General features: G+C 46.4%; 49 protein-coding genes (1 of these 49 running past the window's edge). 42 read left to right on the top strand and 7 right to left on the bottom strand.

Annotation, left to right across the window (positions count from 1 at the left end; all coding sequences use genetic code 11):
* From AB4Z30_RS17415 to AB4Z30_RS17395, 5 genes are all read left to right on the top strand, one after another.
* Nucleotides 1-1,866, top strand: partial view of a GGDEF domain-containing protein gene (locus tag AB4Z30_RS17415; RefSeq protein WP_441928587.1) — the 3' portion only. It extends 111 nt beyond the left edge of the window; only the last 1,866 of its 1,977 coding nucleotides appear in the window; the start codon falls outside the window, past its left edge; the stop codon is at nucleotides 1,864-1,866.
* A gap of 181 nt (nucleotides 1,867-2,047) precedes the next feature.
* Complete coding sequence (locus tag AB4Z30_RS17410) at nucleotides 2,048-2,905, top strand: hypothetical protein (protein WP_441928585.1); 858 nt, start codon at nucleotides 2,048-2,050, stop codon at nucleotides 2,903-2,905.
* Between the two features lie 110 nt (nucleotides 2,906-3,015).
* Nucleotides 3,016-4,131 carry an aminopeptidase gene (locus AB4Z30_RS17405; protein ID WP_441928583.1) on the top strand — a complete coding sequence of 372 codons (1,116 nt, stop codon included), beginning with the start codon at nucleotides 3,016-3,018 and terminating at the stop codon, nucleotides 4,129-4,131.
* Nucleotides 4,132-4,227: 96 nt separating this feature from the next.
* Nucleotides 4,228-4,473, top strand: coding sequence for an HPr family phosphocarrier protein (locus AB4Z30_RS17400; protein WP_090923662.1), 246 nt, complete (start codon nucleotides 4,228-4,230; stop codon nucleotides 4,471-4,473).
* Nucleotides 4,474-4,694: 221 nt separating this feature from the next.
* Nucleotides 4,695-4,988: a YlaN family protein gene (locus AB4Z30_RS17395; RefSeq protein ID WP_111271074.1), complete on the top strand. Its 294-nt coding sequence runs from the start codon at nucleotides 4,695-4,697 to the stop codon at nucleotides 4,986-4,988.
* Nucleotides 4,989-5,163: 175 nt separating this feature from the next.
* On the opposite strand, the gene cax is transcribed toward AB4Z30_RS17395, so the two are convergent.
* Entirely contained in the window at nucleotides 5,164-6,234 is a 1,071-nt protein-coding gene (gene cax / locus AB4Z30_RS17390) for a calcium/proton exchanger (protein WP_441928580.1), read from the bottom strand.
* Nucleotides 6,235-6,418: 184 nt separating this feature from the next.
* Here cax and AB4Z30_RS17385 point away from each other — a divergent pair, with 184 nt between their 5' ends.
* Nucleotides 6,419-6,781 carry an Asp23/Gls24 family envelope stress response protein gene (locus AB4Z30_RS17385; RefSeq protein WP_434750339.1) on the top strand — a complete coding sequence of 121 codons (363 nt, stop codon included), beginning with the start codon at nucleotides 6,419-6,421 and terminating at the stop codon, nucleotides 6,779-6,781.
* A gap of 102 nt (nucleotides 6,782-6,883) precedes the next feature.
* Here AB4Z30_RS17385 and ftsW read toward each other — a convergent pair whose 3' ends face one another.
* Together ftsW and AB4Z30_RS17375 are read right to left on the bottom strand one after the other, a co-directional pair.
* Complete coding sequence (ftsW, locus tag AB4Z30_RS17380; RefSeq protein ID WP_441928578.1) at nucleotides 6,884-8,170, bottom strand: putative lipid II flippase FtsW; 1,287 nt, start codon at nucleotides 8,168-8,170, stop codon at nucleotides 6,884-6,886.
* Between the two features lie 12 nt (nucleotides 8,171-8,182).
* Nucleotides 8,183-8,530 (bottom strand): YugN family protein, encoded by a 348-nt coding sequence (locus tag AB4Z30_RS17375; RefSeq protein ID WP_090923657.1) that lies wholly within the window; start codon nucleotides 8,528-8,530, stop codon nucleotides 8,183-8,185.
* Nucleotides 8,531-8,740: 210 nt separating this feature from the next.
* Here AB4Z30_RS17375 and AB4Z30_RS17370 point away from each other — a divergent pair, with 210 nt between their 5' ends.
* The 8 genes from AB4Z30_RS17370 (at nucleotide 8,741) to AB4Z30_RS17335 (ending at nucleotide 17,140) form a co-directional block, all read left to right on the top strand.
* Complete coding sequence (locus AB4Z30_RS17370; protein ID WP_441928575.1) at nucleotides 8,741-9,913, top strand: M20 family metallopeptidase; 1,173 nt, start codon at nucleotides 8,741-8,743, stop codon at nucleotides 9,911-9,913.
* Nucleotides 9,914-10,059: 146 nt separating this feature from the next.
* Nucleotides 10,060-11,793 (top strand): DNA repair helicase XPB, encoded by a 1,734-nt coding sequence (locus AB4Z30_RS17365; protein WP_441928573.1) that lies wholly within the window; start codon nucleotides 10,060-10,062, stop codon nucleotides 11,791-11,793.
* 33 nt (nucleotides 11,794-11,826) lie between these two features.
* Nucleotides 11,827-13,635, top strand: a complete 1,809-nt coding sequence (locus AB4Z30_RS17360; protein ID WP_441928571.1) for a helicase-associated domain-containing protein — start codon at nucleotides 11,827-11,829, stop codon at nucleotides 13,633-13,635.
* A 96-nt stretch (nucleotides 13,636-13,731) separates the two neighbouring features.
* A complete protein-coding gene (locus AB4Z30_RS17355; RefSeq protein WP_441928569.1) occupies nucleotides 13,732-14,169 on the top strand; it encodes a YlbF family regulator in 438 nt (145 codons plus the stop codon).
* Between the two features lie 93 nt (nucleotides 14,170-14,262).
* Nucleotides 14,263-14,526 (top strand): YlbG family protein, encoded by a 264-nt coding sequence (locus AB4Z30_RS17350; protein ID WP_026080981.1) that lies wholly within the window; start codon nucleotides 14,263-14,265, stop codon nucleotides 14,524-14,526.
* Nucleotides 14,527-14,690: 164 nt separating this feature from the next.
* Nucleotides 14,691-15,128: a hypothetical protein gene (locus tag AB4Z30_RS17345; protein ID WP_090923653.1), complete on the top strand. Its 438-nt coding sequence runs from the start codon at nucleotides 14,691-14,693 to the stop codon at nucleotides 15,126-15,128.
* 141 nt (nucleotides 15,129-15,269) lie between these two features.
* Nucleotides 15,270-16,181 (top strand): selenium metabolism-associated LysR family transcriptional regulator, encoded by a 912-nt coding sequence (locus tag AB4Z30_RS17340; protein ID WP_441928567.1) that lies wholly within the window; start codon nucleotides 15,270-15,272, stop codon nucleotides 16,179-16,181.
* Nucleotides 16,182-16,276: 95 nt separating this feature from the next.
* A complete protein-coding gene (locus AB4Z30_RS17335) occupies nucleotides 16,277-17,140 on the top strand; it encodes a PHP domain-containing protein (RefSeq protein WP_441928565.1) in 864 nt (287 codons plus the stop codon).
* Nucleotides 17,141-17,357: 217 nt separating this feature from the next.
* Here AB4Z30_RS17335 and AB4Z30_RS17330 read toward each other — a convergent pair whose 3' ends face one another.
* Nucleotides 17,358-19,157, bottom strand: coding sequence for an Rqc2 family fibronectin-binding protein (locus tag AB4Z30_RS17330; protein ID WP_441928563.1), 1,800 nt, complete (start codon nucleotides 19,155-19,157; stop codon nucleotides 17,358-17,360).
* Between the two features lie 434 nt (nucleotides 19,158-19,591).
* Here AB4Z30_RS17330 and AB4Z30_RS17325 point away from each other — a divergent pair, with 434 nt between their 5' ends.
* The 19 genes from AB4Z30_RS17325 to spoVM all read left to right on the top strand — a co-directional run bounded on the left by AB4Z30_RS17325 (nucleotide 19,592) and on the right by spoVM (nucleotide 41,301).
* Nucleotides 19,592-22,450 carry a calcium-translocating P-type ATPase, SERCA-type gene (locus tag AB4Z30_RS17325; protein WP_441928561.1) on the top strand — a complete coding sequence of 953 codons (2,859 nt, stop codon included), beginning with the start codon at nucleotides 19,592-19,594 and terminating at the stop codon, nucleotides 22,448-22,450.
* Nucleotides 22,451-22,627: 177 nt separating this feature from the next.
* Nucleotides 22,628-23,461 carry a diaminopimelate epimerase gene (dapF, locus tag AB4Z30_RS17320; RefSeq protein ID WP_221789055.1) on the top strand — a complete coding sequence of 278 codons (834 nt, stop codon included), beginning with the start codon at nucleotides 22,628-22,630 and terminating at the stop codon, nucleotides 23,459-23,461.
* A gap of 233 nt (nucleotides 23,462-23,694) precedes the next feature.
* Complete coding sequence (locus tag AB4Z30_RS17315; RefSeq protein WP_441928558.1) at nucleotides 23,695-25,584, top strand: bifunctional homocysteine S-methyltransferase/methylenetetrahydrofolate reductase; 1,890 nt, start codon at nucleotides 23,695-23,697, stop codon at nucleotides 25,582-25,584.
* A gap of 19 nt (nucleotides 25,585-25,603) precedes the next feature.
* Entirely contained in the window at nucleotides 25,604-26,503 is a 900-nt protein-coding gene (locus AB4Z30_RS17310; protein ID WP_441928556.1) for a YicC/YloC family endoribonuclease, read from the top strand.
* A gap of 51 nt (nucleotides 26,504-26,554) precedes the next feature.
* A complete protein-coding gene (gene remA / locus AB4Z30_RS17305; protein ID WP_006209218.1) occupies nucleotides 26,555-26,815 on the top strand; it encodes an extracellular matrix/biofilm regulator RemA in 261 nt (86 codons plus the stop codon).
* Between the two features lie 13 nt (nucleotides 26,816-26,828).
* A complete protein-coding gene (gene gmk / locus AB4Z30_RS17300) occupies nucleotides 26,829-27,401 on the top strand; it encodes a guanylate kinase (RefSeq protein WP_441928552.1) in 573 nt (190 codons plus the stop codon).
* Between the two features lie 163 nt (nucleotides 27,402-27,564).
* The gene (rpoZ, locus tag AB4Z30_RS17295) at nucleotides 27,565-27,777 is read left to right on the top strand and encodes a DNA-directed RNA polymerase subunit omega (protein ID WP_434750353.1); all 213 of its coding nucleotides are present in this window, start codon (nucleotides 27,565-27,567) and stop codon (nucleotides 27,775-27,777) included.
* Nucleotides 27,778-27,932: 155 nt separating this feature from the next.
* Nucleotides 27,933-29,198 (top strand): bifunctional phosphopantothenoylcysteine decarboxylase/phosphopantothenate--cysteine ligase CoaBC, encoded by a 1,266-nt coding sequence (coaBC, locus tag AB4Z30_RS17290; RefSeq protein ID WP_441928549.1) that lies wholly within the window; start codon nucleotides 27,933-27,935, stop codon nucleotides 29,196-29,198.
* Between the two features lie 3 nt (nucleotides 29,199-29,201).
* Nucleotides 29,202-31,751, top strand: coding sequence for a primosomal protein N' (gene priA / locus AB4Z30_RS17285; protein WP_441928547.1), 2,550 nt, complete (start codon nucleotides 29,202-29,204; stop codon nucleotides 31,749-31,751).
* A 125-nt stretch (nucleotides 31,752-31,876) separates the two neighbouring features.
* A complete protein-coding gene (gene def, locus AB4Z30_RS17280) occupies nucleotides 31,877-32,365 on the top strand; it encodes a peptide deformylase (RefSeq protein WP_441928838.1) in 489 nt (162 codons plus the stop codon).
* A gap of 12 nt (nucleotides 32,366-32,377) precedes the next feature.
* Nucleotides 32,378-33,337 carry a methionyl-tRNA formyltransferase gene (fmt, locus tag AB4Z30_RS17275; RefSeq protein WP_441928545.1) on the top strand — a complete coding sequence of 320 codons (960 nt, stop codon included), beginning with the start codon at nucleotides 32,378-32,380 and terminating at the stop codon, nucleotides 33,335-33,337.
* A 176-nt stretch (nucleotides 33,338-33,513) separates the two neighbouring features.
* Nucleotides 33,514-34,875, top strand: a complete 1,362-nt coding sequence (gene rsmB, locus AB4Z30_RS17270; RefSeq protein ID WP_441928836.1) for a 16S rRNA (cytosine(967)-C(5))-methyltransferase RsmB — start codon at nucleotides 33,514-33,516, stop codon at nucleotides 34,873-34,875.
* A gap of 255 nt (nucleotides 34,876-35,130) precedes the next feature.
* A complete protein-coding gene (gene rlmN / locus AB4Z30_RS17265) occupies nucleotides 35,131-36,171 on the top strand; it encodes a 23S rRNA (adenine(2503)-C(2))-methyltransferase RlmN (protein ID WP_441928543.1) in 1,041 nt (346 codons plus the stop codon).
* A 7-nt stretch (nucleotides 36,172-36,178) separates the two neighbouring features.
* A complete protein-coding gene (locus tag AB4Z30_RS17260) occupies nucleotides 36,179-36,955 on the top strand; it encodes a Stp1/IreP family PP2C-type Ser/Thr phosphatase (protein WP_441928541.1) in 777 nt (258 codons plus the stop codon).
* The gene (gene pknB / locus AB4Z30_RS17255) at nucleotides 36,952-39,159 is read left to right on the top strand and encodes a Stk1 family PASTA domain-containing Ser/Thr kinase (RefSeq protein ID WP_441928539.1); all 2,208 of its coding nucleotides are present in this window, start codon (nucleotides 36,952-36,954) and stop codon (nucleotides 39,157-39,159) included. Before AB4Z30_RS17260 ends, pknB begins: the two co-directional genes overlap by 4 nt.
* A 60-nt stretch (nucleotides 39,160-39,219) precedes the next feature.
* Nucleotides 39,220-40,137: a ribosome small subunit-dependent GTPase A gene (gene rsgA, locus AB4Z30_RS17250; protein ID WP_441928537.1), complete on the top strand. Its 918-nt coding sequence runs from the start codon at nucleotides 39,220-39,222 to the stop codon at nucleotides 40,135-40,137.
* Between the two features lie 2 nt (nucleotides 40,138-40,139).
* Nucleotides 40,140-40,799 carry a ribulose-phosphate 3-epimerase gene (gene rpe, locus AB4Z30_RS17245; RefSeq protein WP_441928535.1) on the top strand — a complete coding sequence of 220 codons (660 nt, stop codon included), beginning with the start codon at nucleotides 40,140-40,142 and terminating at the stop codon, nucleotides 40,797-40,799.
* A 3-nt stretch (nucleotides 40,800-40,802) separates the two neighbouring features.
* Entirely contained in the window at nucleotides 40,803-41,054 is a 252-nt protein-coding gene (locus tag AB4Z30_RS17240) for a hypothetical protein (RefSeq protein ID WP_441928533.1), read from the top strand.
* 166 nt (nucleotides 41,055-41,220) lie between these two features.
* Entirely contained in the window at nucleotides 41,221-41,301 is an 81-nt protein-coding gene (gene spoVM / locus AB4Z30_RS17235) for a stage V sporulation protein SpoVM (protein WP_019424875.1), read from the top strand.
* 203 nt (nucleotides 41,302-41,504) lie between these two features.
* Here spoVM and rpmB read toward each other — a convergent pair whose 3' ends face one another.
* A complete protein-coding gene (rpmB, locus tag AB4Z30_RS17230; protein WP_024631107.1) occupies nucleotides 41,505-41,693 on the bottom strand; it encodes a 50S ribosomal protein L28 in 189 nt (62 codons plus the stop codon).
* 456 nt (nucleotides 41,694-42,149) lie between these two features.
* On the opposite strand from rpmB, the gene AB4Z30_RS17225 reads away from it, so the two are divergent.
* The 5 genes from AB4Z30_RS17225 (at nucleotide 42,150) to AB4Z30_RS17205 (ending at nucleotide 47,687) form a co-directional block, all read left to right on the top strand.
* A complete protein-coding gene (locus tag AB4Z30_RS17225) occupies nucleotides 42,150-42,332 on the top strand; it encodes a hypothetical protein (protein ID WP_434750363.1) in 183 nt (60 codons plus the stop codon).
* Nucleotides 42,329-44,128: a DAK2 domain-containing protein gene (locus AB4Z30_RS17220; RefSeq protein ID WP_441928530.1), complete on the top strand. Its 1,800-nt coding sequence runs from the start codon at nucleotides 42,329-42,331 to the stop codon at nucleotides 44,126-44,128. Before AB4Z30_RS17225 ends, AB4Z30_RS17220 begins: the two co-directional genes overlap by 4 nt.
* Nucleotides 44,129-44,227: 99 nt before the next feature.
* Entirely contained in the window at nucleotides 44,228-45,091 is an 864-nt protein-coding gene (locus AB4Z30_RS17215; protein ID WP_441928528.1) for a DegV family protein, read from the top strand.
* Nucleotides 45,092-45,101: 10 nt separating this feature from the next.
* Nucleotides 45,102-47,147, top strand: a complete 2,046-nt coding sequence (gene recG, locus AB4Z30_RS17210; RefSeq protein ID WP_441928526.1) for an ATP-dependent DNA helicase RecG — start codon at nucleotides 45,102-45,104, stop codon at nucleotides 47,145-47,147.
* 252 nt (nucleotides 47,148-47,399) lie between these two features.
* A complete protein-coding gene (locus tag AB4Z30_RS17205; protein WP_441928524.1) occupies nucleotides 47,400-47,687 on the top strand; it encodes a stage VI sporulation protein F in 288 nt (95 codons plus the stop codon).
* Nucleotides 47,688-48,395: 708 nt separating this feature from the next.
* Here AB4Z30_RS17205 and AB4Z30_RS17200 read toward each other — a convergent pair.
* Nucleotides 48,396-49,976, bottom strand: coding sequence for a response regulator transcription factor (locus AB4Z30_RS17200; protein WP_441928522.1), 1,581 nt, complete (start codon nucleotides 49,974-49,976; stop codon nucleotides 48,396-48,398).
* Between the two features lie 17 nt (nucleotides 49,977-49,993).
* Nucleotides 49,994-51,790: a sensor histidine kinase gene (locus AB4Z30_RS17195; RefSeq protein WP_441928520.1), complete on the bottom strand. Its 1,797-nt coding sequence runs from the start codon at nucleotides 51,788-51,790 to the stop codon at nucleotides 49,994-49,996.
* Between the two features lie 129 nt (nucleotides 51,791-51,919).
* Here AB4Z30_RS17195 and AB4Z30_RS17190 point away from each other — a divergent pair, with 129 nt between their 5' ends.
* The 4 genes from AB4Z30_RS17190 (at nucleotide 51,920) to AB4Z30_RS17175 (ending at nucleotide 56,650) form a co-directional block, all read left to right on the top strand.
* Nucleotides 51,920-53,248: an ABC transporter substrate-binding protein gene (locus AB4Z30_RS17190; protein WP_441928517.1), complete on the top strand. Its 1,329-nt coding sequence runs from the start codon at nucleotides 51,920-51,922 to the stop codon at nucleotides 53,246-53,248.
* Nucleotides 53,249-53,330: 82 nt separating this feature from the next.
* Complete coding sequence (locus AB4Z30_RS17185; protein WP_441928515.1) at nucleotides 53,331-54,209, top strand: carbohydrate ABC transporter permease; 879 nt, start codon at nucleotides 53,331-53,333, stop codon at nucleotides 54,207-54,209.
* A complete protein-coding gene (locus tag AB4Z30_RS17180; RefSeq protein WP_441928513.1) occupies nucleotides 54,206-55,042 on the top strand; it encodes a carbohydrate ABC transporter permease in 837 nt (278 codons plus the stop codon). The genes AB4Z30_RS17185 and AB4Z30_RS17180 overlap by 4 nt, the downstream gene beginning before the upstream one ends.
* Nucleotides 55,043-55,057: 15 nt before the next feature.
* Nucleotides 55,058-56,650 carry an alpha-L-rhamnosidase-related protein gene (locus AB4Z30_RS17175; RefSeq protein WP_441928511.1) on the top strand — a complete coding sequence of 531 codons (1,593 nt, stop codon included), beginning with the start codon at nucleotides 55,058-55,060 and terminating at the stop codon, nucleotides 56,648-56,650.
* Nucleotides 56,651-57,671 lie beyond the last annotated feature (1,021 nt).

Genomic DNA, 57,671 nt, shown 5'->3' with positions numbered 1-57,671 from the left:
AAAATGGATATCACACCTTTTGACTTTTCATATTTAAGTAATTTATTAGGACAAGCTTTCCATGATTGGACAAACCAGAAAGATTCTGTGCCGGACAGACCCATTGCTGAATACAGTGTATGGAATACAGAAGGTGAGTGCATGGGAAAGAACTCTAACCATGATACGGATTCCGATATCAATGTACGTTCACTGGTTTTGGAGTGTGCTGAAAAGGGACAGACTTTGTCAAAAAGAGGAATCAGTAAGCATGGAGAGTATTTGTTGATTGCCGAGCCTCTATTTTCAAGAATCAATAAAGATATATTTGCTGTGTTCATTGCTCTAGTCTTTGAATCTCACCGATCCAAAACGTCAGAAGCTGTGGTTCGATCTGAGGCCTTGCATTACCGTACCTGCTTTTACCGAAGATTTGAATACATATTTATGACGGACTTGCTGCATGCACACGAACATACCGCCCGGGAGGAACACCGAAGATCCATTCTTTTTCAGATCGTACAGCGAATGCATGACAAGATGGATGTTGGGGCGATTTTGGATGAGGTATTTGTCAGTATGGATTATCTGTATCCTTCCACACACATTATGCTCTATATGTCTCAGGATCAGAGAAACTTTAATCCTCGTATTAAGCCACTCCTTATTCAGGAACGCGGAGAAGATATCTGTGTTCGCTCATTTATGGAAGGTAGGTTGATTGTCTCCCGGTCTGATGAGTTGGACAAGCSAATCATTGAAGTTGGTTTGCCACTCAAAGGCAAGCAGGGGATATATGGTGTTTTTCATATCGAAATGAATGAGGAATTGATGGAAGATTCCGATTTGCAACTGATTGCGATGATGGCAGACACAGCAGGGACAGCTTTTGAAAATGCAAAACTACATGAACAATCCCATATGTTGATTCAGGAACTTCGTGTAATCAATGATTTGACACAACGCCTTAATAAAAGCCTGCAATTGATGGAGATTTATCAATTTTCCGAGCAGGAGCTTAAAAACATATTTCAAGCCGACTTTTGCTGCATTTTGCAATTAAATGACAGCACAAACAGGTTTGAGGTGATGGCTACCAATGTAAAAGATATACGACATCGAACGTATCCGGTGGATTCCGGGATTGCGGGTTATATGTATCAGACAGAAGAGCCGTTAATTATATCTGACTATACGCAATTTGATAAGGTAACTTCCAGCTTCATGGAACTGACGGGCGCAATGTCTTTGATCGCAGCCCCGATCAGAGTAGACGGACAGGTGAAGAGCGCTATTTTGTTATCCCATGTGCGGGAGCATTTCTTCTCTTACGAGAATTATAGACTGTTGCAAATGTTATCGATTCACCTCGGGCTTGCTCTGACCAATGCAACTCTGCATGCCGAAGTGCGCCGAATGGCCAATCTCGATATGTTGACTGGACTTTATGTAAGGCATTACTTGGATAATATTATTCATGAACGTCAGGCCCATGATTACTGCGGTTCACTGGTTGTCGTCGATATCGATCAGTTTAAACAGGTGAATGATACTTTCGGTCACCAGACAGGGGATCAGGTATTGAAACAAGTAAGTGATATTGTCACAAGTTCAGTTCGAGCCGAGGATATCTGCGCAAGATGGGGCGGTGAAGAACTGGCGATCTACATGCCCCAGATTGGAATTCACCAAGCTCTTGTCTATGCGGAACGGATCCGGACCCGAGTTGAGGCGGAGACCCGGCCGTCTGTAACGGTGTCGAGTGGTATCGCTGAATGGAATTGGATGGATGAGAAGGTAAGTGTGGAGTCTCTGTTTTATCGTGCAGATATGGCCCTGTACTGTGCAAAGAACGGCGGCCGGAATCGAATCGTCATAGAGGATTAGGAAGGTACACGTTAAGAGAGAAACATTCCGGTTGCGGATTCGTTTCTCTCTTTTTGTTTTTTTGGAGGATCTGATATACGAAATAAAAGTCCAGGCTATTCGTCAGGTCCATAAAGAATGAAGTATAAGCGCATAGTGTGTGGGCAATCTATGGAGAAAATGACTGAAAGGTGGAATGGATATGCTGAACCGTCGGTCTACGTTTACTTTTTCGCTAATTTTGTGCCTCGCGCTAACCATTGTTTCAGGATGCGGAATGCTCCAGCATGATCGAACGCCGGAAGAAATATTTTCACTTGCATTATCCGGGATCGCCGGGAAAGAGACCTTAACATTCGAGGGCCAGGCCGGATTAAGACGAGAGAACAGTGGCATGTTTGAAAACCAATTTAAATTTGAAGGCAAGCTGGAAGATCATGACAGGCTGACATTGCAAACCCGCTTGCCAGGTGCAGTGACTGCGGCGGGTTCAGGAATAAGTCTGAATGCGGTAAAAAATAATGGTCAACCGAGCGGCTTCAGTGCCTCATTTGAACGAAATAAAGGTCAGTGGACTGCTTTGACGGCAGAGCATGAGCCTTTGCGAGGGGCGTTGTCCCGTTTCAATCCTATTGCCCAATTAGAGAAGATCGATGGTATGAAAAAAACGATTCAATCCGAATATGGATCGGGACGTCAGACACAAATACTGCGGATTGAGCTTGCGCCAGAGGAAGCAAAATCTTGGGCGGCAACTCAACTGACGGATGAAATGGATTCCATTCGTGAGGAATATATGCATAAGGCTAAACAAGTCAAAGGCGCAGACAAGAAGGAACTGGAGCAGAATTTGCAAAAGGTGTGGCAACAGGGGAAGGATACGATGCAACAGTTAATCGAAAAGGCTGAGGTACACACAGTTTACCATCTGACTGTCGATCGTAAAACCAGCTTGCCGATGCGACTTTCCTCTGAAAGTCAGGTGAAGTACAGGGATAATAGCAACCGGAGTAATGTGGAGGCTTTGGTGACCGATGTAAATTTTAAATCATTTCAATAAACAAAACCTGTGACTGCCTGCTGACGAGATTCTTGGTGCGTGCTACAATAGTAACGTAATTTACCGTTGTTCAATTCATTGAATGGCAGATGACAGGAGGATTTATCAAAATGAAGGACCCAAGAATTCAGAAACTTGCAGCGAACCTCGTAGGTTATTCTGTCGATGTTCAGCCTGGAGAAAATGTATTGGTTGAGATGATTGGATCAGAGCGTGATCTGATCAATGCCATTATTGAAGAAGTGGGCAAAAAAGGCGGTAACGTTTTTGTGCAGTTAACGGATCGAACCGTTCAGCGTGCGATGCTGCGTGATGCTACGGAAGAGATGATGAGAACGTGGGCAGAGATTGATCTGAACCGTATGAAACAAATGGATTGTTATATCGGCATTCGTGCGGGGGAGAACGTGAATGATCTGTCCGATGTGCCGGAGGAAAAAATGAAGCTCTACAATTCTCTGTATTCCCATCCGGTACATAGCGAACAACGTGTTAAACATACGAAGTGGGTGGTGCTTCGTTACCCTAACGCAAGCATGGCACAACTTGCGAACACCAGTACGGAAGCATTTGAAGACTTCTATTTTGACGTATGTAACCTGGATTATGCGAAAATGGACAAAGCGCAAGACTCACTCGCGAGTCTCATGCAACGTACGGATAAAGTACGGATTACAGGACCAGATACAGAACTGAGCTTCTCCATCAAAGATATCGGTGCAGAGAAGTGTTCCGGGCAGAAAAACATTCCGGATGGCGAAGTTTACAGCGCACCAGTACGCAACTCCGTTAACGGCACGATAAGTTATAACACACCGACGTTGTATAATGGAATTACGTTTGAGAATATCAAATTCACATTCAAAGACGGTAAAATCGTGGAAGCATCCAGCAATGATACGAAACGATTGAATGAAATTTTGGACTCAGATGAAGGCGCACGTCATATCGGTGAGTTCGCGATTGGTTTCAATCCGCACATTCTTCACCCGATGAAAGATATTTTGTTTGATGAAAAAATTGCGGGCAGCCTGCACTTTACGCCGGGTCAGGCATATGAAGTAACAGATAACGGGAACCGTTCATCCATTCACTGGGATCTCGTATTGATTCAACGTCCAGACTATGGTGGTGGCGAGATTTATTTCGATGATGTGCTGATTCGTAAAGATGGCATCTTTGTCATTCCTGAGCTGGAATGTTTGAATCCGGACCAGTTGAAATAGGAACTGTATTTTGCAGTTGCTAGGAAAGCGGATTCACGGTATCATGTAGTGGTAATTAATAGATGATACCAAAAGTAAAAAGACGGAGGGATTCCTATGTCGAGTAATAACGCGGCTGTAGTGGAAATTGCTCAAACAGCAGGCAAGTTTACTTCTTCAATCGTGCTTCATTCAGAGAACAAGTATATCGACGTAAAAAGTATTCTGGGTTTGTTTACAACGTTGATTAGCACGCACAGCTATGAACTGCATGTTCATGGGCCGGATGCAGATGAAGCGAAGGCAGCTATGTCAGAAGTATTTGCAAAGCATGGCCTGAATGTAAACATTGCATCTGAATAACGACTTTTAAGAAACACCTCTGCCTTTTGGCAGGGGTGTTTTTAATCATAGCAGGACATACCGTCATTCCGATGTTCCTGAAAAAGAAAGAAAAGGCTATAATGCGGCTCACAACTCATGGGGTTATTTTGGTCAGGTTCTTGTATTAGCTCTTCATTTCGTCTAATATTAGAGGTAGAACGTCTTTACGCGATTTTTGGGACATAGGGGGGAAATGATGCATGACTTCATCTGATCTGCAGGACCAGCTGAACCTGAAAGCAATCAGTCTTCTTCAAGAAGATGCAGATAAAATACAGAAGCTTATTGAAGTACAGATGGAGAATCTGGCTACTCGCTACTGCCCTCTCTATGAGGAAGTATTGGATACACAGATGTATGGATTCTCCAAGGAAGTTGATTTTGCTGTTCGTGCAGGACTCCTTCCAGAAGGTACAGGTAAGCAGATGGTTAGCGCGCTTGAGCGGAATTTGGCGATTTTATATGAAGCCTTGAACAAAAAGAATGAGCAATAGCCTGCAATCGCGCGGGTCAGAATAGAAGGCATGCAAATTCATTGCATGCTTTTTTTGTATTCAAAGACGTATTGTCTGATATTGCAGTAGTAGTAAAAAATAGCCGGGGGAAAGGAACTCCCTCGACTGTCTTTGATTCATGTAATACAGGTATGACTGCAAAGCAATTGTTCCGTTATACCAAGAAGAACGAAACGCCTAGAATGACATACACAACAAGCAGCAGCAGACCTTCATACCAGTTGGTGGAGCCGTCTTGTGTGATCGATTTGGCGATAAAAACAGACACACCGATAGCTACCAACTCAATGGTGGTAAACACGATATCCATCGTACGGCCAGTGAAGTAACTGACAAAGATCAGTACCGGGGCTACAAACAGCGCAATCTGCAAACTGCTGCCAACGGCAATTTCCACAGCAGCTCCGATCTTGTTTTTCATTGCAAGCATGATGGCTGCGCTGTGTTCGGCTGCGTTTCCGATGATAGCGACCAGGAACGCACCAACAAACAGCTCGCTCAGTCCGAACTCAGAAGTAAATACTTCAAGTGTGCCGACCAACCATTCACTGACAAAAGCAACCATGACTGTGGCGATTACGAGATAGAGAATCGACTTTTTCTTCGACCATGCCGGAGCATGCTCATGAGGAAGTTCCTCGTCCTGATCATCCGTTACGTCCGCTAAATAGCTCTTATGTGTAACCATAGAGAAGATTAGCCAGGCGATATAAGCTAGGATCAGCAATCCGGCAACAATCAAGCTGAGTGTATTGGTATCTCGTTGCGTAATGGAGTGGGTGTTCAGAAATACGGCCGGGACAAATAAGGCAATGATGGCTACGATCATCAGGGAGCCGTTCAGCCCCGCAAGCGAAACGTTGTAATTCTGGATTTTAAACTTTAATCCTCCGGCAAAGATGCTGAGCCCCAGTACAAGCAGCAGATTACCGATAATAGATCCGGTCAGGCTAGCTTTAACCATATCAAACAAGCCCTCTTTCACGAGGAAGATTGCAATGATTAATTCGGCTGCGTTACCGAAGGTGGCATTCAGGAATCCTCCCAGTCGTTGTCCGGCATAGTGGGCTACATTTTCAGTTGCTTTACCTAAAAATCCGGCCACAAAAATAACCGAAATGGCAGATATCACGAACTGTAGAATCGAATCCCATTTCAAGAAGTGGGCGATGGCACTAAGTGCAAAAAATGCAATCAGCAAAAAAGATGAAATCCGGTTTCTCACAAAAATACACCTCGGTTATTCACTTATTTTGTTTTGAAATTTACGTTATGTACCTATGCGATTAATTTCATATTTCAATATAACCAAATGGTGGCAGGTTGTAAACGCATCTTTTACAGTTAAATTTGCTTTTTAGGGTGGAAAGGATTTAAAATACGAGTAACGAAGTGGAGGAGGATGTGGCATGGCAGAACAACTTCAAATGGAGAGCGGAAACATCCGGATTGCCGATGACGTGGTTGCGAAAATTGCCGGAATGGCTGCAATGGAAACACCTGGAATCGCTGCAATGTCTGGAGGTTTGTCAGAGGGCTGGGCGAAACGTCTCAGTGGTAAAAACGTGCAGAAGGGCGTAGGCGTGGAGGTCGGCCAGCTGGAAGCAGCCATTGATCTGCGCATCATCGTCCTGTACGAAACCCCGATTCATGAAGTTTCCCGTATGCTTCAGCAGAATGTAAGAGAAGCGGTAGAGACGATGACCGGATTGCGTGTGGTTGAAGTCAATGTGAAGGTCGAAGGTGTATCTTTCAGAGGCGACGATCTTTAAACTTCACGATGGGAAGATGAACATATCTTCTTGTTCCTTATCCTTACACGAAGAAACCAAAAAAAGACTTTGCATCTGTTTGATGCAAAGTCTTTTTTTTAATTAGCGAACCCGGCGAATGGAATCGCGGGAACGAAGCGCAGGAGATGTACGCGTCTGCACCGTCACCGATTTGGTTTTCTCTTCCTTGATGGCTTCCATGTTGTTGGTGCGTGAAATGCTCAGCACAATGCCCATGGCAACCATCATAACAAAGAGTGAAGTTCCCCCATAACTGATAAACGGGAGTGTAACACCCGTTACCGGTATCGTTTGAGTGACCCCTCCAATATTAATGAAGGCCTGAATTGCGATCAATCCCATGATACCTATACCCACCAGTGTTCCGAAAGGATCTGGACAACGTAACGAGACGATAATGCCTCGCCAGATAAAGTACAGGTAAACGAGCAAGAACAGTGCACTTCCAATGAAACCGAGTTCTTCTCCAATGACGGAAAAAATAAAGTCATTATAAGCATTGGGCAAATAATGCAACTTCATCGTACCTTGTCCAATACCTGAACCTGTAATACCGCCGTCACCGATGGCAACCAGAGATCGGTAAAGGTTGAGACTTCCGTCCGTGGGATCTGACAAAGGATCCAAGAAAGCTTGAATCCGTCCGATTTTATAGTTCTGCTTCGCTGTCGCTGTTGTTGTGCTGTCCACCGAAGGAGTGTCCGGAGACATGGAGGAAAATAGGGCACTCGCTCCAAAAGCAAGTGCACCACCAAGTACTACCAGAAGAATAGAACCCAAAATATGCTTCATGTTAGCTCCGCCAGCATAGATAACAAGACCGCAGGTAGATACCAGAATGAAACAGGTACCAAAGTCTGGTTGAAGCATGATCAATCCTGCAATAAATCCGACGATGAACAGGACAGGGAAATATCCAGTCTTGAAATCACGGAAACGTTCGCCCTTTTTGGTGATGAGTGCAGACAAATATAAAATAATTGCGATTTTGGCGAACTCTGCAGGCTGCAAACTGAATCCAAACAAGCGAATCCAGCTTCTTGCACCATTTAACACGGCACCGGATACCAACACGATTAAGAGTAGTGCGGTGGTGAACAGGAAAAAAGGTGCATAGAGTTTTTTGTACTTGTTAAAGCGGATATTCATGGCAAAAAACATGCCAAATAGACCGATAATCGCCCACATAAGTTGTTTTTTCGTGAAGTAAAGGGCATCGTTGTTAAAACTTTCGCTTGCGATTGCGATGCTGGAACTGGAGCTGAATACCATCACCAGTCCAAAGCCCACCAACAATAAAGTGAGGATTAGCAGTTGAAAATCCGGCGTGCCTCTCTTCGTTCTCGTTTGGGCCGTTTGTTGTTTCATGATATGGCCCGCCTAAGCTTCGAGCAGTTCTTTGAGCTGCTGCAATTTTTGGGTGGCCAGCTTCACGACTGGCTGTGGAACGGAAGAGTCGTAATCAAGTCCATGCGGGAAAGTAGCTTTGCCCAGATAAACGGCTTCAACGGCCAGAACCGTATCGGGTTTCTCCAGTTTGCCTTCTACCGCGCGCGTATTAATGCGTACAAAGTATTCTGAGTTGGTTTGTTCATCTTCGATTTTGTAGTCATATGTAGCACGGTAATATTCCCATTGCCACCGGACAAATCCGACTTTCTCGGCGCTCTCATCCAGGTATGCCAAGTCGCTTTTCAAGCCATCCAAGCCTGTATTCTCAAAAATCATAAGCGTTTGATCCTCCTCATAAGCTTCCGAGTATAATTCTCGTGTGTTTCTCTAGTTCATGATAGTATGTTTCCCCTTCTCGTGCAAGCTTTCCAGAGGCCTTTCATATCGGTTTTCGCTCAATTCTGCTACAATATATAGCAATAGGTTTAAAGAGGAAGGTTTAGGGCTGTAATCAAGCCCTGTTAAGGATCGAAAGGATGGGATGATATGACAAATAATATATGGTGGGAAGATCTGCAGATCCACATGGTGGAATGGCGGCGTCACCTTCATCGCAATCCTGAGGTTTCCTTTCATGAGGAGAAGACATCCTCCTTTGTGGCAGATATGCTGGATAGCTTTGGTATTGAGGTTAAACGTCACGTAGGTGGCCACGGGGTTATAGGAACACTCCGTGGAGACAAGCCTGGGCCTGTGGTGATGCTTCGAGCCGATATGGATGCATTGCCGATCCAAGATGAGAAGGATGTGGAATATGCCTCCCAGCAAGCTGGGGCGATGCATGCCTGTGGTCATGATGGTCATATTTCAATGTTACTTGGAACTGCGCTTTATTTCAGTCGCCATAAACAAGAGGTTCGCGGAGAGATCCGTTTTCTGTTCCAGCCAGCGGAAGAGCTGCTTCCCGGCGGTGCTGTTCAGGTCATTGCAGACGGAGCGCTGGAAGGTGTAGATGTTATCTACGGGATTCATCTATGGACGCCGCTTCCTGTCGGCGTGGTTGCAAGCACAGCAGGGCCGATGATGGCTGCGGCAGATGACTTTTACATTGATATCAAAGGAAAAGGCGGTCATGGAGGCATGCCGCAAGCTACTGTTGACAGTGTCGTAGCGGGCTCCGCACTTGTAATGCAGCTTCAGACAATAGTCAGCCGCTCGGTTGATCCATTACGTCCAGCGGTATTAACCATTGGAACGATGCAAGCCGGTTCTGCGCAAAATGTTATTGCGGAGCAATGCAAGCTGAGCGGCACAGTGCGGACGTTTGATGAAGAGACGCGGACAGGAATGAAAGAACGTGTACTTACCATGGTGGCTCAGACAGGAGCTGCACATGGTGCAGAAACTCAGGTGAAATACATTATGGGATATCCGCCTGTGGTAAATGATGCCCAGGAGACCGCTCGCTTTTTCAATGAAGCTACGTCTGTATTCGGTGCAGAGCGGGTGCAAAACTCTCCAATGCTGATGCCTGCCGAGGACTTTGCTTATTATTTGCAAAAGGTTCCAGGATGCTTCATGTTTGTCGGTGCAGGCAATCCGGAGAAAAATGCAATGTATCCACATCATCATCCGATGTTTGATTTTGACGAAGATGCGATGCAGACGGGCGTAAAACTGTTTGTTGCGATGGCGAAGAGTTATGCAGCCGAATGCTGATAATCATAGTTGGGCATCCTGAACATACCGAAGTATGTTCAGGATGCTTTTTTTTTGTTTGATTGGATGAAAATGATAATTGTCATCGGTTGTGTTGTAATGAAAATCTTTTGTTCAGATGATGATATGAAATGGGTGTGGAAAAGATGGAGATGTTCAATCAGAATCAGTCGGGTGCTTGTATTGTACAGCGTGATTTCACGGTATTGCTCGAAGTGGGACATCCCGGGTTTGAAACAGCTAGGACGCAGCTCAGTATGTACGCTGAACTCGTGAAGACACCGACAACGTTTCATACGTATCGTATTACGTCCTTGTCGCTTTGGAATGCGGCAGCATTAGGCTGGAATGCGGAACGTGTGAACAAGAGCTTAGAGCTGATCTCACGCTGGAATGTTCCTTCAGCTCTTACACAGGATGTGCGCAGAATTATGGAGCAATACGGCAAATTAAAGTTGCATGCCGAACCGGACCATACCCGAATGCGTCTAACTAGCGAAGACCAGCACCTGCTGGATGAGCTGAGTAGCATGAAATCGATATCTGCATTTTGTATGGAACGAACCAACGAGCATGAGCTTGTGTTGTCGGGAGAAAAGCGCGGTTTATTGAAGAGGGAACTGACACGTCTTGGTTACCCCGTATTGGATTATGCTGGATATCGGAAAGGGAATGATCTTGCTTTTAGCTGGCGGTCTAATATAAATGCTTCAAAAGATAGCACCTTCAGTACATACGGAAAAAAAGAGCAAGCTGCGTTTGCGCTTCGTGCTTATCAGCAGAAGGCAGTGGATGCTTTTGCAGGAGGTGAAGGAATCGGGGGGAGTGGGCTTTTGGTACTACCCTGTGGAGCAGGCAAAACGATTATTGGCATGGCTGTACTGGAACAACTGCAATGTGAATGTCTTATTTTAACGTCGAATACAACGTCTGTACGGCAATGGATACAAGAGATTCAGGATAAAACAACGATTACTGCAGAACAGGTAGGAGAATATTCGGGTCAGAAAAAACAGGTGAGACCGGTGACAGTGGCAACTTATCAAATTCTGACTCATCGGAAGTCTAAGGATGCGGAGTTTACTCACATTCATCTTTTGCAGGAACGAAAGTGGGGACTCATCATCTATGATGAAGTACATTTGTTGCCTGCGCCTGTTTTTCGGGCTACAGCAGATATACAGGCAACGCGCCGTCTAGGCTTGACCGCTACGCTTATTCGTGAAGACGGATGTGAACAGGATGTATTCTCGCTAATCGGCCCCAAGTTATATGATATGCCTTGGAAAGAGCTGGAGCAGCAAGGCTGGATTGCTGAGGTAAAGTGTCAGGAAGTGAGGGTACCCTTCTCTCCCGAATTAAGATCGACTTATTTGCAGGCTGAGGGTAAACATCAATTTCGTCTTGCAGCTGAAAATCCTGCAAAACTAAAGGTTGTAAAGCGCTTACTGGAACGCCATCAAAATCTGCCAACACTTGTCATTGGGCAATATCTTGACCAGCTTGAGATGATTGCCCGGGAAATTGATGCACCTCTAATTTCTGGATCGATGTCACAGCAGGAACGTGTTCAGTTGTTTTCTGCTTTTCGAAAGGGTGAGATTCGGACGATTGTTGTATCCAAGGTCGCCAATTTTGCGGTTGATTTGCCGGATGCTGCGGTGGCACTCGAAATCTCGGGTAGCTTTGGTTCAAGGCAAGAGGAAGCTCAGCGGCTAGGACGGATTTTGCGCCCCAAAGCAGGCGAAAACAAAGCTTATTTCTATGCACTGGTTTCGGAGGACAGCAAGGAACAGGACTTTGCGTTAAATCGGCAGATGTTTTTGGTAGAGCAGGGCTATGAATATGCCATTGTATATGAGCAGGGTACGGTTCATTAACCTAACCTGTTGCGGAAGAGGAGGGAAATCAAGATGTCTGACTTTGAATTAGGAATGGAACAAGTGGTGCAATCGGGAAGGGTGCCTGAACTCGAATTGTGGTCTACACTTACGAATGCGGAGCGCCGGGTGTTAGGTACTATTTTTCACAAGTATGCGGGTCAAACGTTCTCTTCTCTCCTGCCTTCTGAAGATTGGGCTAAGGAAGGGCTGAGTGGAGCTGAAGCCAGGCTTGCTTTTGCCATGCTTCGTCGTAAACAATGGATCAAATCTGTATATAAAAGCTGGGGAGAACACTCCTATCATATCCCTGAATGTTATTTGTCTACTTTGACATCGGTTTATGCAGATCGTGTTGGATATACTGTGGAGCCGATGGTTGCATCCGTTAAACGTGTCGTTAAAGAAGGGAAAGCGCATATCGCTGGAGAACTGCTTCATCTGCTTGCATGGATTCACAGGGAGGGGCTGCCTCTGACAGGAAAAGGCTCCATACATAAGAGAAGCATACAAAAGTTAAGCACATTAACGATATTGTCTCAAGATGATTTCGAACATTTGGAGATTACCTATGATCATAAAGACTTATATCCGGTGCATGTGGTCATTCTGCTGGATCTATTGCTTTGTTTGAACTTGTTACAGAAAATGGACTGGGGGTTCGAGGTCAGGCAAGATAAGCTTCAGCAGTGGATAAGGTTGCCTTGGTCTGTGATGCATCGTGAAATTTTCCGAGTGTGTATGGATAGATATGGAGGGTCCGGAGCAGAGATGCAACACTTTCGCTATCAGTTGGCGGGACTGACGCCTGGCTTGAAACAGTGGTGCCGTGTACCGAATCCAAAAGGAGATATAGGGATCAGAAGTTGGCTTCATGCTTTGGCTGGCTTGGGGTTTGGTGAAGTTGGCGAGGAAAAAAATGGGGGGCTGGCGTTTCGCTGGCTGACCCCTCCAGCTGAGCTTTTGAAAAAGGAAACGGAACATATTCAACGTTCAGAGATGTACAAGCAAGAAGAGAGACAATCTAGTAAATTTTATGTGCAACCAGATTTTGAAGTTATGGTACCGCCGGATGTTTCCGCGGAAGTTTGCTGGAGATTGGAGCACTGCAGTGAACGGATTACACGCGACCAGATGTCTATATATAGAATATCCAAAGAACGAATGGAAACAGCCGTTTCCAGTGGAATAAAATTGGAATCCATCGTGCATTTCTTACGGAGGCATGGACAGGGGGAATTGCCGGAACATATCCTTGCTGCTTTGCAAGACTGGGCAAAAGGTAGCGAGACTGTACCAGATCACAAGTTGCTCCTTCCATTGCCTTTGGTCTCAGAATGCCCGTACTCAGAAAAGGAGAGACAGGTCGGTGAATTAGAGACTGCGAAAGGTATGAAAACCTCTGAGAGGATGGAGATGAATCAGAACCATTTTTACAAGTCGGAGACAGCAGGATTAATTCAACGATCTCATATGCCAGGTATGACGGCGGGGCATAATGATATTGATTCTGATTTGGATCAAGATATGGACGAAAAAGTAGCGTGGAGCCGGAGAAAGGCTGATGTACCAGAGATTTGGCATAAGGAATGGAGAAAGTATCATCTATCAACTGCACGTCAAATTGCTGCCCGAGCCATCGAATGGCAGGTGAAATTGGGCATTCAACAGGGTAACGATACGTTTGTTCTGATTCCTCATCAGTTGGAGGGTCATGAGCAGTGGATGCTGGAAGGGTGGTGCATTCTGGATTCGAGTCCATTCGCTTCACCTATCGAATGGCGAACATTTACTCCGGAAGGCTGGGATACAATGCGGCTTATTCTGCCTGATGAAGTCTAGTCTACAGGAAAAACTCTTCTTAACTATTCTAGGATATGCTATGATGAAGTAGTCTACGTTAAGTAGAACTTTATATATAGATAGGATGAATAATTCATGAGCGTAGCGGAAATAAACACGGTCGATATGGCCCAAGTGTTAACGGGCGCATATGAACTGGGCGACATGATTAACCAATCTGCCGAAGTGTCGGATTACTTATATTGGAAGCAGCAAGTCGAAACAAGTTCTGAGATTCAGGAGGGCATCCGTAGATTGAATGCCAAGAAAGAGCTTTTTGAAGAAACACAACGCTTTGGTCACTTTCATCCCGACTATCACGCAGCGAAGGATCAGGTGGAAGCGCTCGAGAAAGAACTGGAATCCTTCGAAGCCGTGATTCGTTTCAAGCAGGCTGAGCAAGCATTGGATGAGATGTTGTTCCAAATGTCCGAAACCATTGCTTTTGCTGTATCGACCACCATTAAGGTGCCGAGTAACGATCCCAATCCTAAAGGCGGCTGTGGCAGTGGTGGCAAATGTGGGTGCAGTTAAACCCGAAGACAGTTACATTATAGTTTTTAAACTTAGAACAGACCGGGCCTTTCGAGGGCCGGTCTCCATTTATAGAAGGGCGGGGAATCGATGGTGTTCGCGGAAAGAACAGGATTTATTATTTGGGTTAGTGATTTGAAAGCGGCCCGCAATCTCGAAAAATATGGTACCGTGCATTATATCTCCCGCCGTATGCATTATGTTGTGATGTATGTTAATGCAGAACGGGCTGACGATACGATGAAAAACGTAAAGCGACTTTCCTATGTGCGCAAAATTGAGCGCTCCTATCGAAACGAGATTAAAACCGAGTATGCCAGCAAGACGATGGACAAAACAAGCTTTTACGGAATATAGCAGGAAACATAGGAGGGGCCAGCCGGTCGCTCTTTTCTTAAAAAGAAACATTAACGGACTTTTGCGAAAAAAATTAAACTTACGCCTTGTTGTTACGGGACTAATGTTGTAATATATTTGGTAATAAATAGATAGAAAGTCCTATCTGGTGGAGAGTGATTCCCATGCGTGATAAGGTGATGCAACGTTGGAGCACCTACGAGCCGTTTTTTGTGGCTCTCGGAGACAAGAAAGTGGCTGACATCGTCATTACCCATCATGCAAAGATGCGGTATGCAGACCGTATTGAGCCTGCACGGAGTGATGATGACCATATTGCGGCTTGGTTATGGGAGTGTCTGAAGCAGGACAGGGTAACACCATATTACCGCAATGAACAGGATGTTTATCTGATTGACGATGATCTGGTGGTGGTTGCTGAGTTTTCCGAGCTTGAAGGAGAATACGATATTACAGGCAATCCGCTGCACAAAATGATTGTAGTGACGTTTCTGGGGCGTATGTCGGAGACGATTGAACTGAGAGACCTGAAGTCGTATTATTCTTGGCTGAGACACTCGAGAAGAATGACCCTGGTCAAAAATAGCCGAAAGCATAGATGATGAAGCAGATTTGAGATTGCAATCATAGATTTTATGTGACATTTTATGTACAACGCATGCAGACAAGCTGCATGCTTTTTTTTGTTGCCAGACTGGAAATCGGATACAATATAGTAAGTGTAATAGAAGAGGGGCGAAGATATGAATTTTCATCAGTTGCACATTTTTTATACGGTTGCGGAGAAGGGGAGTTTTTCCGCAGCTGCGCAGGCATTACATATGACACAACCGGCCGTGACGATGCAGATCCAATCGCTCGAGGACTATTTCGGTACTAAACTGCTGCATCGTTCCACCAAGAAAATAGAATTGTCGGAGGCAGGAAGGACGTTACTGCCTCATGCCAAGCGAAGTGTAGAACTGGTTCGTCAAACAGATGAAGCCATGTCTGCTTTTACGCAGAAATTGCAGGGAAGATTACAACTTGGAGCAAGCTTGACCATTGGTGAATATGTGTTACCACGCATGCTTGGGCCTTTTGCAAAGCAGTATCCCGATATCTCCATTGTGATGAAAGTGATGAATACCACCCAGATCATGGATGAGATTTTGAAGCATCAGTTGAATTTTGGATTAATTGAAGCACCGGTAAATCACCCGGATATGATCGTCGAACCTGTGATGCAGGACGAACTGAAACTAATTGTACCAGCAGGGCATGATTTGGCAGGACGCGGTAAAGTGAACCTGGAAGAGGTTATGAATTACCCATTCGTGCTTCGTGAGGAAGGATCAGGCACACGGCAGGTCATGGAAGGTCAACTGAAAAAGAAAAAAATAGACCCGAGTGATATGAATGTAGTCATGGAGCTTGGAAGTACAGGTGCCGTCAAATCGGCTGTGGAGGCGGGCGTAGGCATTACCATGTTGTCTCCTTCGTCCGTGCAGCATGAACTGGCTCTGGGGCTTGTTCACATTGTGGATATACGCGGACTTGAATTCAAGCGGCAGTTTTACGCGATTCACCTCAAGTCCTCTTTGTTGCCGCTGTCGGCTGTTGCCTTTCTGGGATATTTGCGTCAACAGGAGCAAGAGCGGGGAGAACAGGTTTAAGTATGAACTATATAGGAGTAGGTACAATCGAGGATTTATAAAATCCGACGTGTGAGAAGAATAGTCAGCATATTATATGAAAGGAAGGATGGCCCATGAATAAGCATCAAGGACGCTGTGATCTTCATACGCATAGTCAGGCTTCAGATGGTATGCAACCACCAGCTGATAACGTGAAGCTTGCAAAACAGAGAGGATTAGCTGCAGTAGCCTTAACTGATCATGATACGGTAGCTGGTGTAGCAGAAGCCAAGCGAGCGGGAAAAGAGTGCGGTATAGAAGTTATTGCTGGAGTTGAAATCAGCACAAGGGCTGGTGGTAAAGATATTCATGTGCTCGGTTATTACGTAAATACGGAGGATGAGTTATTTCTGCAGCGGTTGCGTGGATTAAGAGACGCAAGAGATAAGCGTAATCATCTGATTATCGGCAAACTTCAGGAACTGGGGTTGGATATAAGCTGGCAGGAAGTGTTAGATGAATTGGGCCGACCGCTAGAGCCGGATGAGAGCATTGGCAGACCTCATATGGCTGACGTGTTGGTGAAGAAAGGATACGCTGTCGATATGCGAGATGCATTTGATCGCTATCTTGCTGAAGGCAAGCCTGGTTTCGTGTCAGTACCCCGAGTTACCCCGATGGATGCGTGCGAGTGGATCAGAGCAGCGGGCGGAGCCTCTGTTATTGCCCATCCTGGTCTCTATAGCGATGATGAATTGGTACGTCGAATTATCGCAGAATCCTTTCCGGATGGCATTGAGGTATTTCATTCAGACCATGGCCCGGAAGAGGAACGCAGATATGCTGAAATGGCCAGGGAATATGATCTTATTGTGACAGGTGGTTCAGATTACCATGGCGAGCGACAGGGCGTTGTTTTTCATGGAGATCTGGGTAGCAAGACGATATCGGTTGATGTGCTCGAAAGACTGCAAGCGGCTGCACACAGCAAGAGGTAACATCAATGAGATGGTGTATCCTTAAATAGAATAGTTGAATTAATGAAGAATTATCATACGGTTTGATGAATGAAAATACAATCAGGAATTAATAATTCGAGTGACATGTACTACTGTTCTAAATATATAATATTACCTGAAAAATCCCCTCGGCCTTTGCTGGCAGGGGGATTTTTCAGGTTGCGTTAATATCTCAACCTATGAGATATGTGGCGGCTTATCCATTTTTTATCGTGGACGGTAAACTTTTAATTAATTCATCGTTTGGTGTTACAAACAGAGTTTTCTGATGGTCGTAAATGACAAAGCCAGGTTTCGCACCACTTGGTTTGCGAACGTGACGAATATACGTGTAGTCCACTGGCACGCTGCTTGATTCCTTCGCTTGGCTGAAGTAAGCTGCAAGCTGTGCGGCTTCCTCCAGCGTAGCTTCACCAAAATCGGTGCTGCGAATGACGACATGGGAACCCGGAATGTCCTTGGTATGCAGCCAAGTATCATTAGCTGATGCCAGACGATTGGTCACGTATTCGTTCTGTAGATTGTTTTTACCGACCAGAATGTCAATACCTTCTGATGAAGTGAACTGATGCACAGTTGGACGATCATTTTTCTTCTTTTTCTTGCCTTTCTTGTTCCGATCACGCAGATACCCCTGCTGTACAAGCTCGTCTCGAATTTCTTCGATATCATTCATGGAAGCGATGGACAGCTGTTGAAGCAGGTTGTCCAGATAGGCAATTTCATCCTTTGTTTTGCCAAGTTGTTCGTGAATGACAGCCAGACTGTTTTTGTATTTGTTATAACGCTTGAAATAACGCTGTGCATTATCGGATGGCGTGAGCAATGGATCAAGCTGGATCGTAATGTTACCCTGATCCTCATCGTAAAAGTTAACAAGCTCTACACTTTTGTCACCTTTGTTAACCAAGTGCAGGGAAGCAAATAACAGCTCACCCCACAGTCTGTACTTGTCCGCATCGTCGGCCTCAAGCAAGTCCTTGTTCAGGTTGTCGAGCTTTTTAATATTTTTGCTACGCTCATTTTGCAAAAAACGGAGAAGGTCGCTGACTCTTTGTTTAACAGTATCTCGCTCGGCCTTGTCTCCGTAGTAATCCTCCATACATTTGCTCATCGTATCATATGTTTTTTCTTGATCTTGAATACTGTGCAATCGAATGGCGGAAAAGATCATTTTTCCTTTGGCATTCAGTCCTGTTACAGGAGTGTATTGATGTTCTTTTACAAATTCGATGACTGACTCAAAAGCAGTCCAAAGTGCTCCTGCCTCAATATGGTCTGAATTGGAAACGGTTCGAGTTGCAATCTCGCCTGCAATCAGCGGACTCATTCCACTAAAAGCATTGACCAGCCAGCGTGAAGCGTCTGCTTTTACTTCTATAGCCGTTTTTGTTGTGTCCGTTTGTGATACAGCTTCATTTCCGTCTGCATCTGAGGCTGCCGCAGCCATCTGCTCAAACTCGTTTTGGGACACCTCTAACGGATTGATTTTATGCTGTTCAGGCGGTGCTGTGTAAGAAAAGCCTGGCATAATCACACGATAGCTGCTAATGGATGGTGTGACGTGGTGAATCCCATCCAATATCGTATCCGTTGCAGGGTCAAGCAAAATGATATTACTATGGCGACCCATGAGTTCGATGATGATGCGTTTGGCCGAAACGTCGCCAAGCTCGTCCCGCTGACGTACATCAATATGAATGATCCGTTCCATACCGATCTGACGGATATTTTCAATGATAGCTCCTTCGCAATGCTTGCGCATCAGCATGCAAAACATCGGTGCTTCTGTTGGATTCAAAAATGTCTTTTCTGTAAAATGTACACGCGGATACGTTGGGCTTGCCGAAACAAGCAATTTGCTGTTGCCGCGCTGGGCACGCAGGGTGAGCACCACATCATGGCCATTTGGCTGATGAATTTTGCTGATACGCCCTCCGATACAGCCTTGCAGCTCATGTACGATGGCTCTGGTAACGATACCGTCAAGTGCCATATTATCCACTTCCTCTCTCTATCGAGCATCTGCATGAGTTCATGCGGAATGCTTCATCTATAACGGTTAACAGGCAACCGCAGCATATGTAATAACAATGTTATTAACGAGTGGTTGACTGCCTTTTAAATATTGTAAGGTGGCCAGCCTAAGAGTGCGTCTGAGAAACGCTGAAGGAAACCAATACTGCTGAATTTTCGTTCCAAGCCAGGAAGTTTTTCCGCAGGCGTGCGGGGGTACGTCAACCTTTATTCTAGCTTATTCTGTCCAATGAGGAAAGGATTCACCTTCCGGGTGCTATTCATGGACCTGTCCGAATACATATAGAGCAGGTAGTTTGTCCGGCACAGTGTACAGCCTGCCCTAACAGCATGCCGGCGAGTGATGAGAGCTTGCATTGCAGATGAAATAAGACTGGGAGGGAATTTTGGAGCATGGAACATACCAAGTGGCATCAACTAAACGACGAAGAGCTTCGTGAAACTCTCGGAGTTAGCCCGCAGGAAGGGTTGACGGACGAAGCAGTAGCTGAGAAACGGAAGATCGCCGGTTCGAATGAACTAAGTGAGGGAAAGCGGATATCGCCGATCACTCTCCTGTTGAATCAGTTTAAGGACTTCATGGTGCTAGTACTCATGGGAGCAACGCTGGTATCCGGTTTGCTTGGAGAGTACTTGGATGCGGTAACGATCGTGGCTATTATTGTGCTAAACGCCATTTTGGGATTTGTACAGGAATTCCGGGCGGAACGTTCTCTTCGTGCACTTAAACAGCTCTCGGCTCCTGCCGCAAAAGTGCTCAGGTCTGGACAGGAAGTACATCTTGCTGCCAACCTATTAGTACCGGGAGATATTATCATGGTGGAAAGTGGTGACCGTATCCCCGCTGATGTGCGCTGGCTGGAAACTAACAGTCTGGATGTAGAGGAATCGGCACTAACCGGGGAGTCCGTGCCTGTCAGCAAACATTGCAGACCTATAGCCAGTGACGATGTTCCTTTAGGTGATCAGAAAAACATCGGTTTTATGGGCACCATGGTCACACGAGGTACTGCCAAGGGCGTTGTCATTCGGACGGGTATGGATACCGAGATGGGCAAAATCGCTGATCTGATCCAAAATACGGAGGAACAGGAAACTCCACTACAGCACAGACTGGAGCAGTTAGGCAAAATTCTGATCTTTGTTGCACTGGGATTGACGGTGATGGTCGTGGTCGCAGGTATCCTGCATGGACAACCCGCGGTAGGCATGTTTCTGGCAGGTGTCAGCCTCGCCGTGGCAGCCATACCGGAAGGATTACCGGCTATCGTTACGATTGCGCTGGCGCTTGGTGTACAGAGGATGATCAAACGTAAGGCCATTGTACGTAAACTGCCATCGGTAGAAACTTTAGGCTGTGCGTCGGTGATCTGCTCGGATAAGACAGGTACACTGACGCAGAACAAAATGACGGTAACGAACGTATGGCTTGAAGGCCGCAGCATTAAGGTCACAGGAGATGGCTATGCACCAGAAGGTCACATGTTGGAAAATGATCGAATAGTCGAGCTAAAAAATGACCAGTCCTTACGAAGAATGCTACAGATCAGTGCTCTTTGTAATAATGCCAGCATAGTAGAGACGGTTCTGGACGATCCAGGCAGCAAGAAAAAGAGCAAGGAGTCCAAAAAAGACAGCAAGAAAGGTCGGAAGAAAGGTGAAATGGAGGAAGAACAGGTTAGTGCCACTCAAGTGCTCTGGGAGTTAAAAGGGGATCCGACAGAGGGTGCACTGGTGACTATGGCCTCCAAAATGGGTCTTACTCCGGCTGGTCTCAAGGAATTATATGAGCGGGAGCAGGAATTCCCGTTTGACTCCGAGCGTAAACGCATGTCTGTGATGGTTAAACATCAAGGCGGACGTATGGTTTACACGAAAGGTGCACCTGATGTACTGATTGAGCATTGCAGTTACATTCTGTGGGAAGGTAAAGTGGTTCCGTTCACTGGGACTCTGCGCCAGAAAGTGATGGCTGCCAACGAAAGCATGGCAGGTAACGCCTTGCGGGTGCTCGGTATGGCATATCGTGAAGTCAAGCTGAAGGAACATGTGGCTGACGAGCATGCAGCTGAGAGCCAGCTTGTATTTGTTGGGCTTGCTGGCATGATCGATCCGCCTCGCCGTGAAGTTCGTGATGCCATTGCGACATGCCGCAAAGCCGGTATCCGGACAGTCATGATTACGGGAGATCATGGAACAACAGCGGAAGCGATCGCTCATCAGCTGGGTATTCTCCCGCGCGGCGGAGCATCGTTAAGCGGGCAGCAACTGGCAGGCATGACGGATGAACTATTGGATAAAACGGTCAATGATATCTATGTATTCTCCAGAGTCTCGCCTGAGCATAAATTGCGTATCGTCAAATCGTTGCAGCGCAAAGGACACGTTGTTGCTATGACCGGGGACGGCGTCAATGATGCACCTGCTATCAAGGCTGCAGATATTGGGATTGCCATGGGCATCACGGGAACCGATGTGACGAAGGAAGCTTCCTCTCTCATTTTGAGCGATGATAACTTCTCCACCATTGTGGCGGCTATTGAAGAAGGACGTAACATCTATGAGAACATTCGCAAATTTATCCGTTATTTGCTTGCTTCGAATGTAGGCGAGATTTTGACCATGTTTTTTGCGATGATGATGGGTTTGCCGTTGCCACTCGTGCCCATCCAGATTCTATGGGTAAATCTAGTGACAGATGGTTTGCCAGCGATGGCGCTTGGGGTTGATCAGGCGGAAAAAGATTTGATGGAGCACAAACCTCGTGGCGCTAAGGAAAATATTTTTGCCCGCAGACTGGGCTGGAAAATTATTAGCCGTGGTGTATTGATCGGATTGTGTACACTTGGCGCCTTCTGGCTGACGCTTCAGGCCGCACCGGATCATCCAGGGCAATTGATCAAGGCACAATCCGTTGCCTTTGCTACATTGGTACTTGCACAGTTAATACATGTGTTTGACTGTCGCAGTTCCCGTTCCATTTTTCACCGAAATCCGTTACAGAATAAATACCTAGTTCTTGCTGTCATCTCATCGGTTGTGCTGATGCTGGTGGTAATGTATGTAGAGCCGTTGCAACCCATCTTCAAAACGGTACCTCTCGGTCTACGTGAATGGGCCATTTGTATCGTAGCCGCAGGCATTCCAACATTCCTTATGGGCGCTGGAAGTGTCTGGGGTGGTCGCCGGAATCGCCGCCGTATGGGTGGTCCTGGACGCTTCGTACCAAAAAGTACAAAGTTTTCAGCATAAAATCAATACCTTTTAATATCCCGTTTCGATATGCTATCCTCAAAATGATTCAAAGCGAAGGCTTTGATATTTTGCAGGATAGCTTTTTTTGTATGCTTTGTGCGCATGATATGAAGATTAGCTATAAATAAACTATAAAGCTTTGGCCGCAGACTGCCAAAAGGAGTGGGATAGATTATGGAATTTACGAAAATGCACGGACTAGGCAACGATTTTATCGTTGTATTTGGTGAAAAACAGCTTCCGGCAGATGCTGCTGAACTTGCGGTAAAATGGTGCAATCGATTCTTCGGTATCGGCGCAGACGGTCTGGTTTATATACTGCCTTCAGAGAAGGCGGATTTTCAGATGCGTATCATGAACTCGGACGGTTCGGAAGCGGAGCAATGTGGCAACGCGATCCGTTGTGTGTCCAAGTATGTGTATGACCATGGGCATGTAGACCGGGAACAGATTACGATTGAAACGATCGGTGCAGGTGTTCAACCTGTAACTCTTAATATCCGGGATGGTAAAGTGGAGACGGTTCGGGTAGACATGGGCGAGCCAATTCTGGACGGTCTTCAAGTGCCTACAACCGTGGATGCGAATCCAGTGGTCAATCATAACATTGAAGCGAATGGACATGCATTCAAATTCACAGCGGTGTCCATGGGTAACCCTCACGCGGTCATCTACGTTGAAGATGCGGTAAACTTTGATCTGACAACATGGGGGCCATTGCTTGAGGTACACCCGATGTTTCCGAAAAAAATCAATGTTGAGTTCGCAACGGTACGTGACCGTGGATATGTAGACATGCGTGTATGGGAGCGCGGGGCTGGGCCGACACTGGCCTGCGGAACAGGGGCTTGTGCAACGCTGGTATCTTCAGTGCTAAATGGTCATACAGATCGTACAGCTGTGATCAGCCTCAAAGGCGGCGATTTGAATATCGAGTGGAACGAGGCGGATAACCACGTTTATATGACAGGACCAGCCGAAGTTGTTTTCAAAGGATTTACTTCATAATTTCATGAAAATGTAGAGGTTACACGGAAGAGGCCTGAGGGGTCTCTTTTTTTATCCGAAATGTATAAGCTTTTACCAGTTGTCCGGTCATAAAGGACGTATTCAGTACATATTTTGCAGGAATGTCCACTGGTGCCGGACATACAGCAAATACCTGTGTTTTTCTTCGTTTTTAAGCATTTTTTGTGTTACATTAGTATGAAAACGATCACAGTCAGGCGGGGGGAAATGGGATGAAGGCAGATTTACGTACAGCGATGCAGCAACGTGTTCTTGTTGGGGACGGGGCCATGGGGACATTTCTATATCAAATGGGATTTCCAGTCGGGATCTCATATGAAGAATTGAACTTGATTTCACCTGAAGTTGTGGCTGATGTACATCGTCGTTACCGCGATGCAGGCACAGATATATTTGAGACAAACACATACTCGGCGAATTTTGACAAGTTGTCCAAGTTTGGACTAGAGTCCAAGGTAGAGGACGTGAACCGTGCAGGTGTTCGCATAGCGAAAAAAGTGGCAGGGGCAGAGGGATACGTTCTTGGTGCAGTAGGTTCTATTCGCGGCGGCAAACGTACCAACGTGTCTACTAGTGAATTGAAACGCTTCTATCAACAGCAGATTTTTGCCTTGCTAGACGAAGGTGTGGATGGCATACTGCTTGAAACTTTCTATGATATCGAAGAGATGGATATCGCGCTTCTGCAGGCCCGCAAGCTGAGCGATCTGCCTGTGATTGGACAATTCGCGGTAGAGGATGTGGGCCACACGCTGGACGGTTACACGATGCCTGAAGCATTTCGTATCATGCGTGAACAGGGTGCTGACGTTATCGGTTTCAATTGTCGATCAGGTCCGAACGGGATCATGCGCGCGATGGAAACGGTATCTGGACGCATTGGTATTCCGATGTCCGTATATCCGAACGCGGGTGCAGCGGATTATGTAGATGGTCAATTCAGATATGGTGCAACACCAGAGTACTTTGGTCAGACTGCAATACAGTTTGCTGATCTTGGTGCGCGTATTATCGGTGGTTGCTGCGGTACAACGCCAGATCATATCACTGCGATTAAACAAGCGCTTGCGGATTACGTACCTCAGCCGATTGCTGAACCTGATCCTGCCGAGATTACGTCACGCATTGTACTTCATGAAAATGTGGATGAACGCGCAGGACGAGGAGGGCAGCCAACGATTGTGGATCTGGTGAAACAACGTCACACGGTCATTGTAGAGCTTGATCCCCCGCGTGATCTGGATGTTGCCAAGTTTATGAAGGGTGCCGAAACGCTGAAGGCGGCAGGAGCGGATGCCCTGACACTTGCTGACAACTCCCTTGCTGTAACACGTATGAGTAATATGGCACTCGGACATCTGGTGCAGGATCGTACAGGACTTCGTGCACTTGTGCATATTGCCTGCCGTGATCGTAACCTGATCGGAACCCAGTCTCATATGATGGGATTTGATGCACTGGGTATTAACCATGTGCTTGCCGTAACGGGCGACCCTGCAAGGTTCGGTGACTTGCCTGGTTCAAGCTCCGTGTATGATCTGACGTCGTTTGAAATCATCCGAATGATCAAACAGCTGAATGATGGTGTAGCCTTTTCGGGTAAACCGTTGAAACAGAAAGCGGGCTTTGTTATTGGAGCTGCCTTCAACCCGAATGTGAAACATCTGGACAAAGCAGTACAAAGGCTTGAAAAGAAAATCGCCTCCGGGGCAGACTATATTATGACTCAGCCTGTATACGATCCTAAATTGATTTTTGCGATGCGTGAGGCGACCAAACATTTGGACATTCCTATTTTTGTCGGCATTATGCCGCTAGCAAGCGGCCGAAACGCGGAGTACCTGCACAATGAGGTCCCAGGTATCCAATTGTCGGATGAGGTGCGCTCCCGCATGGCAGGACTTGAAGGCGAAGAGGGCCGTGCCATGGGAGTAAAGATTGCGAAAGAGCTGCTGGATGTAGCTACAGAGCACTTCAAGGGCATCTATCTGATGACTCCGTTTATGTTCTATGGCATGACTGCCGAGCTGACCCAATACGTCTGGGAGAAATCGGAGCATCAATGTCCTACTTGTTTCAACCCTAATAATCAATTACAATAGTAAAACGGATGTGATGCCGATGTCATTCAGTATGACCGGATACGGTCAATCCGCCTTTCATTTTGGCGGCTACAAGGTACAATTGGAGATCAAATCAGTCAATCATCGTTATTGCGAAGTGATGATGCGTCTGCCAAGAGAGTGGACGTATTATGAAGATGGTTTGAGAAAGATCGTACAGAGCCGCTTGAAGCGCGGGCGGATTGATGTTTATGTATTGAAAGAAAAAGAGGAAGACCAGGCTCTCCCCGCTGTTCTCAATGAACAGGCGGTCAGGGCCTATCTGCAGGCAGCAGAGCGGCTGGAGTCTCAATTTGGAATGCAGGGCAGACCGAGTATTGTGGATATGCTGGGGCTGCCAGATGTCATGGTTCAGCCGGATGGGACAAGTTCTGTTCCGGAGGGACAAAAAGACGATTGGGAGCAGGTTCTGCAGAACGGATTAAACGAAGCTCTGTCAAGTCTGGAGCATATGCGTGCTCGCGAGGGTCATCATCTGGCCAGTGATCTGGAACGGCGAATTACCCGTCTGGAGTCGCTGCACACCGAGATGCTCGCACTTGCACCCACTGTGGTGAGCGATTACCGCAACAAGCTGAGACAGCGTCTTACGGAGTTGCAGGAGGACGGCTCTTTCCCTCTTGATGAGCATAAATTGGGTATGGAAATTGCAGTCTTTGCCGATCGTTCCAACATTGAAGAGGAGCTTACACGTTTACTCAGCCACTTTGGGCAATGCAGAGAATTGCTAAAGAGTGAGGAACCGGTAGGCCGCAAGTTGGACTTCCTGATTCAGGAGATGAATCGTGAAGTTAATACGATTGGATCAAAAGCCAACCACTTGGCTCTGGTGAACCGTGTTGTCGAGATGAAGGCGGAGCTGGAGAAGATTCGTGAGCAAGCGGCGAACATCGAATGAACGGCCAAATTTCGACAGAAGAGTCGCATGTATAGGGGGAAGAACCTGAATATGGCAATCAAACTCATTAACATTGGATTCGGTAACATCGTATCGGCGAACCGGATTATATCCATCGTGAGTCCGGAATCGGCGCCGATCAAGAGAATTATACAAGAGGCCAGAGATCGTCACATGCTGATCGATGCAACTTATGGAAGACGTACACGTGCCGTAATTATTACGGATAGTGATCATGTTATCCTGTCTGCAGTTCAGCCTGAAACGGTCGCCCATCGTCTTTCTTCGAAAGATGATGATAACGACGAATAAAATGGAGTGTAATATGTCTAAGGGATTACTGATAGTGTTGTCCGGCCCATCTGGGGTCGGGAAGGGTACAGTATGCAGCGCATTGCGCAAACGGGTTCCAAATTTGACTTATTCGGTATCAGCAACGACTCGTCAGCCACGTCTGGGTGAAGAGCATGGAGTGAACTATTTCTTCCACTCGCATGATGAGTTTCTGAAGATGATTGCCGAGGATCAGCTGCTTGAACATGCAGAGTATGTTGGTAATTATTACGGGACTCCACGTGATTTTGTGGAGAAAACACTCAACGAAGGCCGCGATATCATTCTGGAGATTGAAGTTCAGGGCGCACTTAAAGTGAAGGAGAAATTCCCGGAAGGGATTTTTGTCTTCCTGCTTCCTCCTTCTTTGGACGAGCTGAAAGATCGGATTCAAGGTCGCGGTACCGAAAGTCAGGCTACGATTGATCACCRAATGTCCGTTGCGGTGGATGAGATCAATCTGCTCGAACAGTATGATTATGCTGTGGTGAATGATGAAATCGATTTGGCTTGTAAACGAATAGAAAGCATCATTATCGCCGAACATTGTAAGATCAATAAATAATTCTTTTTGCCGCCGCGTACAGCGATATTCATGGGGCTGTTGTCATATCATGTTAAAGATAAAGTTCAGTCTGGACTGCTCCCAGTACATGAAGACACGCAACATAAAGGTTCTGTCCGGCGGCAACTTGTGATTATACTAAAGCAAAGAGGTGTTCTGTAATATGTTGTATCCTTCGATTGATGAAATGATGAACAAAGTTGACAGTAAGTATTCCCTGGTTGTTGCTGCATCCCGCCGGGCTAGACAGCTTCGTGAAGGCGAAAAAACAGAGCTGAGAAACGCAAAATCTCATAAACAGGTTGGCGTTGCTTTGGAAGAGATTTATAGCGATCATCTCATTGTGATCAAAGGACAGGACGAAGAAGAAGAGTAAGCCCCCTGGGCTGCTCTTCAACTGCATACGGCGAAAGCCGAATCATTTTGACAACCGAAAGGTTGTTATTTTTTTACGAATAAGCCATTTTATCAGATTCATGAACTATTATATTGACTTGAATAGATGTCTTAACATTATCGGGGGATAGGAACATGTTGAACGGTAAAAAAATCGTGCTTGGCGTAACAGGAGGCATTGCAGCTTATAAAGCAGCGACATTATGCAGCAAACTGGTGCAAAAGGGAGCGAATGTACATGTCATTATGACCGCTTCGGCAACACAGTTTATTACCGAATTAACGCTGCAAACGTTGACCCGAAATGCAGTGTATACAGACACATTTGATGAACGTGAGCCGGCAGTGGTGTCCCATATTAATCTCGCAGATCTGGCTGATCTGGTGTTGGTAGCTCCTGCAACAGCAAATGTGATTGCCAAAATGGCACACGGTATGGCGGACGATATGCTCACAACAACGCTACTAGCAACCACTGCACCCGTGATGATTGCACCTGCTATGAATGTACATATGTATGATCATCCGGCGGTGCAGCACAATATGAATCTGCTTGCTGAACGTGGCACGTTAATGATTGAACCAGGGGAAGGTCTACTTGCTTGCGGTTATGTCGGCAAGGGGCGTCTGGAAGAACCGGAGACGATCGTGGATGTGGTGGAGCGTTTCTTTGAGCAGCGCGAGTCTTCCAAGGTGAAGTCTTCAGAACAAACTCGGATCGAAGTGCAGGGAACAAATCAGGCACTAATGCTACATGGTAAAAAAGTGGTAGTTACCGCTGGTGGTACGGTTGAACGCATTGATCCGGTTCGTTATATTACGAATGATTCATCTGGAAAAATGGGATTTGCCATCGCCGCTGCAGCGCGTGACCTAGGGGCGGATGTGAAGCTTGTTATGGGAAATACCCAGGCACAGCCTCCCGAAAATGTAGAGATCATACCCGTGCATTCCGCACAGGACATGTATGAAGCGGTATCCCGGGAATGGGACGATGCAGATATCGTCATTAAGGCAGCCGCTGTGGCTGATTATCGTCCGAAGGAAGTTTACGTGGAGAAAATCAAGAAGAAAGGCGACACTCTGTCGCTCGAACTTGTGAAAAATATAGATATTCTGGAGACGCTGGGCAAGCGGAAGACACATCAATTTTTGATTGGTTTTGCCGCCGAGACCCAGTCGCTCGAAATATATGCACGTGAGAAACTGGAACGGAAAAATTGTGATCTGATCGTAGCCAATGATGTCACCCGCTCGGGGGCAGGATTTGGAACAGACACCAACGCGGTGCATATCTATGACCGTGAAGGGTTGGTAGAGGAGCTTGAACTGATGTCCAAGGAAGATGTGGCACATCGTCTGCTCCGAATTGCGGCGGAGCGCATTGCCGGGAGGAATTAGAAGATGGAGATTGCCAAGGTCATTGTCGATGTGCCTGTGAAGCAGACCGACCGGCCTTTTGATTATCTGGTGCCCGACTCCATGAAGGAATGGATTGAGGTGGGGAGCAGGGTAGGTGTACCTTTTGGACATCGCACCGTGCAAGGATTCGTCGTTGCTTTGGTTCCCCGTACGGGAGAAGAATCCTTTAAGTTAAAGTCTATTCAGGAGTTGCTGGATATTGTGCCGCCGCTGTCGAAGGATCTGGTGGAACTGGCAGAATGGATGAGCGATCGATATGCAAGCAATCGGATTTTGTCTTTGCAGGTGATGGTGCCAACGGCGCTGAAAGGAAAAGCCGAGCGATATATTTCACTCGGTGATGGGCTTGATGCACATGCGGGTAGTGATTCTTCCAACGAGGAAGTTTTGTTTGTGTGGGGAGAGGAATCCACTACAGAGAAGGTTCAGCAGGATATTATTCGTTTTGTCAAAAGCCGGGGACAGGTGCCCCTACAACAATTAAGCCGTAAGTACCCGAACCATGCAGCCTTGATCAAAAAACTGTTGCTGAGCGGTGTACTATTGGAAAGTCAGGCGATCAAGGACAAGCTGAATAAAAAAACGATGAAATCGGTGAATCTGGCGGTGGATGTTGCTGCTGCCGAAGAAGCTCTGTCGTCGTTTCCGGCAAAGGCGCAGCGACAGAAGGAGATTCTTTCTTTTTTGCTGGAGATGAAAGATCTGTTACCGATGCCTTTGAAGGAAGTATTGTCTACTCTGCAAGTATCGGCGGCAACGATTAAAGGGCTTGAGGAAAAAGGGTTAGTCATGACAGAGGACGTAGAGGTCTTCCGCGATCCGTATCAAGGCAGACGTTTTAAACCAACAGAACCGCTGAAGTTGACAGACGAGCAACAAGGCGTTTATAGCAGTATCAACGGGCGATTGCAGGAACAGCGTCACGGTGTGTTTTTGCTGCATGGCGTCACTGGTAGTGGTAAAACAGAAGTTTATCTGCAGACGATTCAACAGTGTATTAATCAGGACAGACAAGCCATCGTGCTTGTGCCGGAAATTGCACTAACCCCACAGATGGTGGAGCGCTTCAAGGGACGTTTTGGCGATCAGGTTGCGGTCATGCACAGTCGTCTTTCTGGCGGTGAACGTTATGATGAATGGCGTAAAATCCGGGAAGGTCAGGTGAAGGTTGCGATTGGTGCCCGTTCAGCTGTATTTGCCCCATTCAGCCGTTTGGGGCTGATTATTATGGATGAAGAACATGAAACTTCTTATAAACAGGAAGAAACGCCGAAATACCATGCGCGTGATGTGGCTGTCAAAAGAGCACAGCAGCACCAAGCTGTCGTGGTTCTCGGTTCAGCTACACCTTCGCTGGAAAGTTATTATGCTGCGCGTTCACAAAGTAATGATGATTTTGCGCCGCTTTTGTTAAACATGCCTACAAGGGCGCTTGGCAACAATCTGCCGGATGTACGGATTATCGATATGCGTGAAGAGTTGAAGGATGGAAATCGTTCCATGTTCAGCAGGGCGCTGCACAAAGGCCTGGAAGAACGCTTGGAGCGCGGAGAACAGACAGTTCTTCTGCTTAACCGCCGCGGGTATTCAACCTTCGTCATGTGTCGCAGTTGCGGATATGTAGCGGGTTGTCCTGAATGTGATATCTCTTTAACGTATCATCAGCGTTCCAACAATTTACGGTGTCACTATTGCGGATATGCAGAAGCAGCACCGGAAACATGTCCGGATTGCGGAAGTGAGCATATAAGGTACTTTGGCACAGGGACGCAGCGGGTTGAGGAAGAATTGGCCAAGCTCTTCCCGGGAATTCGCGTGATTCGCATGGATGTAGATACGACGACGGAAAAGGGCTCACATGAGAAATTGTTAAAACAGTTCCGGGAGAAAAAGGCCGATGTTCTGCTTGGAACCCAAATGGTTGCCAAGGGGCTTGATTTCCCCGATGTCACTCTGGTAGGAGTCATCACCGCAGATTCTGCTCTTAACTTACCTGATTTCCGTGCCGCGGAGAAAACTTTTCAATTGCTGACACAAGTTGCAGGCCGGGCAGGGCGTCATCAATTGCCGGGTGAGGTATTTGTGCAGTCCTATACGCCTGAACATTACTCCATTGGACATGCAAGCCAGCATGATTACGTATCTTTTGTGAGAGAGGAACTGCTGCACCGTAGAAATTTGCAGTATCCACCGTACTGTCGCCTGATTCTGGTGACTTTCTCTCATGAACAGCTCCCGGTACTGATCCGACTAGCCGAAAACTATACTCGATTGCTGAAAGAGAAGGCGAAAGCTGCTGGGTGGTTGGGCAGTCTGGATCGTTTCAGCAACGAAGCTTTTGACGTGCTTGGTCCTGTAGCTTCGCCTATTCCGCGGATCAAGAATAGATACAGATTCCAATGTATGATAAAATGGCGTGGGGATGTGGACGCTATTGGCCTGGCATTGGCAACGGCCCGGCATATGGACGATGATGTTCAGGCCCAAAAGTTGCTTATTAGTTTGGATGTAGACCCGCAGATGTTAATGTGAACATTTTGCATCACTTCGATGCAAAAATGTGGTGTGAACAAGCGGTATAAACATAGATTAAACCAATATAGGAATATCAGATGATGTTGCGAAACTATGATAAGGATTGGGAAGGTGCTTACAACATGTCGATTCGAATTATCGTTAAAGAACCAGATGAGGTGCTTCACAAAAGAGCCAAGGAAGTAACTAAAGTTACACCTAATGTACAAAAGCTGCTTGATGATATGGCAGACACGATGTACGACGCAGAAGGGGTAGGTCTTGCCGCTCCGCAAGTCGGCATACTGAAACGTTTGATTGTGATTGATGCAGGAGATGAGCAAGGATTGATCAAGATGATCAACCCAGAGATTATTTCTAGTGAAGGGGAACAGTTTGGACCAGAAGGATGTCTAAGTATTCCTGGAATTAACGGTGATGTTCGTCGTTTCGAGACAGTCACCGTTAAAGGCCTGGATCGTGAAGGTAAAGAGTTGATTATTACAGGTAGCGGTTTGCTGTCCCGTGCGTTTCAGCATGAAATTGACCATTTGAATGGCGTGCTCTTCACAGATATTGCTGAAAAAGTATATGAAATTGCCCCAGAGCAAACAGGACCGCGTCGCAATTAAGGAGTGATTGATTTGAATATCGTTTTTATGGGAACCCCTGAATTTGCTGTTCCTTCGCTGGATATGTTGATGGCCGAAGGGTACAACGTGGTAGGCGTAGTTACCCAGCCTGATAAACCGCAAGGACGTAAAAAAGTGCTTACACCTACACCGGTCAAGGCCGCAGCTGAACGCTATGGTCTGCCGGTGTTTCAGCCTGTCAAACTTCGTGATCCGGAGGCAGTAGCCCGCCTTGCAAAGTGGAAACCAGACCTAATTGTTACAGCCGCATTCGGACAGATTCTTCCCAAAGCGGTGCTGGAAATACCAGTTCGCGGCTGCGTGAACGTGCATGGATCTCTTTTGCCCAAATACCGTGGAGGAGCTCCGATACAACGTTCTATCATTAACGGAGAATCCGTTACAGGGGTCACTCTGATGTATATGGCAGAAGGACTGGATACCGGGGATATGATCTCTCGTGTGGAAGTGCCGATTACGGATGAAGATACATCTGGCAGTATGTTTGTCAAACTGAGCGAGGCGGGGTCCAAACTGCTTCAAGCGGAGATGCCACGTCTGATTGCAGGCGAAACGACAGCTGTTCCTCAGGATGATTCACAGGCTTCGTATGCTCGTAATCTGACTCGGGAAGATGAAAAATTGGACTGGAATCGAACATCGCGTGAATTGTTCAACCAGATCCGCGGGCTTGTGCCTTTTTCCGGTGCCTTTACGATGTGGGACGAGCAGGTATTTAAAGTTTGGGCAGCGGCCAATCCAGATCAGGTGACAAATGAAGCTTCAGCTGCTTCAAACGCTGGACAATCTGAGCCGGGAACGGTGCTGCAACTGAATAAATCAGGTATTGAAATACAGACTGGCAACGGCTCCTTGTGGCTTACGGAAGTCCAACCTGCTGGCAAAAAAGTAATGCAAGCTGCTGATTTTGCACGCGGTGGAACATTGAAACCTGGTATGGTGCTGCGATGAGTACTTCCAGATCAGGACATTCTTCAGGAAAAGAACGCAAGGGAGCAGGCAAGGGAAACGCAGGAACCCCCGCCAATCATCGTCAGTCTGGCAAGGGTTCTTCCGGCAATCAAGGCCGGCGTGCAGGAAATAATACGGTACAGGCTTCTGCTAAGGGAAGCCGGACTCATGATCGTATGCAAAAACCGAAGACATCTGCCCGTGCACTCGCAGTCAAGGTACTGTGCGCGGTGGAACAGGACGGAGCATATAGCAATCTGGAGCTGAACCGCCGTCTTAAAGATGCAGAACTTAGTTCTGCAGATGCAGGACTCGCTACGGAACTGGTGTATGGAACGATTGCAAGATTGAACACGCTGGATTATTATCTGGAGCGTTTTGTTGCCAAGGGGACGGCAAAATTACAGCCTTGGGTACGCAGTTTGCTTCGGATTAGTGCCTATCAATTAATTTACCTGGATCGAATTCCGGAACATGCCGTCGTCAGCGAAGCAGTGAACCTGGCAAAGAAGCTTGGTCATCAGGGAATCTCGGGTATGGTTAACGGTGTGCTGCGGAATATGATTCGAAACAAGGAGCAGTTGCATGTTCCCTCCCATCTTCCAGTTGCTGAACGAATCTCACTGGAGCATTCTCACCCGCTGTGGATGGTGGAGCGGTGGATTGCTCAATATGGGGAAGAGACAACAGAAGCTATCTGCCGCGCGAATAATGAACCTCCAGCAGTGAGTGTGCGTGTGAACACGACGATGACAACACGGGACAAGATGATGGAAGAGATGGCGAGCACAGGGGCAGTGGTTGAAGCTTCGCTTCTTAGCCCTGACGGTATTCTGGTTCGCAGCGGAGGCAATATGGCTCTTACGTCATGGTATCGGGATGGACTTTTGTCCGTTCAGGACGAAAGTTCTATGCTGGTCGCTGAAGCCGTAGCGCCGGAAGAGGGACAAAACGTGTTGGACTGCTGTGCAGCTCCGGGTGGCAAGACCGCTCATATAGCAGAGAAGATGCAGGACCGGGGACACATTGTAGCTAACGATGTTCATGCTCATAAACGTGAGCTTATCTTGGATCAGGCTGAACGTCTTGGATTAAGCTGCATAGATGCGGTAACTGGTGATGCGCTTGATTTAAACAGGCGCTATGCCGAGTCTTCGTTTGACCGGATTTTGCTGGATGCACCGTGCTCAGGTCTAGGGGTTATTCGTCGCAAGCCGGACGTGAAGTGGACTAAATCCGCATCTGACATTGAAGACATCTCCAGTTTGCAGCGAGAGCTTCTGGAGGGTGTTGCGCCACTGCTCAAACCAGGTGGCATTTTGGTATACAGCACCTGTACCATTGAATCGGCAGAGAACGAGGATATGGTGGCGGACTTCTTGGATCGTCATCCAGAGTATGAGGCTATCGAAACGTCAGTGTGGTCACAACCGGAAACCGGGCATTGGAAGGCTGTGAATGGCGGTGTACAGATTTTGCCACAATACGCTCATAGTGATGGTTTCTACATCGCAAGGTTGACAAGAACGACCCATTAACCGTTTAATAGAGCACTACAGGAAGGCCGCCGAGGAAAACCCTCGGCGGATTTCTTTGCGAGAGGCGAATAGCTTATAAAATGATGCCAGGGTGCGATGGCAACAGCGAGATGTTATAATGCATGAAGAACGGGTCTCAAGGGTATACATGGATGTAAAGTGCCGTTTGTGATAGAATAGGACGAATGCAGTAAAACGACGGAATGCAAAAGAAATGCAAATGAAAAGAAAAAAGGAATAGGTGTTGAAAACAAAATGAAACCTTTTATATACGATTTTTCCCTGGAGCAATTGCAGCAATGGGCTGTGGAAAACGGGGAACCTGCGTTTCGCGGCGGTCAGATTTTTGACTGGATTTATGTGAAACGTGTAAATGATTTTAGTGAAATGACAAATCTATCCAAGGGACTGCGTGAGAAGCTAGCAGAGCAGTTTGAATTCGTAACCCTTAAGGAAATTACCAAGTTTGAGTCCAAGGATGGCACGGTGAAATTCCTTTTTGGTCTGCATGATGATCATGCGATCGAAACGGTTATTATGAAGCATAACTACGGGAACAGCATCTGTGTAACAACACAGGTGGGCTGCCGGATCGGTTGTACATTTTGTGCATCCACACTTGGGGGCCTGAAACGTAATCTGACAGCTGGAGAGATCGTTGCTCAGGTTGTACAGGCTCAGAAAATTTTGGATGAGCGCGGCGAACGGGTCAGCAGCATCGTGATCATGGGTTCGGGTGAACCTTTTGAAAACTATGAAGCAACGATGACGTTCTTGCGGATCATGATTCACGAAAAAGGACTGAACATTGGTCAGCGTCACATTACCGTTTCTACGAGTGGAATTGTTCCGAACATCTACAAGTTTGCAGATGAAGACACGCAGATTAATCTCGCGATTTCGATCCACGCGCCAAACGATGCTCTTCGCTCAAAATTGATGCCGGTTAACCGCCGTTTCCCGTTTGATGATGTGATGGAGTCTCTTCGTTATTATCTGGCGAAGACTGGACGGAGAATTACGTTTGAATACGCATTGATTGGCGGTGTAAACGACCAGCCAGAGCATGCGGCAGAACTGGCAAGTGTGCTCAAAAACATGTTATGCCATGTCAATCTGATCCCGGTTAACCATGTACCTGAGCGCAAATATGTTAGAACATCAAGAAGTGATATCTTTAACTTCCAGAGAATTCTCTCGGAACAGGGAGTTAATGTAACGATTCGCCGTGAACAGGGACATGATATTGCTGCCGCTTGCGGCCAGCTTCGTGCAAAGCATATGGAGTTGAGGTGAGAGCGTTTTGATCAAAACAGTTCATGTGAGCCATATCGGACGAGTACGTTCGGTGAATGAAGATTCAGCCTGGATTCGTAATCTCGATACAGGATATATTCTGGGAATCGTCGCAGACGGCATGGGCGGACACCTTGCTGGGGATACGGCAAGCCGCCTCGCAGTGGAGACGCTAGTGCAGGATCTGGCGACACTTGAGCCGGGTTTGTCTCATGCATCGCTGTCCGCTGCGCTTAGCGATGCGATTCTTCATGCGAATGAAGTCATATTCCGCACGGCGTCCACAGACGATAAGTATCATAATATGGGAACGACGGTCGTCGCAGCCTTATTAAATGATGCAGAAGGTGTAATTGGACATATCGGGGACAGCCGTGCATACAAAATTGTAGGCAAGGAAGTATTTCAGTTGACCGAAGACCATACACTGGTGAATGAATTGTACAAAAATGGTCAGATTAGCAAAGAAGACGTATCTCATCATCCGCGTCGAAATGTGCTTACCCGTGCACTTGGCACGGATGCTGAAGTGAAGGTTGATATGGATAGCGTACGGTTGGAAGAAGGCGAAGTATTGCTTCTCTGCAGTGACGGACTCAGTAACCTGGTCAGCAATGAGCAGATTATTCAGGTTGCGGGTAATCTTGAACTTCCACTGGAAGATCGCGCAGATCGACTGCTTCAACTGGCATTGCTTGCTGGGGGAGACGACAACATTACAGTCGCTTTATTTGAGCCTCAGCAGCAAGATACCGTAGAAACTGAAACGGGGTGTGAGTCATGATTGGGCACCAGCTAGGCGGACGCTATGAAGTGATTGAGCGTGTCGGCGGCGGCGGCATGGCTCTTGTGTACAAAGCTCAGGATCTGCTTCTGAATCGGAACGTGGCGATTAAAGTGCTCAGACAGCAGTTCGTGCATGATGAAGAGTTTATTCGCCGTTTCCGTAGAGAGGCACAGTCGGCAGCATCGCTTTCTCATCCGAACGTAGTCAGCATTTATGATGTGGGTCAGGAAGATGATGTTCATTATATTGTCATGGAGTACGTTGAAGGCAAAAACCTAAATGAAATTATTAAAGAACGTGCGCCATTACAGGTCGACGAATCGGTACACATTGCATCCCAGATCGCTGATGCGCTGGATCACGCGCATCATAATCAGATTATTCACCGGGATATCAAACCGCATAACATATTAATTGGCCGGAATGGCCGTGTAAAAGTAACAGATTTCGGTATCGCACGTGCGGTTACCTCTACAACGATCACGCAGACTGGTTCTGTCGTGGGTTCCGTGCATTACTTCTCACCAGAGCATGCCAAGGGCATTGTGACTGGGGAGAAGTCGGACTTATACTCTCTTGGAATTGTACTCTATCAAATGCTTACCGGACAGCTTCCTTTTTTGGGGGAGAGTCCAATTAGTGTAGCCTTGAAACATTTGCAGGAAGAGTTCGATGAGCCGCGCAAGTTTAATCCGCTCATTCCGCAAAGTGTGGAAAATGTCATTTTGAAATCGATGCGTAAAAATCCGCAGGAGCGTTATCAATCGGCCAAAGAAATGCAGCATGATCTGGAAACATGTCTTATGCCAGAGCGACGCAATGAGTCCAAGGTTGATTTTCCGGATGAAGACGACATTGATCAAACGCGGGTTATGCCGGCTATCAAACCGGAACCACGTGGTATGACCTCCACGGGTACCATCCCTACAATGGAGAACGATGAAGCAGGGAAGTCGGGTAAACCGAAGCAGAAAACCTGGAAAAAAACGACGCTGATCATTTCATTGACTGTTCTTCTTTTAGTCGCCATGGTTGGGGTGGTATGGTATGTCAAAGACATGCTTGTTGTGCCTGAGGTAACCGTGCCTAATGTGGTCAATCAGACAGAAGAAAAAGCTCGTCAAATGCTGGAAGAGAAAGGTCTTGTTGTGAGCAATGAGGTCATTCGACAGTATAAAGAAAATGTAGACCCGGGCATTGTCTTTGATCAGAGCAGGAATGAAGGCGATGTGGTCAAAAAAGGCTCTGAAGTGCAACTAAGTGTTGGCGCGGAGAAAAAGAAGGAAAAAATGATTGATGTTAAAGGTGATTCATATACAGAGGCGGTCAAAAAACTGACCTCACTCGGCCTTAAAGAAGATCAGATCAAGCGTAAGGATGAATTTTCCAATGAAATTCCTTCAGGTGAAGTCATTTCCCAGACGCCTGGCGTAAATGAAGAATTTGATCCTGAGGTTGATGTAATTGAGCTAACGGTAAGCAAGGGAACTGAAACGGTTAAAATGCCTGATTTAAAAAATCATACCCGCAGTGAAGCAGAACAAATGCTGAAAGAAAAGGGTCTTGTGCTCGGACAGGTGCAGGAGGAATCCAGTTATACGGTTGAAAAGGGCAAAGTTACTCAGCAATGGCCTGTGGAACCCGGAACAGACGTGAATCCTGGAGATAAGATTACGATCTTTGTTAGCACAGGGTACCCGGATCAGGCACTGGAGTATCCGTACAACATCAACGTATCACCGAAAGAAGCCGGAACAAACAGTAAAATTCGTATTACCTTTGAAGATGCACGTGGCAAAAATCAGGAGTGGGGCACACGTACGATCAATTCCGCTCAAGTCCTGACGATTCYACTTGTGCTTGCACCAAACGAAAATGGTGCAGTTTCCGTCTATCGTGATGGTAAATTCCTGGATACGTACGTTGTATCTTACAGTGAAGCAAAGAATGGCACGGTGAACGTACCTTCTATTGACCCTGAGCAAAACACACAAGCTCCGCCAGAAAATAACCCTGATCCGGGGAATGGTGACAACGGCAGTGTGGATAATGGAGAGCAGGGTGAGCCTAACTCTACTCCGGCAGACGGGGAAGGAGACAACCAAGAAGGTGACACTTCAGCAATGAAGACGGATAAAGGCCCGGGTAAACATAAAGAGGATAAGAAAAAAGGAGTTATCAACGCATCAGGCCGTCCATAAGGACGGCTTATGCTGGCGTAAGGAAAGAATATAACTCATCTGAAGGAGGGCGACGGAGCTGTGCCAGAAGGTATCATCGTTAAAGCATTAAGTGGTTACTACTATGTCATGCCGATAGAAGATAACGGGGCTCCTTCGGTTGAAGGTTCCGCCGTTCAATGCAGAGCCAGAGGGATTTTTCGCAAAAGGGGCACTTCTCCGCTTGTTGGTGACCGTGTAAGCTACATGCTCACGGAGAATGGGGAAGGAACAGTTGATGAGATTCACAAACGTGAGACGGAATTAATTCGTCCGCCAGTGGCGAATGTTGGTCTGGCTGTTCTGCTATTTTCAGTTAAAGAGCCTGACATGAATCTAAATCTGCTGGACAAGTTTCTCGTTCATATTGAACAGGCTGGACTGGATGCACTTATCGTGCTGACGAAGCAGGATTTGATTGACCCGGATGCCAAAGATCGGGATATTGTTGCTGAAACGAAGGCAATGTACGAGCAGATTGGTTATGAGGTTATTTCAACCAGTTCCCGAACTGGAGAAGGCAGTGAGTTGCTCAGAGAACGCCTTGCGGGCAAGATCAGCGTATTCTCCGGTCAATCGGGTGTTGGCAAATCATCCATGCTAAACGCTTTGATGCCAGGACTTACCCTAGAGACGAGCGCAATTAGCATGCGTCTTGGACGCGGTAAACACACAACTAGACATGTGGAACTTATTCCACTCGATAATGGCGGATTCGTAGCGGATACGCCCGGATTCAGCCAGCTAGATTTTCTGGAGATTGGCGTGGAGGAATTATCCACTTGTTTCCGGGAATTCGCTCAGTTTGCCGATCAGTGTAAGTTCCGTGGATGTACACATACGCATGAACCGAGCTGCCGAGTACTAGCAGCTAAGGAGGAAGGCTTGATCTCCGAAAGTCGGTATAAACACTATGAGCAATTCCTGACTGAAATGAAAGATAAGAAGCGGAGGTATTAATTATGATTAAAATTGCCCCATCTATACTGTCAGCTGACTTTGCCAAGCTCGGTGCAGAGGTTGCCGAAGCACAAGCGGCAGGCGGAGACTGGATTCATGTTGACGTCATGGACGGTCACTTCGTTCCTAATATTACGCTCGGTCCTGCTATCGTGAAGGCTATCGCACCTCATACAACACTGCCACTCGACGTTCATTTGATGATCGAGAATCCGGAACGGTACGTTGAAGAATTCGCCAAAGCCGGAGCAGCAGTGATTACGGTTCATGCTGAGGCATGTGTGCATCTGCACCGTGTGATTCATCTCATTAAAGAGCAGGGAATTATGGCAGGGGTTGCTCTCAATCCAGGTACTCCGGCTAGTGCAATTCAGGAAGTGCTGGACGATGTAGATATGGTTCTTGTTATGACTGTGAACCCTGGTTTTGGCGGACAAGCGTTTATTTCCGGCACAATGAACAAAATCAAGCAAATTCGCACATGGTTGAATGAGAAAGGGCGTCATGACGTACATATCGAGGTAGATGGTGGCATTGCTGCTGATACAGCCCCATTAGTCGTGGAAGCTGGCGCTGACGTTCTGGTAGCAGGAAGTGCGGTATTCGGACGCGAAGATCGCGCCGCCGCAATTGCCGAGATTCGCAGCAGCTACGAGGGTTAATTCATGACTCTCAAAGAGACGTTGTGGACAATGGCGGGCAGTATGGTTACGGGCTTGGTGCTTGCGCTCTTTGCAGTTCTCCAGGCCCCATTCAATGCGCTCACGTCATTAATCGGTGTGGGCGTGGTCATTATGTATTTCCGTAAATTCGATCGCAAGGGACATCGGATTACTTTTGTTGTATTCAGCATACTTTATTATCTCATGAGTGTTTTCATGATCGCGGTCTATCAATATATTCCTGCCCAAACGTAAATGCGTTGATCTTCGGGCTTGTCATTGTGGAATAGGGACAACAGGTCTCGCATAAATATGGTTACATGAGCAGGTTTCTCATGTAGCCTTTTTTGTCGTGTTTGGGTGAAAAAGGCCTGAAGCATAGGATACGGCGGATGCATGAGCATGATGGGGAGGGTGAAGTATGAAATTTTACACATTCAAATTGCCGAAGTTTTTGGGAGGGTTTGTAAAGGCGATCCTGAATACGTTTCAAAAGAACTGATTTGAGCAACAGTAGCACAGTTAGGGGAATACCGCCGCTTTGGCTCAAAGGCTCATCTGGAGAACCGGATCTGCATGATGTGCCATGCGGCGGCCATTCCTGTGTGTATCATGAATTGCGGCTGTGCTTTGTGGAACACCAAAAAAGCACCTGCAAGGAACAAGGTGCTTTTTGCTTACCCGATTTATAGTAGCTTTGCGTGATTATACGCGAGTCACTTTACCGGCTTTCAGTGCACGGGTGCTTACGTATACACGTTTTGGTTTGCCGTTCACGAGAATACGAACCTTCTGAACGTTTACGCCCCAAGAACGACGGTTACGGTTGTTAGCGTGGGATACGTGGTTACCGGTGCCCGGTTTCTTACCTGTCACATAACATTTGCGAGACATAGATTACACCTCCTATCCTAAAATAACCAGTGCCTTTGGGAGAGACAAACGTCATTCCATAAGGACTTAATTGTTCTTTCCTGATCCTAAAACCAGGATTCAGTAGCTAATGGGTTGTTCAAGCCGGCGTGGCCGGATCATTTCCATTACTTAACCTGCATAAAACAATACTTAAATATAATATCATAATCAAAAAAGCTTCGTCAACTGATCCAAAAACTTTATTTATTTCTCTTGTCTAATATAGTACAATGTTGAATAGTCCATAGTACAGCCATGAACAGGCTGTTGCCGCGGGATGCCGGAGAAAAAACCGTACGTAGAGGTTGGAGGTTTGCTTTTTTGGCAACGCTGTGAGATGCGGCATTCCATCATTGGCACCAGTCTCCATGCGGCATTCATGTCGGCTTCTGATACCGGTGCATATCCCTATGCCCTCACAACGGGTTGCAGAGAATGCAGGATATTGGTAGCCCGGCCGCCCAGACCGTTAATCCGGCTGACATGTTGTATTGTATGCCTGTGCCGGACAAGGTATGGACGAAGAATAACGCAGCCGCGTTAGCGCATGAACAGACCAAAATGATTCTTGGTGCAAGGTGTTCGTGTATCAAGCTAGGAAGGGGAATTCTCACTTGAGTATACGTTCTTTAAATGGAACAGATTTCACCGCAATGGTTATTGCCGGAGCGGAACAACTAGGGCAGCACGCAGAACATGTCAATTCCCTGAATGTTTTCCCTGTGCCGGATGGCGACACGGGAACAAATATGAATTTGACGATGACTGCTGGCGTTGCAGAGATCAAAAGAAAGAGCTCTGCTTCAATAGGAGAAGCTGCCGGGATATTATCCAAGGGTTTACTTATGGGCGCACGCGGAAATTCAGGGGTTATTTTATCTCAATTGTTCCGTGGTTTCAGCCGCTCAGCAGCACCTTTTGAAGAATTGAATACGATTCAATTTGCTGCCGCCCTGCAAAACGGTGTTGACGCAGCTTACAAAGCTGTTGTGAAACCGGTGGAGGGAACTATTCTTACCGTAGCCAAGGAAGCTGCCAAACATGCCAGCTACTACGCAAGACGGACGAATGATATTACTGAATTAATGAATGAAGTTCTGTTAAAAGCAAAAGAAGCACTGGCGATGACTCCAGAATTGCTGCCTGTCTTAAAACAGGTTGGTGTAGTGGACTCGGGTGGTCAGGGGCTTGTATATATTTATGAAGGCTTTATGGAAGTGTTATTGAAAACGGACGGCGGTTCACGTGCTTCACTGCAAAAGGACTCCGTTTCGTCAGCAACGGCACAGGTGAAAACGCCTGCAACTGAACCGGTTGCACCGAAGATGACACCGGTGATCGCTCCAGAGATGCCGTTGTCAGCTCAGGCCCGACTAGATACGGATGACATCGAATTCTTGTACGATATGGAGTTTTTCATTAATCGTGAGCTTGGCGATAATGCAGGAACAGCATTTGATGAAGAGTTGTTCCGGAAAGCGTTGTCAAAAAATGGAGATTCCATCATCATTATCGCAGACGATGAAGTAATTAAGGTGCATGTGCATTCCAAGACACCTGGTGATGTATTAAATCTGGCTTTGAAATATGGAGAGATTACACAGATTCATATTCTCAATATGCGTGAACAACATCGTGATTTGCTGAGCGCAGGCATGGATATTGCGGCTTCACCTGATCTTTTTGCTGATATTCCGCAGGAGAAGACAAGCGCATTGGAAGAAGCAGTGCTCCCGGCCCATGAAATGGCACCGTATGGTTTTATAGCGGTTTCTTCCGGTGACGGCATTGCGGAAATATTCAAAAGCCTGGGTGTAGATGTGGTGATGTCTGGTGGACAGACGATGAATCCAAGCACAGAGGACTTTGTGAAAGCCGTTCGTTCGATTGCAGCGGATCAAATCTTTATTTTGCCGAATAACTCCAACATTGTATTGGCTGCTGAACAGGCCCGGGAATTGCTGGAGGATGAACGCCGGATTACCGTTATTCCGAGCAAGACGATTCCACAAGGCATGGCAGCGGCGTTTGCTTTCCAGGAGGATGAGTCTGCAGAAACGAATCGTGAACAGATGATGGAAGCTATTAGCCGAGTGCAGTCGGGTCAAGTGACTCATGCCGTTCGGGACACACAGTATGATGAACTTGATATCAAGGCTGGGAATTACATCGGAATCTATAACTCCAAGATTGTTGCGACAGACGAGAGCATGCTTCATGCTTGTGAGGGTCTGCTTGGGCAGATGATGGAGAGCGGAGATGAAGTGGTTACGGTTCTTGAGGGGGAAGAGGCTGACGCTGAGATTACTTCTTCTCTTGTTGCATGGCTGGAAGAGCAGTATCCTGATGCTGAAGTCGAGGTACATCAGGGAGGACAGCCAGTGTACTATTATCTGTTCTCGGTAGAGTCCTAATTGCGGTTGTTTCACAAGTCAATCACTATACCTTTTTGACGCTGAACGAATGACTTGTTGAACAAGCACGATAGCACTTGATGAAGAGGAGGAAAGCCTGTGAACCACAAGGTTGCGATTGTAACGGACAGTACGGCGGATATTCCCGAGGAACTGGTTCGTAAATACGGTATACATGTGGTTTCCCTGCGTGTGTTGTTTGGGGAAGAAAACTATGCGGACGGGGTGGAGCTGACTTCGGAGCAATTCTACGATAAGTTAAAGCAGAGCACAGTTCTGCCTACGACTTCACAGCCTTCTCCTACCGACTTTATGAACGTGTACCAGACCTTGCTGGACGAAAATCCGGACAGGCCCATCGTATCTATACACCTGTCTTCCGGCATGAGTGGTACGTATCAATCGGCTATGCTCGGCAAGTCGCTTCTGGAACGTGAAATGGATCTTACCATCATTGATTCAAAATCAGCTTCCTACGGGTATGGTTTAATGGTGGTGCAGGCTGCCGAGCTTGCCGAACAGGGCAAGTCTGTAGCTGAGATTGCAGCAGCTGTTGAGGTAATGCAGCAATCCCGCAAGCTGTTTTTTCTGGTGGATACGCTGGAATACCTGCAGAAAGGCGGACGGATTGGCAAGGCCTCAGCGATCTTGGGAACACTGCTCAACATTAAACCGATCCTTTCGATTGATGAAGAAGGCGTAATCTACGCCGTAGAGAAAGTCAGAGGTCATAAAAAGGCAATGGCACGTGTTATTGAACTGTTCCAGAAGGATCTAGCAGGAAAGCGGGTCAACCTGGCCGTAGGACATACGGCAGACCCCGCGTCAGCAGAGGCTTGTGCGGAACAGTTACGGGGTCATTTTACAATCAATGAAGTGATCTATACGAATATCGGGGCCGTCATCGGCAGTCATGTGGGGCCCGGTGTTATTGCCATCTTTATGTGGCCTGTTCCGGAATGAGGGATTAGATATGAACTTAGAAGAAATATCAGTGAAACAAATTAACGGCGTGAGTGCTCTCAAAGAGGGAGAGCTTCACGCCTTTGGCATCTCTAGTGTGAAAGACTTACTGGAGTATTATCCGTTTCGATATGAAGATTATCGTCTGCGTTCGCTTAGTGAGGTTAAGGACGGAGACAAAATTACGGTGCAAGGTCAGGTGATGGGTGTACCTGTGTTGCAGCGTTATGGTAAAAAGTCACGTCTGACCTGTAAAATCATGACGGAAGAGTGGATGATTACGGCTACGTGGTTTAACCGTCATTTTCTCAAAGACCAGCTTACACCTAACCGGGAAATTGTACTGACAGGCAAATGGGAACAAAAGCGCATGCAGCTTACGGTGACGGATTCCGAATTTCCCGATAAAGGAGATGGACGTTCAGGTACATTGCAACCTGTCTATTCCGTCACGGGTAAGGTAACGCAGCAGTGGATTCGCAAGACGATTAACCAAGGATTAGCTCAGTATGGTGAGATGATTCCGGAGATTTTGCCATTAGCACTCATTAAAAAATATAATTTGATGCCACGCAAACAGGCGATAGCCGGTATTCATCGTCCGCAGGACAATCAGGAAGGCCAACGCGCTAGACAGCGAATGGTCTATGAGGAGTTATTTTTGTTCCAACTCAAAATGCAGGCATTTCGTGCGCTGAATCGAAACCGGATGGATGGCATGGTGCATACGACGGACAATACGACGATTCGAGAATTTGTGCGTAGTTTGCCGTTTGAGCTGACGGATGCGCAGAAGAAGGTCGAGCTTGAAATCTTGCATGATATGCGATCACCCTATGCAATGAATCGATTGCTGCAAGGCGATGTAGGTTCAGGTAAAACGGTAATTGCAGCGATTGCGCTCTATACGACAGTGCGTTCGGGCTTTCAGGGGGCACTGATGGTGCCGACTGAGATTCTGGCTGAGCAGCATATGCGTTCCTTACTGAAGCTGTTTGAACCTTTTGGTGTAACGGTGGGACTGTTAACGGGCAGTGTAAACGGACGCAAACGGAAAGATTTGATCGCCTCCTTGCAGATGGGGATGCTGGATATTGTGGTGGGCACACACGCCCTGATTCAGGAAGATGTCTTTTTCCGGGAGCTGGGCCTTGTGGTTACAGACGAGCAGCATCGCTTCGGGGTGAATCAGCGCAGCGTTTTGAGACGAAAAGGGTATAATCCGGATGTATTAACGATGACCGCAACACCTATTCCGCGGACGCTTGCGATTACCGCATTTGGTGATATTGAGGTGTCTACGATATCTGAGCGGCCGAAGGGGCGGATTCCGATCTCCACGTATTGGGTGAAGCATGACATGATGGAGCGGGTGCTCGGATTTATTTCCAGAGAGGTGGACCAGGGCCGTCAAGCCTATCTGATCTGCCCACTGATCGAAGAATCGGAGAAACTCGATGTGCAAAATGCAATTGATCTACATATGCAGATGCAGCAGAATTTTCCGAAATACAAAGTGGGATTGCTGCATGGACGCATGACGGCTGCCGAAAAAGAAGAAATGATGCGGGAATTCTACAGTAATGACATTCAGTTGCTGGTATCCACCACTGTGGTAGAAGTAGGGGTCGATGTGCCCAACGCCACACTCATGGTTATTATGGACGCGGATCGTTTTGGTTTGTCCCAGTTGCATCAGCTTCGAGGTCGTGTTGGACGCGGTGCGCATGCGTCGTATTGTGTGCTGATTGCTGACCCCAAGACGGAAGTTGGGCAGGAACGCATGAAGGTCATGACTGAAACGGAGGATGGATTCGAGGTGTCGCGGCGTGATTTGGATCTGCGGGGGCCGGGAGATTTCTTTGGCACCAAACAGAGTGGGTTGCCTGAATTCCGACTTGCCGATATGGTAGCAGACTTCGCCGTACTGGAACAGGCTCGGGATGATGTTTCCGCATTGATTGCGGATGCTACGTTTTGGACGTCTGTTGACTACACGCCGTTGCGTGAATATCTCCAGCAAGAGCAGGTGTTCAAGGGTGATCTGATTGATTAGACGCTAGACGTGGAATGTGGACATGCGGTCTATAAGTGGAATGCGGCGTAATCTGGATGCGTAAGCTGAATTCATAACGTGATATCGTAAAGTGAAGCGTAAAGTAAATGCTAAACTGAATGTGTTACTTCAAAGCTTAATTTGTATGTGCTGCGTTGTTTTGAGACATGTTTTGGAAAAAGTGACAAGTGAACAAGCCCTCCCGACATATGAATAAGAAGTGAGTTCATTTCTTGGGAGGTGCTGTACGTTTTGGGTTACCAACAATATGGAATTAGTCCGCAGCTGGTGGAGCGGATCAAACTAAAGATGAAAAATCCTGCAGTCAAAGAGCGCATTAAAAAGCTGATTGATGGCGTGACCAAGGCGGATTTGCAGGATAAGGCGAAGGTTCGCAGGTTGGTTAAATCGTCGGCAGTCATTATGAACGAGAATTTCTCGCCAGCACAGGAAGAGCAGTTTGTCGCTTTTGTGATTGCGCAGAAGATCGATCCAAACAACACGTTTCATTTGATCAAGTTGTGGGGTATGTTTAGGTAAAGTTGAATGTGATGGGGTTACTTTAAAAAATATAGGGGTTTACACGGGACACTCCGAGTGCAGTACCATCTTTCGAGCGCTGTTATCCCCGGATTTTTGGAATAACCCTTTATAAGGGTAAAATCCGTTGATAAGCGTATGCTTCCGATGTAGCTTTCTTGCAGAAAGCTTTCAGGCGCCCGCTTCGCTTCTACAGATTGGTTCTGCTCTCTCCGTTAATGTGTAAACGAACGTTCTTTTGAAAGACCATATTACATTCAAGAGAGTATGTTAGTGTAAAGAAGGGTGTTTCATCAGTCATATGTGACTCGATGAAATGCCCTTTTGGATTTTTTCAGAGAGGATTATCTCTGCTTTCCTCCAATTGGAATGGTAGACTGCAACATACAAGTAGTGTAGACGTAACGTCACAGTACGAGATGCGAGATGTGTGACGGTTATTGGGTTCTGTTATTTTTTTGATAGATGTGGAAGGAAGTTGGATTGGAAATGTTTAAGATGCTGAGAGGGCAAGAGGGAGTTTGGTTTTTCTAACGATCACCAGAGACGCTATTTAGAATATATCACATCTTTTTATTTTCTAACGATCACAGGAGAGCTTATTTGAGTCGTTTGGCGCTAAAATGGGCTTGTTTCTTCTATTTTTTCTGAAATAAGCTCTCTGGTGATCGTTACAATTTCAGAAGACTCTTTTTCGCCCAAATAAGCTTATCTGAGATCGTTAGAATTTGGAGTGGTTCTAACTTTGTACTGTTTCCGGAACTCCTCGGGGGTCAGTCCGGTCACTTTTTTGAATACACGGAAGAAGTATTTTGGGTTATCGTAACCGAGCTGCTTGGCAATACGGTAGACTTTGTCCTCGGTTAAGGTTAAAAAGCGTTTAGCTTGCTCGATACGCAGGCGGTTAACGTAATCTGTGAAGTTCTCGCCGTTTTTTTCTTTAAACAGATAGCTGAGATAGCTTGGGTTCAGGTAAAAAAGGGAGGAGACCCATTCCAGCGTTAAATTTTTGGCATAATGAATATCGATATATTTTCTGACGTTGTCGATAACCTGATCGGATCGATAGGGATTATATTCTTGAAGCAGTAGTGCTGTCCCTGTCAACACCTTGTCCATATACTGACGAATGGATTCCATATCAAATGAAATGTCAAGCACGGCTTCGAGACTGGAGGAAGCATTTCCGTTGCTACCGCTACCGCTTTGCAAATAATGTTGCAGCAACCGTTTCGTTTCAGCCACAATGTCCCGGCATTGCTCTTTCAGGTGTGCGAGTAAAGCATCAGGCTGCTGGAGAAAGAAAGCAAAGAAATCAGCGATTAACTCTTGAACTTTGGATACGCTGCCGCTTTCGATGGAAAACAGTAATTCATGCGACCTGCTCCAGCGCAAGGAAGACAAGGTGTTGTTCTCCTCTGTATAGTTATAACATTTACCGAAATCGGTAATGGAGCGTTGGTCGAGAGCTAGAATAGTCTGATGATGAGCATCACGAATACGACTTACATCGGATAAAGGAAGACTGATTCCGATACAACATTCCGCTGTTGTTGTTTCCGCAAGGATACGCTCCGCATATAGAACGGCACGTTTTTGCAGTTCAGCAACTGCGTCTCCCTGATCATACATCATCAGAAAAACAAGTTGTTCTGATTGGGGATGCGGGATATAGAGACTTTGCGGAAAAGATGGAAGATGCTCTACGTTACAGTGTTTAGGACTATAGATCATCATAAAAAGCAGAAGCTCGGTTTCCAGAAGGACAGCGAATTCGCGGGAACGGAATATAGGGCGCTTCGCGGGCAGATGCGGACTCAGCACAACATGAAGAAAAGTCTGATGGTCAGCATCGATTTTCATTTGWTCTGTCTCCACAGTCAGCTGAACAACCTCTTGTTTCAGCGAGCGCTCCTGTTCAAGTGTTAGTACCGCTTGTTGCAAGGCACGTTGAACTTCGTCCCGGCTAAACGGTTTAAGCAGATAGTTGACTACCTTGGCCGAGATGGCCTCCTGCATGTAATCAAAATCAGTATGGCCACTGATTACGATCAGTTTGATATGAGGAAAACGCTGGCTCACCGTTCGAATTAACCATTGTCCGTCCATCTCGGGCATACGCATATCGGTGAAGACGATATCAGGGCTGGAGGATTCGATTAATTCCAGCGCATCGGCTCCATTTTCCGCTTCACCAAGCAATATCATCTTATGCTCCGTTGCCTCTAGTTTTTTTAATAGACCTTTACGAATCAATGGTTCGTCATCCACAACGATAAACGTATACATAGCGGTCACCTCTACTCTCAAAGACTTGGAATCTCTACGATAATTCGGGTTCCTCGATGAACTTCACTATGGAAAGTCAATCCGTACCCGTCACCATAATACAGAACAATTCGTGAATGTACGTTTTTGATGCCAATGCTCTGCTTGAGCCTTTGACCGACAGAAATGAATTCAGGCGGCAGTGCTAGAAGCTGTCTCAGCTCATCTACCTGTTGAGTTGACATGCCTACGCCATCATCGCATACTTCAAAAATAATCCGTTCATCTTGAATTTTGCCGGTAATCATAATCTTGCCCTTGCCACGTTTGTTCTCCAGGCCATGATAAATGGCATTTTCCACGAGCGGTTGCAACAGCAGTTTCAGCATATGGCGATTCTGTATCTCAGGCTCTACTTGAAGCTCAAAGTTAATTTTATCACCGTACCTGATCAGCTGGATGGCCATATAATTTTCAACATGTTGTAGCTCTTCGCTGACGGTGACGCGTTCACTATCTGTTTTGATGCTGTAGCGGAACATATCGCCGAGTGACTTGGTCATAACGACAATGCTTTCAACCTCTTCAATCTCTGCAATACTGTTGATTGACTCCAGTGTATTGTATAAGAAATGAGAATTGATCTGTGCTTCGAGTGCTTTCATCTGTGAATCGAGTGTCAGGATTTTATTTTGATAGCTCTCCCGAATATGGGTATCAATATCCTTCATCATTTTATTGAATTCATGATAGAGGATTCCGATTTCATCCACATGTTTGTTTTTTTGCGGTCTGATTTTCACAAACTGATGTGATTTGGTCTTACGCATCATTTTGGTTAACTCAATGATTGGTTTGGTAATCAGATTGGACAAGAAAAAGGATAATAGCAGAAAAATTACAGCACAGCTTACTGCGATATACAGGAATAGCTTTTGTGAGATATTGTACTGCTCGTAGAGCCGTTCAAGAGAAATGTTGGCAATCACATTCCAGTTATGTCCAGGCACCTTTTGTATAACGGTCATGATTTTATCCTGAATCGTTTTATACTGTGAACTACTGTTTACTTGCTCTATTGCTGCATTGAAGCTGGCAGGAAGAGGGTGCCCGATCTGGTTTCTTTCCGTGGAGTATAGTATTTTCCCCTGATCGTCAGCCAAGTAAAGGTTGGACAGACTCGGAGCAGGATTCCGTTTCAATCCGTCAAAAATGTTCATCCCACAATCCAGCATGAATACACCGAGAAACTCATGATTGTTCGGATCGTAAAGGGCTCTGGAGAAACCGATCGACTGTTTGGCATTAATGATGTAGGGTTTAACGCCCACCTCACCAACATATAAATCGCCTTTCCGCTGAATGGTGTCGAGATACCATTGATCCTGAAGAGCAACGTAGTCTAAACGCAAATCCGTGCCACTGCTTCCATAACTGATCCATTTTCCATCCGGTGTGAAGAGATACAGACCATTAATGTAATTGTATCCGAGCAAAATATTTTCAAAGATCAGCTTGAGCTTGCTACGTATCATAAAAATGTCGTACTGATCATTCGTTTTGTTCAGCTTCGTTAGTTCATCACTAACTGTACTGTAAGCGGCTGCATTGGAAGACTGCTGAAGAAGAGTGACCGAAATTCGGTCAATGTTCTGCAAAATTTCTTCCATACTTTTGACCGAATTGCCGATTGTTGTAGAAGTAATAAGAGAAGTCTGCTCATTCACCAGCTTCGTATAACTTCGATAGGAACTCAGGGATACAACGATAATAGGGATGACCGACACAAGAACGAGGATCAGAAACAGTTTAGTTTTGATATTGAACAGAATCATACGTGCTCCCCCTACGAATGTCAATCTAAAAATAGTGCACCACACAAGCTAAAGTAAATGTACTGATGAACGCAGTATGATGAAAATGTGCACAAAGCAAGAATAAACATGAATCGGGGGAATGACAAGATGAAAAATAGAAAACAACTGTGGCCTTTGGCTTTAGTGTTGCTAATGACGTTCCTTAGCGCATGTAGTTCTACCAGTCAGGAACAGGGAAGTTCCGACAATAGTGGGGGAGCGAATGATTCTGCCAAACCGATAACCTTGACGATGATGCTCTCAGGAAACAAGGCGTCAGAAGGGGAGGACTTCGAACTCGAAACGTTGCCTCGTTTAGTCAAAGAAAAGTTCCCGAACATCACACTTGAGGTTCAGAAGCTTCCTGATGATCAGTACAACACCTCGGTACGAACGAAACTGGCAGCTGGACAGGGGCCGGATATTTTCTGGATTTTCCCCAAAAATTCAGCAGGTGGAGTCGTTGATTTTGCCAAAGCCGGATTTGCCACTGACCTGTCAGATTTGACGTTCTGGGATAACATCAGTCAAGGTGCAAAGGATGATATGTCTATAGACGGCAAGCCATACGGCGTATCGGGTGGTATTGCATTTCTGGGGGCTTATTACAATAAGGAACTGCTACAACAAGTCGGCTACTCCGAATTTCCGAAAGACTGGCCTTCCTTCCTGGAATTATGTCAAAAGTTGAAGGATGCAGGAATCACACCGATTGCTATGGGAGATAAAGACCCTTGGGTGATCCAATTCGGAATGTACCAGATCGCCGCAAATACGGTATACCCGGATGAAATGGATTTTGATGTAAAGCTGCAAAAAGGTGAGAAATCATTGACTGATCCAAAGTGGGTTGAAACGATCTCAAGGTATAAAGAGTTGTACGACAAAGGTTACGTGGTGAAAAATTCACTGGGTATTGGCAGTGCACAATCTGCGCAGCTGTTCATTGATGGCAAAGCAGCGATGACATTGACCGGCACATGGGATTACGCTTCCATGACATCCAAAGGTGCAGCCGACTTCACTCGCGGATTCTCTTCCCTTCCAGGCAATGATTCTGGCAAACCGGTATATGTATCTGCTGCAACATCGGCAGGTTATGCACTCAATGCGAAATCAGCCAATCTGGATGCGGCGAAGCAAGTGCTGAATTATCTGTTTGACGGACAGTCAGAATTATTCAAAGCTTTTGTGGCTTCCAACAGCTCAATCAGTGTGTACAAGGGCGTGACATTGGAGAAGGAGTTGTTCAAGGAAGTGAACGACAACTATCAGGAAACAGGTAACTCCGTATATTTTAGCAATCAGATGTGGCCTGCGGGAGTATCGGATGTCATGCAAGCCAAATTCGCAGAAGTTATCGCTGGACAAAAGACAACACCTGAGGAGGTCGCAGCTGCGATGGAAAGCAAATTTAGAGAGCTGTGGAAAAATTAGAATGAAACGATTTGTCTGTTGCTAGGGAAGAGTATTTCGGCCGCTTCCCTGGCTTCAGTCTTCTTGGAGAGGATGGAGCAAGATGAACTCGACTGTCATGAAAAAATCCATGTACTGGTTTGCTGTGCCCGCATTACTTTTTTACCTGACGTTCTGGATTTTCCCGATTCTGCGATTATTCCAGTACAGTATAACGGACTATAACGGATATGCTCAGGCGTATAGCTATATTGGATTAGACAATTACAAAGATTTGTTTCGCGGCGATGTTCTCGGTGTATCGTTGAAAAACACACTGATCTATACGTTTGTTACGGTTGTTGTGGGTAATCTAATCGGTTTGGCGATGGCCTTGCTATTAAATATGAAAATAAGAGGAACCGGAATCTACCGTTCTTTGGCCTATATTCCTACGCTATTCAGCGCAATTGTTGTGGGATTTCTCTGGAGTTACGTGTACATGCCGGATTACGGGCTGATTTCTTCCTTTCTGAATAAACTGGGTATTGCCAATGAACTGAATTTCCTCGGCGATTATTCAACAGCCTTGTACTCCATCATTTTTGTGGAAATCTGGAAAACGATCGGGACTACGATGATTATTTTCCTGGCCGGTCTGCAAACAGTTCCGAATGATCTGTTAGAAGCAGGTCGGATCGACGGGTGCGGTCCTTGGCGGTTGCTGCGACATGTGAAGATACCTCTTCTGGCAACGGCTATCACCATTAATGTAACCCTTAGCTTGATCAATGGACTCAAAGCCTTTGACTTTCCATTTATCATGACTAATGGAGGCCCGGGCACAGCCACGAATACGTTAATCTTTTCGATCTATAAAATGGCATTTACCGAGCAACTCTTTGGCAAGGCTTCAGCGCTTGGTGTCATATCTTTTGCTGTAATTATCGTTATTACGGCGGTATTTGTACTCAAAATGAACAAGCGGGAGGTGTCGGCATGACTTCTCGTAAATGGATGGGAAAAGGGTTTACCCAGCTCGCTGTCATCCTGATTATGGCGCTGAATCTGATTCCACTGATTATTGCTTTTTCGACTTCATTGCGTGATCCGAAAGATAACACCAATCCGCTCATCCTGTTTCAAGGTATGTCTCTGGCAAGTTATAAAGCTGCCTTCGAGCGTATGCATTTTCTGGAGGCTCTATGGAACAGCGTTGTGTTAACTGGGGTATCGGTCATCTTTGTTGTCCTGTTCGCGGCGATGGCTTCATATCCGATGGCCCGGCTGAAAACAAAGCTCAGCAAGTTTATGTATTTATTTTTTCTGTCCGGGCTCGTGGTGCCTGCTCAAATGGTATTGATTCCTATTGTACAGATGATTAATGCGCTGCATATTCCGACGAACCAGTATACTCCGATCTTTATGTTTATAACCTGTAGCTTGCCGTTTTCCACCTTCCTGTATACCGGATTCATTCGCAGTGGTGTACCTGAAGAGGTAGAGGAGGCTGCACATATTGATGGTGCCGGATTATTCCAGCGTTTCTGGACAGTTGTTTTTCCGCTGCTTATTCCAGTGACGGTGTCCGTTATTATTACGCAGGGGGTATGGATCTGGAACGACTACTTTTTTAATATGATTTTTATTTCCGGAGCCGGAGAATCGCCTTTACCTCTGGCGATGCTAGGATTTATGGGGGATCAGCAAAACCCGACGCAATGGAATGTATTGTTCGCAGCTTGCTTCCTGTGTGCACTGCCGCTGCTGCTGGTCTTTTTATTTTTACAAAAATACTTTGTTGGCGGTATGACGGTTGGTGCAGTTAAAGGTTAAGGAGGAGAACCTGGCATGAGTGAAAAGATTATAAGTGAACGCAGGATGGGTGAACATATCATAAACGCATCATGGATGGATCAAGCGCAACAATGGATTCCAAAGCTCCACGAGCAAACGGTATATCCGGAGCAGATCGTTCGTTCCATGTCAGATTCACAGGCATTTCAAGGTTGGCGGATGGAGACGATAGGCCCGGCTTCCGTTTTGCCTGAGCAAACGCTGCGCAAGGGAGACGAGATAACACTGGATTTTGGCCAGCATCTCGTCGGTTATGTAACGCTGTCACTGTTGAACGTCCGAAGCAATGCAGATGCACCTTTGAGATTGAAATTGACATTTGGCGAGATGCCATGTGAGGTTACGGAAGACTTTTCCACATATGAGGGGTGGCTTAGCCGTTCCTGGTTGCAGGATGAAGTGCTTAATGTGGATGTGCTGCCGGGCACAGTTACGTTGAACCGTCGATATGCCTTTCGTTATCTGAAGATTGAAGTACTGGAAACATCCAACCGATACGATATACAAATCAAGGATATCTATTGTACAACGGTGACTTCCGCATTGATGGATGATATACCGCCATTACCGGACAATATTGATGAGGAACTCGCACAACTTGATCTAGTATCGATTCGTACACTTCGGGATTGTATGCAGACGGTATTTGAGGATGGGCCGAAGCGGGATCGTAGGTTATGGATTGGTGATCTGCGTTTGCAGGCCCTGGTCAATTATGAGACATTTGGCTGTAATGATCTGGTGAAGCGCTGTTTATATCTATTTGCCGGATCAAGGCTGGAAGGCGGGCAAGTAGGTGCGTGTCTGTACGAAAAACCGGAGCCCTATGTAGATGACATCTACTTGTATGACTATGCCCTATTTTTCATCACTACATTATGGGATTATTACGAAGCAACGAAGGATCGGGAGACATTGGAGGTGTTGTGKCCTGTTGCCAAAGAGCAGATCGACATTGCCTTGAAAAGGCTGGATGAACGCGGCATTGTGCAGGATGATGACACGTGGTATTGTTTCCTCGATTGGCATGAGCAGTTGAACAAACAGGCAGGTGCACAGGCGATATTGATCTATGGCATGAGAAGAGGGCAGTGGATTGCCCAAGAACTGGGGCTGCCTGCGGAAGAGAAACAGATTCAGATGCAGGTTCAGCAGGCCGAACAGGCTGCCCTTCATTATTTATGGGATGAGGAACAAGGGTTCTTCATTAGTGGTGAGAGGCGTCAGGTGTCGTGGGCATCGCAGGTCTGGATGGTTCTGGCTGAAGTGGTGGATGCTGATGCGGCTTGGCCATTGCTGCAACGACTGATGAAGCAGAAGGAAGCAATTCCAATGAACACGCCTTATATGATGCATCATTATGTAGAGTCGCTACTGCAGTGTGGAAAAAAAGAAGAGGCCTTGGCGCAGATTCGAACATACTGGGGCGGCATGGTCAAGGATGACGCAGATACGTTCTGGGAGCTGTATAATCCCGACGATAAGACATATTCTCCGTATGGCAGTAATCTGATCAATAGTTATTGCCATGCTTGGAGCTGTACACCAAGTTATTTTATTAGACGCATTTTTGCTTCAACTAAATAGTGAAGGAGAGAGGTCAATTCGGATAATTCCGGTTGGCCTGTTTTGATTTTTACAGAATATTCTTGCTGAATATAAGCCCCAGATAGATGTGGATGAATTTAAATTGGAAATGTTTATAATGCTACTGGRGCTGTTAGATCGCACGATGGGGGTAGCGTTATAAGCAACATTATTGAGGTGAAAAGTAGTGAACTGGCTTGTGTACACGTTGGAAATTCGAGTTGGCGATGAGGTGGTTGGTGAATACTAAAGCTAAACGAACCAAGTAGAGTCGATTTAGCTGAGAATAACATGTTCGTGCTGCCAAGCATCGAAGAGAATCAAGCGGTATCCATTCCTGGAGATTTGTTGGAAAATCTGATGCTCATCAGTGATCTTGTTGAAGAGTGAAACAGTTAAATAGTTGGGTTTTCAAGTGGTTACGCAGCTAACTGGTGACCAATATTGAGAGGTTGGCCACTACCAGGGAGCCTGTTTTTCTAACGATCACCAGAGACGTTATTTAGGGTATATAACAACCTTTTATTTTCTAACGATCTCAGGGAAGCTTATTTGAGTCGTTCGACGATAAAATGGGCTGGTTTCTTCTGTTTTTGCTGAAATAAGCTCTGTGGTGATCGTTACAATTCCCAAAGGCTCTATTTCGCTCCAATAAGCTCATCTGAGATCGTTAGAACTTGGAGGGGGGGGTGGAGGAGGAGAATAATAGTAAAAGTAACAGTAAAAGTAACAGTACGGCAGCAGTAGTAGCAGTAGTAGTAGTAGTAGTAGTAGTAGTAGTAGTAGTAGTTAGTTGTTGTTTCGATTACCGTAACCGAGTAGCTTGGTTGTAGCTTGGTGATGCAGAAGGGGAAACTTTCCGAGATTGGTAACTATTTAGCCCCCTAGAGAACTTGGACACTAAGAGAGTGTATGCGGTACACTACTAGTGACAAGGGGATGAGGAAGTTGAGACGAAATAAGCATTCAAAAGAATTTAAACTGCAGGTCATCAAAGAAGCGCTGGAAACAGGCAATAAAG

Source organism: Paenibacillus sp. 2TAF8, assembly GCF_052114825.1.
Taxonomy (GTDB): domain Bacteria; phylum Bacillota; class Bacilli; order Paenibacillales; family Paenibacillaceae; genus Paenibacillus.
This window is presented reverse-complemented; position numbering and strand designations above follow the sequence as displayed.

Coding starts and splice junctions, on each gene's coding strand:
- AB4Z30_RS17410 (WP_441928585.1), top strand. CDS start 2,048: ATGCTGAACCGTCGGTCTACGTTTACTTTTTCGCTAATTTTGTGCCTC.
- AB4Z30_RS17405 (WP_441928583.1), top strand. CDS start 3,016: ATGAAGGACCCAAGAATTCAGAAACTTGCAGCGAACCTCGTAGGTTAT.
- AB4Z30_RS17400 (WP_090923662.1), top strand. CDS start 4,228: ATGTCGAGTAATAACGCGGCTGTAGTGGAAATTGCTCAAACAGCAGGC.
- AB4Z30_RS17395 (WP_111271074.1), top strand. CDS start 4,695: ATGACTTCATCTGATCTGCAGGACCAGCTGAACCTGAAAGCAATCAGT.
- AB4Z30_RS17385 (WP_434750339.1), top strand. CDS start 6,419: ATGGCAGAACAACTTCAAATGGAGAGCGGAAACATCCGGATTGCCGAT.
- ftsW (WP_441928578.1), bottom strand. CDS start 8,170: ATGAAACAACAAACGGCCCAAACGAGAACGAAGAGAGGCACGCCGGAT.
- AB4Z30_RS17375 (WP_090923657.1), bottom strand. CDS start 8,530: ATGATTTTTGAGAATACAGGCTTGGATGGCTTGAAAAGCGACTTGGCA.
- AB4Z30_RS17370 (WP_441928575.1), top strand. CDS start 8,741: ATGACAAATAATATATGGTGGGAAGATCTGCAGATCCACATGGTGGAA.
- AB4Z30_RS17365 (WP_441928573.1), top strand. CDS start 10,060: ATGGAGATGTTCAATCAGAATCAGTCGGGTGCTTGTATTGTACAGCGT.
- AB4Z30_RS17360 (WP_441928571.1), top strand. CDS start 11,827: ATGTCTGACTTTGAATTAGGAATGGAACAAGTGGTGCAATCGGGAAGG.
- AB4Z30_RS17355 (WP_441928569.1), top strand. CDS start 13,732: ATGAGCGTAGCGGAAATAAACACGGTCGATATGGCCCAAGTGTTAACG.
- AB4Z30_RS17345 (WP_090923653.1), top strand. CDS start 14,691: ATGCGTGATAAGGTGATGCAACGTTGGAGCACCTACGAGCCGTTTTTT.
- AB4Z30_RS17340 (WP_441928567.1), top strand. CDS start 15,270: ATGAATTTTCATCAGTTGCACATTTTTTATACGGTTGCGGAGAAGGGG.
- AB4Z30_RS17335 (WP_441928565.1), top strand. CDS start 16,277: ATGAATAAGCATCAAGGACGCTGTGATCTTCATACGCATAGTCAGGCT.
- AB4Z30_RS17330 (WP_441928563.1), bottom strand. CDS start 19,157: ATGGCACTTGACGGTATCGTTACCAGAGCCATCGTACATGAGCTGCAA.
- AB4Z30_RS17325 (WP_441928561.1), top strand. CDS start 19,592: ATGGAACATACCAAGTGGCATCAACTAAACGACGAAGAGCTTCGTGAA.
- dapF (WP_221789055.1), top strand. CDS start 22,628: ATGGAATTTACGAAAATGCACGGACTAGGCAACGATTTTATCGTTGTA.
- AB4Z30_RS17315 (WP_441928558.1), top strand. CDS start 23,695: ATGAAGGCAGATTTACGTACAGCGATGCAGCAACGTGTTCTTGTTGGG.
- AB4Z30_RS17310 (WP_441928556.1), top strand. CDS start 25,604: ATGTCATTCAGTATGACCGGATACGGTCAATCCGCCTTTCATTTTGGC.
- remA (WP_006209218.1), top strand. CDS start 26,555: ATGGCAATCAAACTCATTAACATTGGATTCGGTAACATCGTATCGGCG.
- rpoZ (WP_434750353.1), top strand. CDS start 27,565: ATGTTGTATCCTTCGATTGATGAAATGATGAACAAAGTTGACAGTAAG.
- coaBC (WP_441928549.1), top strand. CDS start 27,933: ATGTTGAACGGTAAAAAAATCGTGCTTGGCGTAACAGGAGGCATTGCA.
- priA (WP_441928547.1), top strand. CDS start 29,202: ATGGAGATTGCCAAGGTCATTGTCGATGTGCCTGTGAAGCAGACCGAC.
- def (WP_441928838.1), top strand. CDS start 31,877: ATGTCGATTCGAATTATCGTTAAAGAACCAGATGAGGTGCTTCACAAA.
- rsmB (WP_441928836.1), top strand. CDS start 33,514: ATGCAAAAACCGAAGACATCTGCCCGTGCACTCGCAGTCAAGGTACTG.
- rlmN (WP_441928543.1), top strand. CDS start 35,131: ATGAAACCTTTTATATACGATTTTTCCCTGGAGCAATTGCAGCAATGG.
- rpe (WP_441928535.1), top strand. CDS start 40,140: ATGATTAAAATTGCCCCATCTATACTGTCAGCTGACTTTGCCAAGCTC.
- AB4Z30_RS17240 (WP_441928533.1), top strand. CDS start 40,803: ATGACTCTCAAAGAGACGTTGTGGACAATGGCGGGCAGTATGGTTACG.
- spoVM (WP_019424875.1), top strand. CDS start 41,221: ATGAAATTTTACACATTCAAATTGCCGAAGTTTTTGGGAGGGTTTGTA.
- rpmB (WP_024631107.1), bottom strand. CDS start 41,693: ATGTCTCGCAAATGTTATGTGACAGGTAAGAAACCGGGCACCGGTAAC.
- AB4Z30_RS17225 (WP_434750363.1), top strand. CDS start 42,150: ATGCAGGATATTGGTAGCCCGGCCGCCCAGACCGTTAATCCGGCTGAC.
- recG (WP_441928526.1), top strand. CDS start 45,102: ATGAACTTAGAAGAAATATCAGTGAAACAAATTAACGGCGTGAGTGCT.
- AB4Z30_RS17195 (WP_441928520.1), bottom strand. CDS start 51,790: ATGATTCTGTTCAATATCAAAACTAAACTGTTTCTGATCCTCGTTCTT.
- AB4Z30_RS17190 (WP_441928517.1), top strand. CDS start 51,920: ATGAAAAATAGAAAACAACTGTGGCCTTTGGCTTTAGTGTTGCTAATG.
- AB4Z30_RS17185 (WP_441928515.1), top strand. CDS start 53,331: ATGAACTCGACTGTCATGAAAAAATCCATGTACTGGTTTGCTGTGCCC.
- AB4Z30_RS17180 (WP_441928513.1), top strand. CDS start 54,206: ATGACTTCTCGTAAATGGATGGGAAAAGGGTTTACCCAGCTCGCTGTC.